Below are 56,801 nucleotides of genomic sequence, written 5' to 3'. Positions count from 1 at the left end.
GCCGGGATGGACTCGCGCACCAGCTCGGCCAGACGGCCGGTGCGGGTGAACGGCTCGCGGGCCCGCTCCCGCTCGATGGCCCGGGCGATGCGGCCGGCGAATCGCTCCTCGCCGTAGACGCGCAGCACGCGGGTGAGCTCGGCCGCGGAGTAGGTGTTGACCACGTCGGCGGCGGTGCGCCGCGCGCCGGGGTCCATCCGCATGTCGAGGGGGGCGTCGGCGGCGTAGCTGAAGCCGCGGTCGGGCCGGTCGAGCTGCAGCGAGGAGACCCCGAGGTCGAACAGGACCGCCTGGACCTCCGCCACGCCGAGCCGCTCGAGCACGTCGGGGAGCTCGTCGAAGACGGCGGGCACGACGGTGGCGCGGTCGGCGACGCCCGCGGCCGCCAGCCGCCGGGTCGCCTCCGCGCGGGCGTCGGGGTCGCGGTCCAGGCCGACCAGCCGCAGGCCGGGGTGGGCACGCAGCAGCGCCAGGGAGTGCCCGGCCAGGCCCAGGGTGGCGTCGACCAGCACGGCGCCCTCGGCGGCGCAGGCGGGGGCGAGGAGCTCGACCACCCGGTCGAGCAGCACGGGCACGTGCACCGCGGACGGCGCCGGCTCGGTGCTGCTCATCGTCGACTGCTCCTCGGACGGGGTGGTTCGGCCCGTCCATGGTGGCGCGGGGCGGTGGTCGACGGGTGGAGGGCAGCGGCGTTTCGCCGGTGGTGTCGGGCACCGGTGGGGCGGGGTGGGGGTGGTGGGGCGCAGTGGGGCGGGCTCCCGGGCCGCGAGGGGCGGCCCGCCCCCCGCGGGGCCCGCCTGGCGCCGGGGAAGTGCGTCAGGTGGCGCCCCGCGGGGACGGGGAGGGCCCGTGCCGGCCCGTGCCCGGGGAAGGGCGGGCCGGCGCGCGCCCGGGGCGCGGTGTGCTCCCTGCCGTGCCGCGAGGTCCGAGCCGCGGGGAAGGCGGCTCGGGCCGGACCGGTCGAGCCGCGGGGAAGACGGCTCGGTCGGGGCGGGCCCGGAGGGGGTTCGGGGCGGACGTGGGCTCAGGAGAGGGTGGGCATCCCCTCGCTCTCCATCTCGGCGAACTTCGCCTCCTGCTCGGCCACGTAGGCGTCCCAGGTGGCGGCGTCCCAGATCTCGAAGCGGGTGTCGACGCCGACCACGACCACGTCGCGGTCCAGGCCGGCGTACTGGCGCAGGTTGGCGGGGATGGTGATCCGGCCGGTCTTGTCCGGCTCGACCTCGACCATCGACCCGAAGCCCATGCGGGCCCGCATCCGGGCCTCGGCGGTGTCGGAGGGCGCCATGGCGGCCGCGGCCCGGCTCTGCTCGGCGACCCGCTGCAGGGTCAGGCCGTAGATGCAGTGCTCCTGACCCTTCTTGATCACCATGCCGCCGGCCACCTGCTCGCGGAAGCGGACGGGGAGTGCGAGCCGGCCCTTCTCGTCGAGCCGCAGCGGATAGCTGCCGACGAACACCGGATCACCTCCCCCATCGGTCCTCCTCGTGCTCCGGGGTGCCCCCGGGACGGGCCCTGCCTCCCCACCGGGCCACACAGTAACCCACCACGCCCCACCGGACACCACTCGACACCATCTCGTGACCGCTCTCCCCCACCGCTCCACCCGCAGGTCAGCGCGGCGTCCGGCGGCCCCGGGCGCGGGGTGGGGCCGGGTGGGGCGCGGCGTGGGGTGGAGTGGGGCGCGGGCCGGCCCGGCCGGTCGTCGCGCAGGGTCGCCGTGGGGGTGGGAGGAGCCCCACGAGTTGGGGAACCCACCCGTCCGGTGCCGCGTGACCGCCCGGTGACCGGTCGGCGCACGTACCGTGGGTGGACCGGACCGAGAGGCGCGGTCCCACGGGGAGGGAGCGGCGTTGGGCAGGGAGCCGACGACTGTCGAGGCAGCGCCGTGACGGACCTGGCGCGGACGGCGCAGGACGCGGCCGGTTCCTCGGTCGACGTCGCGGCGGAGGGCGCCCGGATCGCCGCGAACATGGCCCGCGTCGTCCACGGCAAGCCCGACGTCGTCCACCTGGCCCTCGTGGTCCTGCTGGCCGAGGGGCACCTGCTCGTCGAGGACGTGCCGGGCGTCGGGAAGACCACGCTGGCCAAGGCCCTGGCCGCCTCGATCGACGCGAGCGTGCGCCGCATCCAGTTCACGCCGGACCTGCTGCCGAGCGACGTCACCGGGGTGTCGGTCTACGACCAGGAGACCCGCGAGTTCGAGTTCAAGCCGGGGGCGGTGTTCGCCAACATCGTCGTGGCCGACGAGATCAACCGGGCCTCGCCCAAGACGCAGTCGGCGCTGCTGGAGTGCATGGAGGAGCGCCAGGTCACCGTCGACGGGGTCAGCTACGAGCTGGCCCGGCCGTTCCTGGTCGTGGCCACCCAGAACCCGATCGAGATGGAGGGCACCTATCCCCTCCCCGAGGCCCAGCGCGACCGGTTCACCGCGCGGGTCTCGATGGGCTACCCCGACCGCGAGGCCGAGCTGGCCATGCTCGACGACATGGTCACCACCGACCCGCTGGCCTCGCTCACCCCGGTGGCCGACGCCGCGGGGGTGCGGGCGCTGGTCGCCGCGGTCGGCCGGGTGCACGTCTCCGAGGCCGTCCGCCGCTACGTCGTCGCCCTGGTGGAGGCCACCCGCCGCTCCCCCGACCTCCGGCTGGGCGCCTCGCCGCGGGCCGGGCTCCAGCTGCTGCGCACCGCCCGGGCGGCCGCCGCCCTGGCCGGCCGCGACCACGTCCTCCCCGACGACGTCCAGACCGTCGCGGTGCCGGTGCTGGCCCACCGGCTGCTGCTCACCCCGGACGCCGCGGCCGCGCGCCGCCGCGCCGAGCAGGTCGTCACCGAGCTGCTCGCCACCGTCCCGGTGCTCCGCGGACGCTGACGGTGCGCGGCCCGGTGGCGACCGCGCTCGCCACGCTCACCCTCCGGGGCCGCTGCCTCGTGGCCGCCGGGCTGACGCTGCTCCTGCTCGGTGTGCTGCTGGGCGAGCGCCCGCTCGTGCAGGTGGCGGTCTTCGTGCTGGCCCTGCCGCTGCTGTCGGCGGCGGCCGTCGCGCGGCACCGGTTCCGGGTGGCCTCCCGGCGGACGGTGCTGCCCTCCCGCGTCCCCCGGGGCGGGCACGCCGAGGTCCGGCTGGACCTGACCAACGCCGGCCGCGGGACCGGCGGGCTGTGGCTGCTGGCCGAGACCCTGCCCGCCGAGCTCGGGCCCTCGCCGGAGTTCGTCGTCGACCGGCTGCCCGGGGGCGCCACCACGGCCCTGCACTACCGGGTCCACGGCGGGCGCCGCGGCCGCCACCGGCTGGGCCCGCTGCGGCTGCGGCTGGTCGACCCGTTCGGGCTCGTGGCGCGCAGCGTCTCCGGCGCCGACAGCGCCCCGCTGGTCGTGGTGCCGCGGGTCGTCCCGCTCGGCGCCGGCGGGCCGTCCGGCGGCCACGGGGGCGGCGCGTCCGGCGCCCGCCGGTCCATCGCCGTCCACGGTGAGGACGACGTGAGCACGCGGGCCTACCGGCACGGGGACGACCTGCGGAAGGTGCACTGGCGGGCCACGGCGCGCACCGGCGAGCTCATGGTGCGGATGGAGGAGCGCCCGTGGCGGGCGCAGGCCACCCTGCTGCTCGACACCCGGACGCGCGCCCACCTCCTGCTGCGCGGGCACGCCGCGGCCGCCCACGCCGCCGCCGCGACGCCGGACTCCCCGCCGCCGGACAGCTTCGAGTGGCTGGTCGAGGCCGCCGCCAGCATCGGCACGGAGCTCATCGCCCGCGGCGCGACGCTGCGGGTGGTCACCGACGCCGTCGAGCTCGCCCCCGCCGAGCACCGCGACGGGCTGGGGCCCGGTGAGCTGCTCGACCGGCTCGCCGCGCTGACGCCGTCCCGGCTGAGCGGCCTGGGCCCCGGCATCGACCTGCTGGCGCGGGCGGCCGGCGACGGTCCGGTGGTCGCCCTCCTGGGGGCCGTCGGCCCCGACGAGGCCGCCGAGCTGGTGCGCGCCCGCTCCGGCCCCACGAGCGACGTCGCCGTGCTCGCCGACCTGGGCAGCTGGGCCGACGCCGGCGCGGGCCGGGGCCGGCGTCCGCTCGCCGCCGCCCACGGCGAGCTGGCCCGGCAGCAGGAGGCCGCCGCGGACCTGCTGCGGGCCGGGGGCTGGCAGGTCGCGGTCGCCACGGCCACGACCTCGGTCGCCTCGGTGTGGGCGCAGCTGGGGCGGTCGGCGCCGTCCGGGCTCGGGTCGGTGCCGGCGTGAGCGGCTCCGCTGTCGTGCCGGCTCCGCCGGGCGCGGGCGAACAGGTGACCCGGTGACCGGGCTGCGGGAGGTCGGCACGACCCTCGCCGCGGCGGTCGCCACCGCGCTGGGCGCCGTCGCGCTGGTCCCGGTCTTCACCGACCGCAGCTGGCTGCCCCCGGTGCTGGCCGCCGTCGCCGTCGTCGCCCTGGGCGGGCTGGCGCTGCGCGGCGCCGGCGCGGCACTGGAGCGCCGGCTGTTCGGGGACCGGCCCGCCCCCACCCGGTGGGTGGTCCTCGGCGTGCCGCTGGTCCCGCTCGGCCAGCTGGCGCTGCTCGGGTGCCTGCTGACCGCACTGTTCGCCCCGGCCCGGGCCGGCGGCGGGTGGCTGCCCACGAGCGGCAGCGTCACCGACCTCGCCGCGGTGCTGGTGGACGGGACGGCGGAGCTGCGGGAGCAGTCCACCCCGGCGCTGCCGCTGACCGGTCTGCTGGCGCTGACCACGGTGCTGGTGGGCCTGGTGGCGATCGTGGTCGACCTGGTGGCCGTCGGCGGCCGGCAGCCGGCACTGGCGGGCCTGGGGCTGCTGGTCCTGTTCTGCGTCCCGGTGAGCACGGTGACCGGCACGATCGGCGCCCTGCCGGTGGTCGCCCCCGCGGCCGGCCTCGCACTGCTGCTGTGGGCCGACCAGCACCGGCGGCTGGGCGGGCGGTCGCCCGAGGGGCGCCGCCCGCTGCTGGGCACCGGCACGCTGACCGCCGTCCGCACGGGGGCGGTCGCCGTCGTCCTCGGCCTGGTGGTGGGCGCGGTCGTGCCCACACTGACCGAGGGCACCTTCGCCGGCGGGATCGGCGGCACCGGCGGCGGCGCGACCGGGACGGCGCTGGACCCGGCCGCCGCGCTGCAGGGACAGCTGACCCTGCCCGAGCCGATCGACCTGCTCAGCGTCGACGCCTCGGTGGAGGACCCCGGCTACCTGCGGGTCGTCGCCCTCGAGGTCTACGACAACGACGACGGGTGGACCGTCGGCAACCTCGACGGGGAGGAGTCGGTCGCCGACGACGACGAGCTCGCCCCCCTGCCCGGACGCCGCGACGGGCGGCCGGTCGACGCGCTGATCACCGCGCTCGGCCACGAGGACCGCTTCCTCCCGGTCCTGTACTCGCCCCTCGCGGTGCAGGTCGCCGACGCCGACCGCTGGCGGTTCGACCCGGCCACGTCCACCGTCTTCGGCCGCGACGCGACCACGGCAGGACGGACCTGGTCGGTGGCCTCGGTGGAGCCGCGGCCCGGCGAGGAGGAGCTGGCCGGCGCCGGGCCGCTGCCGGCCGAGCTGCCGCTGGTCCAGCGCTACACGGCCCTGCCGCCGCTGGACCCCAGCGTGCCGGAGCTGGTCGGCCGGCTCACCGACGGGCTGACCGGGCCCTACGAGCGGGTCCGGGCGCTGTACGACTACTTCACCGACCGGGACAACGACTTCGTGTACTCCCTGTCGACGGCCCCGGGCACCACCGGCGACGACCTCCTCGACTTCCTGCGGCTGCGGCGCGGCTACTGCGAGCAGTACGCCGGGGCGATGGCCGTCCTGGTGCGCGCGGCCGGCGTGCCCGCCCGGGTGGTGCTCGGCTACACCCCCGGGACCGTGCAGCCCGACGGCAGCCGGCTGGTGACCAGCGACGACGCGCACGCGTGGGTCGAGGTGTACTTCGACGACCTTGGGTGGATCCCGTTCGACCCGACGCCGATCGACGTGGACCGGGCGGTGGACCTGCCGTGGTCGCCCCGGACCCAGGACCAGGAGGCCGATCCGCGCACGGACGCCCCGACCGCGCCGCTGCCGGCCCCGGTCACCCCCACCCCGCAGGTCGACCGGGCGCCGCAGGCCACCCCGGCGCCGCAGCAGGCCGAGGAGTCCGCGCAGTGGGTGCGCCCGGTGCTGCTCGGCGCCGCGGCGGTGCTGGGCGTCGCGGCCCTGGCCGCCGTCCCGGCCGGGCTGCGGGCGCTGCAGCGGCGCCGCCGGCTGGCCGGCGACGACCCCGCGGGGCTGTGGGACGAGCTGACCGCGACGGCGCTGGACGTGGGGCTGGAGGGGGACCCGGCGCGCACGCCGCGCCAGACCGCCGGGCACCTGGCCGCCGCGGTCGCCGAGCGCAGCGCGGCAGGCGGCACCCGCACCCGGGGCCGCCACGGGCCGGATCCGGCCGCGGCCGCGGCCGACGCCGTCGCCCGGCTGGCCGGCGCCGAGGAGGCGGCCAGCTACGCGCGGCCGGGCAGCGCGCCGGCGGCCGGGCCGGAGCTCCGGGCGACGCTGGCCACCGCCCGCCGCGCGCTGCTGTCGACGGCGCCGCGGCGGACGCGGCTGCGGGCCCTGCTGTGGCCGGCGTCCCTGGGCGCCGCCCTGTGGCCGCGCGGGGCCCGGCCGGCCCTGCGCCTGGGCCGGCGGACGGCGGTGCGCGGCTGAGCGGGCCTCAGTCGGGGCGGTCCACCTGCAGCCGCAGGACCTGCTCGGTGAACTCGGTCAGGGGCACCGGCCGGCCGCCGTCCCCCGCGTTGAGCACGGCCGCGGACACCCCGCCGTCCAGCCAGCCGGGGATCTCCTCCAGCAGGGTGTCGAGGTCGAGGAAGACCGGCGCCTCACCCGGGTCGGCGGCGGCTGCGGCCTCCGCGGTGGCCAGCTCCGCGGAGGTCCACAGCGGGACGACGTCGCGGCCGTCCTCGCCGGCCCACGGGACGATGCCGTCGGCGTCCCCCCAGCCCCACAGCCCGCCGTCGGCGGCCAGTGCCTGCCACACCGGATCGGTCACGGTTCCTCCTCGCGGTTCGCGGGCCCCTGACGCGCGACAGCCGCCGTCCCGGAGGACGGCGGCTGTCGCGGCGAGGCGGTCGGGCTACTGGTCGTAGCGGCGGCGGAAGCGCTCCTCCAGCCGGTTCTTCAGCGGCTGCCGGCGGGGCTTGCCGCCGCGGCCGCGGGACGCCGGACCGGCGGCGGGCCCGGTGGAGCCGGCCTCGGCCACACCGGTGGCGTTCTTGTAGTTGAGGACGGCGAGCGCCAGCCCGCCGAAGGCGATCAGGAAGCCGAGGACACCGAGCGGCACCCACGACGCCACGGCGCCGCCCACGAGGACGGCCATCCCGACCAGGACGAGGAGAGCGCCCAGCTGCAGTCTGCGGCGGGCCTTGATCCGGCGATCACCGGTGCGGACGGACGAGGCGAACTTCGGATCGTCATCGACGAGGGCGCGCTCGATCTGCTCCAGCAGTCGCTGTTCGTGCTCGGAGAGCGGCACGTCGACCTCCAGGTGGGCCAAAGCCAAGACCCGACGGCGGTGCCCGCCGTCGGTGACAACGAGGATACGAGCCCTTTGCGGGGCGCGAAAGGCGAGTCGGCGCCGACCCGCCGTGATCACTCTCGCGGGGTGGGACGGCACCGCCAGGAGAGACGAACGGGCGCCCTCGCGGGTTCCTCGGACCGTCACCGGGCGTGCTGGCCGCCGCGGTGCAGCAGCGTCGCCGGGCGCACCGCACCGGCCCCGAACCGGCGGGCGGCGCGGTCGGCGGCGAGCTCGGCCTCCCGGCGGCCGTGCTCGCGGGCACCCAGCTGCAGCTGGCGCGGTGCGGAGCCGGCCTCCACCAGCCGCTCGGCGCGCACGCCGACCAGCCGGATCCGCGCCCGCTGCAGGCCCAGGGCGTCGAACAGGGCGCGGGCGGTGTCGTAGAGCTCCTGCCCGACGTCGGTGGGGACCTCGAGGGTGCGGGAGCGGGTGATCGTGGTGAAGTCGGCGAAGCGCACCTTGATGGTCACGGTGCGGGCCAGCCAGCCGCCCGAGCGCAGCCGGCCCGCCGTCCGCTCGGACAGCCGCAGCAGCTCGCGGTGGATGACCGCCGGGTCGTCGACGTCGGTGCCGAAGGTCTCCTCGTGCCCGGTCGACTTCTCCGGCTCGTCGGGCACCACCCGGCGGGGGTCGCGGCCCCACGCCAGCTCGTGCAGGTGGGTGCCGGCGGCCTGGCCCACCGCCCGCTGCAGGGTGCGCGCCGGCACGTGGGCGAGGTCACCCACCGTGCGCAGCCCCAGCCGCACCAGCACCTCCTCGGTCTTGGCGCCCACCCCCCACAGGGCGCCGACGGGCAGCGGGTGCAGGAACGCCATGACCTCGGCCGGGCGGACGACGAGCAGCCCGTCGGGCTTGGCCCGGGTGGAGGCCAGCTTCGCGACGAACTTCGTGCCCGCCACGCCCACCGAGCAGGTGATGCCCTGCTCGTCGTAGACGCGGGCGCGGATGTACTCCCCGATCTCGGCCGCGTCGCCCAGCCGGCGCCCGGCACCGGAGACGTCGAGGAACGCCTCGTCCAGGCTCAGCGGCTCCACGAGCGGGGTGATGGAGCGGAACAGCGCCATGACCGCGCGGGAGACCTCGCCGTAGAGCGCCAGGTCCCCCGGTAGCACCGTCGCGGTCGGGCACAGCCGCAGCGCGCGGGACGTCGGCATCGCGGCGTGCACCCCGTAGCGACGGGCCTCGTAGGTGGCCGAGGTGACGACCCCGCGGTTGCCGGCCCCGCCCACGATGACCGGGGTGCCGGCCAGCTCGGGGCGGCGGCGCACCTCGACGCTGGCGAAGAACGCGTCCATGTCGACGTGCAGCACGGTGCAGCCGGCGGCGCGGGCGGACTGGCTCATGACCCCTTCCCGAGTCGAACACGTGTTCGACGACGGGAGGACGGTAACGCCCCCGGCACGGTCCGGGCATCTCCGCCCCGTGTCGTGACCGACCTGTTGCCCACCTGCCGTTCCCGCTGGTCGGACCCGGGGTGTGAGAGCAGGATCGGGGAGGTACAGCACGCCCGGAGGCCACCATCCGGTGGCCCGCGACCGATCGGATCGGAGACCCATGGCGCTCGACGACGATGACATGACCACGGCCGGCGTGGGCGACGGCGGCGCCGATGGTGGCGCGGACGGCGGGGCCGACGGCGGCGCGGACAGCGGCGCGCACGGCCCGGCCGACGGCGGGGCTGCCGGCGGCGGCTCCGACGGGGGCGCGGACGGCGGGGCCGACGGTGGTGCCGACGGCGGCGCGGACGGCGGGGCCGACGGCGGTGCGGACGGTGGTGCCGACGGCGGCGCGGACGGCGGGGCCGACGGTGGCGCGGACGGCGGCGCGGACGGGGGCGCTGACGGGGGTGCCGACGGCGGCGCGGACGGTTCCGCCTGACCGAGAACCCCACCGCGCAGGGCCGGCCGGAGCTCCGGCCGGCCCTGCGTCGGTGCACCGCCCTCGACCCGCAGGTCTTCGCCGCGGAGTACTGGTCCCGCCGGCCGCTGCTCACCCGCGCCGAGGAGACCGGCGGGTCCTTCGCCGACCTGCTCGACCTGGCCGCGGTCGACGAGCTGCTCTCCCGGCGGGGGCTGCGCACCCCGTTCCTGCGGATCGCCAAGGACGGCGCCGTCGTCGACCCCAAGCGGTTCACGACCTCCGGGGGCGCCGGCGCCGAGATCGCCGACCAGGTCTCCTCCGACGCGGTGCTGCGGCTGTTCGCCGACGGGAGCACCGTGGTCCTCCAGGGCCTGCACCGGCTGTGGCCGCCGCTGATCGAGTTCGCCGACCAGCTGGCCGCGGACCTGGGGCACCCGACGCAGGTCAACGCCTACGTCACCCCGCCGTCCTCGCGCGGGTTCTCCCCGCACTACGACGTGCACGACGTCTTCGTGCTGCAGGTCGCCGGCGAGAAGCACTGGCGCATCCACGAGCCGGTGCTGCCCGATCCGCTGCGCACCCAGCCGTGGAACGACCGGGCCGCCGCCGTGGCCGCCGCTGCCGAGCGCGACCCGGTCATCGACGCGGTGCTCCGCCCCGGCGACGCCCTCTACCTGCCCCGCGGCTACCTGCACTCGGCGGTCGCGCTGGGCGAGATCAGCGCGCACCTGACCGTCGGCGTGCACCCGGTCACCCGCTGGGCGGCCGCCGAGTCGGTGCTCGACCTGGTGCGGGTGCTCGCCGCCGAGGACCCCGCGCTGCGCGGCTCGCTGCCCCTCGGCGTCGACCTGGCCGACCCGGCGGTCGTCCGCGACGACGTGACGGCGGTCGTGGCCGGCCTCAAGGAGTGGCTGGACCGCGTCGACCCCGCCGAGGTCGCCGACCGGCTGCGCGCGCGGACCTGGGCGCAGGTCCGGCCCGAGCCGGTCCCCCCGCTGGCCCAGGCCACCGCGGCGGCGGCCCTCTCCCCCGACACCGTGCTGCGGGTGCGTCGGCGGCTGCGCTGCTGGCTGGGCGAGCCGGGCGACGGGCGGGTGACGCTGGTCGCCGGCCGTCGGACGCTGGAGCTGCCCGCCGACACCCGGCCCGCGCTGGCCGGGCTGCTGGCCGCCGGCGAGCTCAAGGTCGCCGACCTGCCCGGTCTGGACGCCGCCGACCAGCTCACCCTGGCCCGGCGGCTGGTGACCGAGTCGATCGCGGTCGTGCCGGACGCCACCGCACCGGACGCCGTCGTCGGGCGCGCCCTCGCGGGGCACGATGAGGACCGTGACCGCACGCCCGGGACCGGACCGTGAGCCGGGTGGGCCACCGGGCGTGACCGATCCGACCGACTTCTGCCGCCCGGCGGAGGCACCCGGACGTCCGGTCGGCCGGATCGCCGAGGACCGCTGCTCGGTGCGGGCGCTGGCCCGCGGGGACTCCGCGGTCGCCACCGCCTCCCCGGCCCAGCGCTGGCTGCTGATCGAGCAGGCCGGGCCGTGGGGCGTCGACGCGCTCACCCAGTCCCGCTTCGACACCGCCGTCGCCCGGCGGCTGGCGCACCGCGCCCGGCTGGAGAACGTGCGGGTGCTGATGGTGCGCCGGCCCGGGGAGCGGCCGGCCGACGCGCAGCGGCGGTGGGCCTACGTCGACGGCCGGCCGGGGCGCGAGGGCCTGTGGTGGTCGGCGCGCACCAGCGACGAGGAACTGGTCGACGCGCCGTGGGACGGGTCGGTCGGCGAGCCCGCCGGGGGACCCACCTACCTGGTGTGCGCGCACGGCGGACACGACGCCTGCTGCGCGCTGCGCGGCCGCCCGCTGGCCAAGGTGATGCCCGCCGCGGACGTGTGGGAGTGCAGCCACCTCGGCGGCGACCGGTTCGCCGCGAACGTCCTCGTGCTGCCGCACGGCTTCTACTACGGGCAGGTGCCCGACGACGGCTCGGTGCTGGTGTCCGCGCACGCCGCGGGCGAGGTGGCCCTGCCCTGGCTGCGGGGCCGCGCCGGCTGCCCCCCGCCGGTGCAGGCGGCGCAGCACACCGCCCGGGGGCGGCTCGGGCTGCTCGGCGTGGACGCGCTCCCGCCCCGGGGCGTGCGCCGCCTGACACCGGCCGGGGCCGAGATCGAGCGGTGGGTGGTGACCCTCGCCGGCCCCGACGGCGACGTGGTGGCCGAGGTGGAGAGCCGGCCCTCGGAGGAGGCCGCCCGGCTGACCTGCCGGGCGACCCACGAGGCGCACACCCGCACCTGGTCGGTGCGGCTGGTCCCGGCGGTCTAGCGGTCAGGCCGCCTGCTGGGCCGGTGGGACCAGCCCGTGCTCGGTCAGCGTGCCGTACACGGTCGTCGCCAGGGCCCCGATCCGGTCCTCGTCCGGTGAGCTGTTCAGGTTCACGGCGGCGATCACGCCGGAGTCCGGGAAGTAGACGTGCAGGGCGCGGAAGCCGAGCGTCTGGCCCTCGTAGAACCAGAAGGTGCCCAGGTCGTCGGTCATCTGGGCGATCCCGAGGGCGAACCCCATGGGGTCCTCGGCGGAGGTCGACTCGATGGGCTGCCCGGTCGCCGTCGACACCAGGCTCTCCAGCTCGTCCTGCTGCTGCGGGGGCAGCAGGTCCCCCTCGTACAGGGCGCGTTCCCAGCGGGTCATGTCGGCCGTCGTGGCCAGGATGCCGCCCGCGCCGCGTGCCCAGGAGAGGCTGTCCCGGCTGACGTCCTGCCCGCGCAGCGGCGCGAGCCCGGGGTCCCCGGTCCGGGTGTAGTAGCCGGCCGGCATGCGGTCGGCGATCTCATCCGGGTAGAGGTGCGGCCGGTAGTGCGTGTCCTCGAGGTCGAGGGGGTCGATGATCCGGTCGTAGAGCTGGTCCTCGTAGCTCTCCCCCGTCACCGCCTCGACGATCAGCTCACCGAGCACGTAGTTCGTGTTCGAGTAGCTGTACCCGGAGGTCGCCGGGACGCCGTCGACGTAGGCGATCAGCTCCTTAGGGGAGAAGTCCCGCAGCGGGTCGGCGGCGTAGTCGGCGAGCATGCCCTGCTGGTCGTCGTAGGTCGGGATGCCGCTGGTCATGTCCAGCAGCCGCCGGATGGGGACGTCGGCCCACTGCGGGTACTGCGGGAGCCAGTCGGTGACGGTGTCCTCGATCGACAGGCGGCCCTCGGCCTCGAGCTGCAGCAGGAGCACCGAGGTGAACGCCTTGGTGTTGCTGCCGATCTGCCACAGCGCGTCGGGTCCCACCGGCACGGACCCGCCGAACTCCGTCGTCCCGGCGCTGACGTCGACCCGCTCCTCCCCCGGGACGTCGACGGTCAGCCCGGCGCCCGACACGTGCTCCGCGGCGCCGCGCTCCTGCAGGTACGCCTCGAGGTCGGCGCGCAGGTCCGCCACCAGGGCCGGGTCGGGGTCCTGGCTCACCGCCCGAGCGGCTGTCGCCGGTGAGACCAGGCCGGCCACCACGAGGGACGCCGCGGCGACCGGCACGCAGGCCAGACGGGTCCGGACAGGGTCGAGGCGTGTGCGTCGGGTGCTCATCGCGGACTCCGCCCAGACGGCATCAGGGACACCGAACGGCCGGAGACTCGTCCTCCCGGCGGCGGCCGTCAACGGCCCCGGGGCCTGCGCGCGGTCAGGAGAGGGCGCGCCCCCGCGCGGCGAGCAGCGGGATGGCCAGCTCGGTCGCGGTGAGTGAGCCGTGGTAGCCGACCAGCCGGCTGGGGCCGGGCTCCCGCTCGGTCGCGGTGAGCGCCCACGTGCCGCGCGCCAGCGCGACGACGTCGCCGATCCGCGCGGCCAGCCCGTCGTCGACGGGCCCGAAGACGCCGCTGGCGACGGCCTCGTCGCGCCCGGCGACCCACGCCCGCTCGCCCAGCAGCTCCCGCCACCGGGCCAGCAGGTCGGCCTCCGCGCCGGGCACGGCGTGCACGTACCGGGCCCGCGGCTCACCGGCGAGCAGCCGCACGCCCTCGGTGAGCTCGGGTGCGGCGTCCAGGTCGAGCCGGGTGTCCGGCGGGACGTCGAACATGCCGTGGTCGGCGGTGACCAGCAGCGCCGCGTCGTCCGGCAGGCCGGTGACCACCTGCTCGACGAGCCGGTCGACCAGGGCCAGCTGCGCCCGCCAGCTGGCCGAGTCGACCCCGCGGACGTGCCCGGTGAGGTCGAGCTCGGCGGTGTAGCCGTAGACGAGGGTGCGGGGTGCGGCGGCCAGCGCCTCCAGCAGCCGGGCGGCGAGGTCACCGGCGCCGACGGTCCCGGAGTAGCGGGCGCCGCGGTAGGCCGCGTCGGTGAGGCCGCTGCCGGCGAAGGCGTAGGGGGCGACGGCGGTGACCGGCACGCCGGCGTCGGCGGCCTGCTGGAAGACGCTGCGCCGGGGTTGCCAGATCGCGGGGTCGGGGTCGTCGGACCACTGCACGTGGTTGAGCGTCCGCTCCTCCCCCGGCACCGCGGTGACGAAGCCCAGGACGCCGTGGCTGCCGGGCGGGAGTCCGGTGCCGAGGCTGGTGAGGCTGACCGGCGTGGTGCTGGGGCAGGGCGCGGAGAGGTCGCCGACCGGGGTGGCCAGCCCGGCCAGGGTGGGGGCGAGGTCGGCGTGCGCCCGGACCAGGTCGGCACCGAGGCCGTCGACCAGCAGCACGGCGACGCGGCGGGCACCGGCCAGCGCGGCGGTGAGGTCCAGGGGGTCGGGCGGGAGGTCGCCGCGCGCGACCGGGACGCCGAGCGCGGTGGCGACGCCGGGCAGGACGTCGGCGAGGGTGGCGGCGCCGTAGGCCGGGCGCTGCAGGTCGGGCGGCAGGCTCACGGACGGGTCGCCAGGACGTGCAGCCCGGCGGCGACCTCGCGGTAGGGCGAGCTGCCGGCCAGGGCCATCTCCAGCCGGCGGACGGCGTCGGGGTCGGCGCCGGAGGCGACGTCGAGCAGGTCGGCGACGACCGACACCCCGCGCCAGGTGCCCGGGCGCAGGCCGGCGGCCTCGACGAGGGCGAGCAGGCCGTCGGGGGTGAACCGGCGCCGGGCGGGGTGGGCGGGACGGGCGGGTTCGCGGCCCTCAGCCAGGGCCAGCGCCTCGACGGGGTGGCCGGCGACGGCGCGGGCCAGGACGGCGCCGGCGCGGTTGGCGCTGGCCACGCTGGCGGTGCCGCCGGGGCGCAGCGCCCGGGTGATCTCGCGGAGGGTGGTGGCCGGGTCGTCGACGACCTCGAGCACCGAGTGGCACAGGGCGAGGTCGTAGCTGCCCTCGCCGTCGTCGCCGGGCGGGATGACCTCGTGCAGCAGGTCGCCGTCGCCCTGCACGCCGTGGACCCGCTCCCCCACCCCCGCGGTCTGCGCGCGGCGGTTCAGGGTGGCGAGGGCGTCGGCGCTCGGGTCGACGACGGTCACCCGGTGGCCGAGGCGGGCGAGCGGGACGGCGAAGTTGCCGCTCCCCCCGCCGACGTCGAGGACGCGCAGGGGGGTGCCCGCCGCGACGACCGGGTCGAGGGCGGCCCAGACGGCGGCCGCGCGGGCGGGCAGCTGGTCCGCGGTGGAGGAGGCGGGAGCAGACGGCGGCACCCGTCGCAGCCTAGTGGCGGGCGCGGCAGGTCACAGCGGCGCGCGGGGGCCGCCGTCCCCCGGCGCCCTCAGGCGGGAACGCCGTCCGCGGCCCGCCTGATCTCGGCGATGTCGATGCGGCGCATCTGCAGCATGGCCTGGGTGGCGCGCTGCGCCCGGCCGGGGTCGGGGTCGCTGAGCAGGGCGGTCAGCTCGACGGGGACGACCTGCCAGGAGACGCCGAACCTGTCCTTGAGCCAGCCGCACTGGCTCTCCTCGCCGCCGTCGGCGGTCAGCCGGTCCCAGTAGTGGTCGGCCTCCTCCTGGTCGGCGCACATGATCTGGAAGGAGATGGCCTCGGTGAAGGGGAACTGCGGCCCGCCGTTGAGCGCCGTGTACTCCTGGCCGTCGAGGGTGAAGTTCACGGTGAGGACGTCGCCCTCCTTCATCGGCGGCGGCATGTCCGGGCCGTAGCGGGTCACCTCGCCGATCGAGCTGTTCGGGAAGACCGAGGTGTAGAGCTGGGCTGCCTGCTCGGCGTGGCCGTCGAACCACAGGCACGGGATCTGCTTCGGCATCGGGGTCCTCCTGGATCGGTGTGGTCCGTCGGCAGGTAGACGCCGCGGCCGCCCGGAACTCATCGGCCGCTCTCGGCCATCCTCCAGGGGCCCTCCGCCTGAGCGTGGGGGGAGGGCGGTCCATTTCTCAGTGGCCGGAGCTGCCGGGGCTGGAGTGCCACAGCTTGCGCGGTGCCGCCGCGGCACGGCGGGCGGCGGTCGCGGCGTCGTCCCCGGCGGGCTTGATGTCGGCGTAGGGCGACATCCGGAACCCCGTCGGGTGGACCAGCACCGGCTTGACCACCACCGGCCGGGAGCCGTGCGAGGCCGCGGCCCCCGCGATGGCCGCCTCGGTGTACTCCCCCGGCGCGGCCATGTGCTCGGCCACCGCGGCCGTGCCGCCGGTCTCCCAGGCCTCGTGCAGCGCGGGCAGCTCCCACGCACCGGTGGCCCGCAGCGACACGCCCCGCGGGCCGGTGCGCCGCAGCACCCCGCGGATCACCAGCAGCCAGGAGTGGAAGACCGTGGCGGCGTAGGGCCCCTGCGCATCCTCGAAGAACGTGGCGTCGGTGCAGCCGGTGCCGTCGTCGAGGGTCACGAAGACCACCCGGCGGCCGGAGCGGATCGGCGGCGTCTGGGTCGCCACCTTGACCCCGGCGACGAGCACCTCCGCGCCGCTGCGGCAGCCGAGCAGCTCGCCGGCCGGCACCGCGCCGATCGCGGCGAGGAACGGCCGGTAGAAGTCGACGACGTGCCGGCTGGCGTCCAGGCCGAGCACCTCCAGCTCGGCCCGCACCAGCTCGGCGTCGGTGAACTCGGGCAGCCCGCTGCCCTCGGCCCAGCTCAGCCCGGGCTCCTCGGTCCCCGCCTCCCCGGTGCCGGCCTCCTCGCCGGGGAGCTCCAGCCCCATGAGGTCGAGGCTGAGCTGCCCGTTCGAGCTCGCCCGCGCGCCGCTGCGGCTCCACCGGTCCAGCTCGCCGATCTGCAGCAGCAGGTCACGCCGGGTGACCTGCCGGCGGCTGCGGGTGGGGCGGCCGGCCTCGCGGTCGCGCACCCCGAAGCCGTAGAGGGAGTCGAAGCCGCCGGCCAGCACCAACCGCTCGACCACCGGCCGGGACACCGACGCCCGGTGCCAGAAGTCGGTCAGCGACCGGTAGGGCTGCCCCGCGACGACGCGGGCCACCTCCTCCTCGGCGATGCCCTTGACGTCGGCCAGCGACAGCCGGATGCCGTAGCGCGACGGGTCGGCCATCGACGCGGGCATCCACTCGGGCCGCCGCCAGGACGGCTCGGCGTCGGCGTCCCCGTCCTCGTCGTCGCGGAGCCGCTCCACCCGGTAGGCCGCGCCGGAGGCGTTGACGTCCAACCCGAGCACCCGGACGCCGAAGTTGCGGGCGTCGTCGAGGATCAGCCGCTTGGGGTACATGCCCGGGTCGTGGGTGAGCACCCCGGCGAGGAAGGCCGCCGGGTGGTGCGCCTTGAGCCACGCCGACTGGTACGTGGGCAGCGCGAACGCCGCCGCGTGGGCCTTGCAGAAGCCGAACGAGCCGAAGGCGACCAGCACCTCCCAGACCTGCTCGGCCACCTCGGGCGGGTAGCCCGAGGCCAGCGCGCGGGGGATGAACCAGGTGCGCACCTCGGGGTGGGCGTCCCGCTCCCCCAGCGCGCGGCGCACCTCGTCGGCCTCGGCCAGGGTGCAGCCGGTCATCCGGGACACGATCTGCAGCACCTGCTCGTGGAAGACCACCACCCCGGCGGTCTGCTCGAGCGCGAACTCCAGGTCGGGGTGCGGGTAGACCGTCTCCCGCCAGCCGTTCCGGGCCAGGAGGAACGGGGTGACCATGTCGCTCTTCACCGGCCCGGGTCGGAACAGCGAGATGTCGATGATGATGTCCTCGAACGTCTCGGGCCCGAACTTGCCGACCAGCTCCCGCTGCCCCGGCGACTCGATCTGGAACATGCCGAGCGTGCGGGTGCTGCGGATCAGCTCGAACGTCGTCGGGTCGTCCCGCGGAACGGCGTCGATGTCGACGGTCACGCCGTCGACCCGGGCCACCTCGTCGAGGGCGTGGGCGATCGCCGACTGCATCCGGATGCCGAGCAGGTCCAGCTTGAGCAGCCCGAGTTCCTCGACGTCGTCCTTGTCGAACTGGCTCATCGGGTAGCCCAGGAAGCTGTTCTCGACGGGGGTGCGGTCGAGCAGCGTGGCGTCGGAGAGCAGCACGCCGCACGGGTGCAGCGCGATGTGCCGGGGCAGCCCGTCGAGGCGGGCGACCAGGTCGAACAGCAGGTCCAGGTCGCCGGTGCCGCCGGCCCGTCGCGACCCGAACCGGCTGGCCCGCAGCTCCGGGAGGTCCTTGAGCGCGGCGTGCACCTGGTTGGCCCGGATGTGCGGGAAGGCCTTGGCCACCGCGTCGATCTCGGCCGGGGGCAGCCCGAGGGCGGCGCCGACGTCGCGGATGGCGTGCCGCACCCGGTAGGTGTCCATCATCGAGATGCAGCTGACCCGGTGGGCGCCGAAGCGCTCGATCACCGCGTCGTAGACCTCCATCCGGCGCGCGGACTCCACGTCGATGTCCACGTCGGGCAGCTGGTGGCGCAGCGGGGAGAGGAAGCGCTCCATCAGCAGGCCGTAGCGGATCGGGTCCACGTCGGAGATGCCCAGCAGGTAGGTGACCAGGCTCCCCGCGCCCGACCCGCGCGCCGCCGCCCGCACCCGCAGGCCCCTGATCAGGTCGACCACGTCGGCGACGGTGAGGAAGTAGGAGGGGTAGCCGAGGGAGTCGATGACCTCCAGCTCCTCCTCCAGGCGGACCCGCACCCGCTCGGTGAGCGCCATCCCGCGCCGGCCCAGGCCGGCCTCGCAGCGGGCGCGCAGCACCTGCGACGGGCTCATCCCCTGCTCGGCCGGGGTGGTGACCACGTCCAGCTCGGGGTAGCGCACCGTGCCGATGCCGAGGTCGGCCCGGACGTCGACGGCGCACTGCTCGGCCAGCCGGGCGGTGCGCTCCAGCAGCCGCAGCACCGCGTCGCGGTCGGGCCCGACGACGTCCTCGGCGACCTCGGCCATCTCCTTGCCCGACTTCAGGTACCCCTCGGCGGTGCGCCGGTCGACGTGCCGGGTGTCCAGCGGGACCAGCCGGCGCGCGGCGTCGAGGACGTCGGCGGTGGGGGCGTCGAGGGCGTCGACGTAGCGGACGGCGTTGGTCAGCACCACCGGCACGCCCTCCGCGGCGGCGAAGCGCAGCATCGCCCCGGCCCGGGCGCGGTCGCCCTGCCCGCGGTGGTGGACCAGCTCGAGCACCAGGGAGCCGGGGCCGAAGACCGCGCGCCAGGCGGCCAGCCGGGCGGAGGCGACGTCGGCCCGGCCCGCGGCCAGCGCCCGGCCCACCGGGGAGTCCGGCCCCAGGAGCGCGACCAGCCCCGGCGCGTGCTCAGCGGCCAGCGCCAGCGAGCTCACCGGCTCCCCCCGGGTGCCGCGCAGGTGGGTGGCGCTGGTGAGCCGGCACAGCGACCGCCAGCCGGCGCCGTCCCGGGCGAGGAAGGTGACCCGGGGCAGCCGCGGGTCGACGACGGCCCCGCCCCGGGCCGGCGCCCGGCGTCCGGAACCGGGGCGACCGGCGGTGCCGTCCGGCGCGCCCGGCCGGCGCGCGCGGGTCCGCTCCGCGGAGTGCCCGTCGCCCAGCACCGGCGCCAGGGCCGGCGGCACCGTGCTGTCCACCGTGGGGACGACGGCGAGGTCCACCCCGAACAGCGGCCGGATGTCGGCCGCCCGGCAGGCGAGGGCGAACTTCACCGCGCCGTAGAGCCCGTCGCGGTCGGTCAGCGCCAGGGCCCGCATGCCGTGCTCGGCGGCCCGGTTCACCAGGTCGGCCGGGTGGTTGGCCCCGTACTGCATGGAGTAGCCCGAGGCGACGTGGAGGTGGACGAAGGGGTCGGCGTTCACGCTCCCGGCTCGCCGGCGCTCACCGGTCGCGGAACCGGGGGTGCCGCCTCCCCGCGTGAGCTCGCGAGCGCGCTCACGTCCGGTTCCGGTGCTCGGTGCCGCCGACCACCCGCGGGCGGGCGCGCCGGGGCGGCTCGGGGGCCGGGTCGCTGCCCAGGCAGCTCTCGACCACGGTGAGGAAGGCCCGGACGTCGCGGACCAGGTCGTCGGCCTCGCGCTCGGTGACCGCGTGGGAGAGCCCGGCCTCGGCGGCCGCCCGCTTGGCCGCGCCGGCGGCGAAGAAGGTGGCCCACTCCCCCAGCTCCGGGGCGACCTGGCTGAGCAGCACCCAGGCGCTGCGCGGCCGCCGGCGGCCGGACTCCGGCCGCGTGCGGGCGGCCAGCACCGCCGCGGCGGCCCGCAGCGCACCGAGGTGCGCCGTGGCGTAGCGCTGCCGGGCGTCGGTGCTCGCCGCGGCCTCGGCCAGTGCCCGGGACGCCTGGTCGAGCAGCTGGCCGGCCGCCGGCGGCAGCGGCGGGGGCAGGGGCAGCTGATCGGCCATGACGCGGACCGCGCCCATCAGTCGTGCACCCGCACGAGGGACCACCGGTTGGCCGTCGACTCCCAGCTGAGGTCGAAGACGCCGGCGAAGCTCATCCGCGACCGCCCGGCCCGGACCGCCTCCACCCGCCACACCTCGCGCGTGGCGACCAGCTCGGTGGAGGCACCACCGGTCGTCTCGGGCCCCCGCTGCCACCACGGCGCGGTCTCCACCCACGAGTCGAGCAGCTCGCCCACGACGTACCGCGACTGGCCCCGCCAGAACTGTGCCGGACCGAGCGCCCCCCGCTCGACCTGCACCTCTTCGCCGACCCGACCGCCGACCCCACCCAGCACCCGGCTCATGACAGACTCCCCACCGCTCTGCACCGACCGGCCGACCCCGCCACCGCACCGGGTGGGGAAGACCCGGGCGCGGTGGGAGGTCGACCGCTGTTCGAACGCGTGTTCGAACGACGTCGAGTAGACCCGACCGCACCGACATCGTCAAGCGGGGCGCGCGGGACCGGGGAGCCGACGCGGCCGGAGGTCCAGCGGGCGACCGGAGCCGATGGGAGGATCAGCGCATGAGCCGGCCCGAGCACCCGCGGGTGGCTGCGATCGCCCGCCTGCTGACCGAGGCCGGCGCGGGCGGGGAGGTCCGCGAGCTCCCCGACAGCGCCCGCACCGCCGCGGCCGCCGCCGCGCAGCTCGGCGTCCCCGTCGGGGCGATCGCCAACAGCCTGGTGTTCGACGTCGACGGCGCCCCGCTCCTGGTCCTGACCAGCGGCGCGCACCGCGTCGACGTCGGACGGGTCGCCGCGCTGCTCGGCGTCCCCCGGGTGCGCCCTGGCTCCCCCGACTTCGTCCGCCGGCACACCGGCCAGCCCATCGGCGGGGTGGCGCCGATCGGGCACCCCGAGCCGATCGGCACGCTGGTCGACGTCGAGCTGGCCCGCTACCAGCGGGTGTGGGCCGCCGCCGGCCACCCGCACGCGGTCTTCCCGACCACGTACGAGGAGCTGCTGCGGCTGACCGGGGGCAGCCCGGCCGAGGTCGGCAACGGTCCCCTCGCCCCTGTGGAGGAGGTGGTGTCGCAGTGACGGGTACGACCCCCGCGACGCGGGTCGCCGAGCTGCCCGCCGGCTGGCTGCGCGACCACATGCACGAGGCCCTGGCCATCTACGGCGCGGCGATGGGGTACGCGCAGTCGGTCGTGGCCGGCCGGTACGGCTACGCCATCCAGCACACCGAGCGGGCCGGGTTCCGGGCCGTCGGCGCCTTCGTCGCGACCCCGGAGGGCGAGCAGCTGGTCGGGTTCGGTTACGGCTACCTCGTCGCGCCCGGCCAGTGGTGGCACGACCAGGTCCGCGCGGCGCTGGACCGGCGGACGGCGAAGCGGTGGCTGCCCGGCGCCTTCGAAGTCTGCGAGCTGCACGTCCACCCCGACCACCAGAGCCGCGGGCTGGGCCGGCAGCTGCTGCACGCCCTCGTGGCCGGCCTGCCCCACCCCGCGGCGCTGCTGTCGACCCCCGACAGCGACACCAAGGCCTTCCGGCTGTACCACGCCGACGGCTTCGTCGACCTCGCCCGCAACCACCACTTCCCCGGCGACTCCCGACCCTTCGCCATCCTCGGCGCCCGGCTGCCGCTGCGCCCCCCTCCCCCGCGCGCCGACGCCCGGTGACCCCCGGCGGGGGCAGCACCGTCGACGCCGTCGTCGTCGGCGCCGGGCACAACGGGCTGGTCGCCGCCTGCTACCTGGCCCGCGCGGGCCTGCGGGTGGAGGTCGTCGAGCGCGACGAGGTGCTCGGCGGGGCGGTCTCGACGGTCGAGCGGTGGCCCGGCGTCCGGGTCGACCGCGGCTCCAGTGCGCACGTGATCGTCCGGCAGAGCGGCATCGTGGAGGAGCTCGACCTGGCCGCGCACGGGCTGCGCTACGTCGACTGCGACCCCTGGGGCTTCGCCCCCGCCCCGGCTCCCGGGGACCCCGGCCCGGACGGGCGGCCGCTGGTCTTCTCCGTCGACCTCGACGCCACCTGCGCCTCGATCGCCGCCGCCTGCGGCCCGGAGGACGCCGCCGCCTACCGGGAGTTCGTGCGCGTGTGGGGACCGCGCAGCCGCGCGGTGGTGGCCTCCTTCGGACGGCGGCCGAGCCCCGCGGCCCTGGTCCGCTCGTTCTGGCCGCTGGGCGCGCCCGCCGACGGCCGGCCGCGCACCGCCGGCGGCGACCTCGCCGTGGACTTCCTCGGCTCCGGCGACGCGCTGCTCGACCGCTGGTTCACCAGCGAGCGGCTCAAGGCGGCGCTGGCCTGGTTCGGCGCGCAGTCCGGCCCGCCGGTGAGCGAGCCGGGCACGGCGGCGATGGTGGCCTGGGCGACGCTGCTGCACGACGTCCCGCCCGGGCACCCGGTCGGCGGCTCCGGCGGGCTCACCGAGGCGCTGCGCCGGCGGCTGGAGGCCGACGGCGGGCGGGTCGCCCTCGGCGACGGCGCGCAGCGGCTGCTGGTCGAGGACGGCCGCACCGCCGGCGTGCAGACCACCTCGGGACGGCGGCTGCGCGCCCCGGTCGTCGTCGCCGCCTGCCACGTGCTGGCCACCCGTGACCTGGCCGGCGAGCACGCCCCGCCGGCCCTGGCCGACGCCGACCCGCCACTGGGCAACGGCTTCGGCCTGGTGGTGCGGGCGCTCACCGACGCCCCGCCGGCCTACCCCGGGGTGGACGCCGCCGCGGCGCTCGGCGGGCTGCAGCTGCTGTGCACCGACCGCGCGCAGCTGGCCGCGGCCGCGGGCGACTGGCGGGCCGGCCGGCTGCCCCGGGAGCCGGTGCCGCTGGCGATGTGCTTCTCCGCCACCGACGACACCCTCGCCCCGCCCGGGCAGCACGTGGTCACCGTCTGGGGGCAGTGGTACCCGTACGCGCTCGCCGACGGCGCCGACTGGGACGCCCTCGCCGAGTCCGAGGCGGCCCGGCTGGTCGCCGCCGTCGACCGGTTCGCCCCCGGCTTCGCCGGCTCGGTGCAGCGGCTGTACGTCCAGACGCCGGTGCTGCTGGAACGGGAACTGTCCCTGCTCCGTGGCAACGTCATGCACGTGGAGATGGGGCTGGCCAGCATGTTCGGGTTCCGCCCCACGCCTGCGCTGGCCGGCCACCGCGTCCCGGGGCTGCCGGGCCTCTACCTGGCCGGCGCCTCGACGCACCCCGGCGGCGGGGTCTCGGGCAACTCCGGGCGGACGGCGGCGCGGGTCGTCCTCGCCGACCGCGGCCGCGCCGCCCGCGGTCGCCGGGCACTGGCCCGGGCGGCCGGCCGGCTGCGGAGCCGACGGTGACCGGGCTGGCGCTGCCGCGGTCCCGGAGCGCGGCCGCCGTCCTGCCGTGGACGCTGGCCGGCCTGCTGGTCCTGGTCGCCATCGCCTACCCGCTGACCGACGCCGCCGCCCGGACCACGGTGAGCTGGGCGATCGTGCTGCTGGGCGCGGCGCTGTCGGTGGGTCACGCGGCGGCGAGCCGGGGCGGGCGCGCCGGCGCCGTCGTCCTGGGCGTCACCGCGGCGACCGCCGTGGCGTTCGAGGCGGTCGGCCTGGCCACCGGCTTCCCGTACGGGGAGTACACCTACAGCGACGACCTGGGCCCGACGCTGCTCGGCGTCCCGTTCCTGGTGCCGCTGGCCTGGCTGATGATGGCCTGGCCGAGCCGGCTGCTGGCCCTCCGCCTGACCCGCGCCGTCCGGCCCGCGTGGCGCCGCGCGGCCCGGGTCGCGGTCGCCGCCGCGGTGTTCGCCGGCTGGGACGTCGTGCTCGACCCGCAGATGGTCCAGGCGGGGTACTGGACCTGGGCGCACCCGCAGCCGTCCCTGCCCGGCATCGACACCGTGCCGCTGACCAACCTGGCCGGCTGGTTGCTGGCCGGGCTGGCGCTGATGACGCTGCTGGACCTGCTGGTGCCCGACGCGGCGCCGCGGATCGGCGACGGCGCACCGCTGCTGGCCCTGGCCTGGATGACGCTGGGCGGCGCGCTGGCCCACGCCGGCTGGCTGGACCTCCCCGGGTCCGCGGCGTGGGGGGTCGTGATCGCGGTCCCGGTGCTGGCGGCGCTGGCGGTGCAGGCCCGGCGGGCGCGCTCGCGGTGAGCGGCCGGCCGGTGCGCGTGCTCGCGGGGACGGCGGTCGCCGGGGCGCTGCACGCAGCGCTCAACGCGGTGCTGCTGCGCCGGCCGCCACCCTTCCCGGCGCCGGTGCGCCGCCCGGTGACCGTCGTCCTGCCGGTCCGGGACGAGGAGGCACAGGTCGGCGGCTGCCTGGCGGCGGTGCTGGCCCAGCAGGGGGTGCCCGACCTGCGGGTGGTCGTCGTCGACGACGGCTCGACCGACGGCACGGCCGCGGTGGTCCGGGCGGTCGACGACCCCCGCGTGCGGCTGGTGACCGCGCCCGACCCGCCCCCGGGCTGGCTGGGCAAGCCGCACGCCTGCGCGGTCGGCGCGGCGGCGGGCGGGGAGGACCACGACGCCGTCCTGGTCTTCCTCGACGCCGACGTCCGGCTGTTCCCCGACGCGGTCGCCGGCTCGGTCGCCGTCCTCGAGGCGCACGACCTGGACCTGGTCTCCCCCTGGCCGCGGCCGGTCACCGGCACCGGCGCCGAGCGGCTGGTGCAGCCGCTGGGCCCGTGGCTGTGGATGACGACGCTGCCGGTCCGGCTCGCCGAGCGCTCGCCGCGCCCGTCCCTGGCGGCCGCCAACGGCCAGTTCCTGGTCGTGCGGCGGACGGCGTACGAGCGGGCCGGCGGGCACGGCGCCGTCCGCAGCGAGGTCATCGAGGACGTCGCGCTGGCCCGGGCGGTGAAGCGGGCCGGCGGGCGGGCGGCGCCGGTCGACGGCTCCCGGCTGGCCGCCTGCCGCATGTACGCGGGCTGGCCGGCGCTGCGGGCCGGGTACGCCAAGTCGCTGTGGGCCTCGGTCGGCGGGTCACCGGCCGCGAGTGCCGTGGCCGCCGCCGGGCTCACCGCCGTCGCCGTGCTGCCGGCGCTGGCCGCCCTGCGCGGCTCCCGCGCCGGCCTGGTGGGGTACGCGGCCGGCGTCGCCGGGCGGGCGGTGTCGGCGGCGGTCACCGGCAGCCGGGTGTGGCCGGACGCCCTGGCCCACCCGGTCTCGGTGCTGCTGTTCGACGTGCTGATGGCCTCGTCGCTGGCCGACCGCCGCCGAGGGCGGCTCACCTGGCGCGGCCGCGCCCTGCCGTCGATCCCGGCGGCCGGACCGCCCGACCGGCGGGCGGCACGGGGCAGCCCCCGCCGGCACACCGGAGCAGGACCGACGACTTCTCCCGCGGGGCGCGGTCTGCGCTGACATGACCGACGACGACCTGCCCGCCTCCATCGGCCGCCCGGCGCTCGGTGCGCTGCGCGCGGCCGGGATCGACCGGCTGTCCGAGGTGGCCCGGCACGGGGAGCGGGAGCTGCTGGCCCTGCACGGCGTGGGGCCGAAGGCGGTCCGGCTCCTGCGTGCGGCGCTGGCCGAGCGCGGGCTGGATCTGTCCGGGGCCTGACACAGCCCCGTCACCGGGCAGCCGGCCCCGTCCGGCTGATCCCCGGTCCGGAGGCGAGGATGGGCGGGTGACCAGCCCGGATGCCCGCGTGCAGTTCGACCCGGCCGCCATGGACAGCGGCGCCTTCTACCGCGTCCTCAACTCGGTGGTGGTGCCCCGCCCGATCGCCTGGGTGACCAGCCGCTCGGCCGAGGGCGTGGTCAACCTGGCGCCGCACTCCTTCTACACCGTCGCCTGCGTGGACCCGCCGGTCGTGCAGTTCACCTCGGTCGGCCGCAAGGACTCGCTGCGCAACGTCGAGGCCACCGGCGAGTTCACCGTCAGCCTCACCCCGGAGGAGCTGTTCGAGCAGGTCAACGCGACCGGCACCGACTTCCCGCACGGGGTGAGCGAGGCCGAGGAGGTCGGCGTCCGGCTCGAGCCCGGGGAGCGGGTCTCGGTGCCGCGGGTGGCGGAGTCCCCGGTGGCGGTGGAGTGCACGCTGCACTCGACGCTGCGGCTGGGCGACAGCACCGTCGTCTTCGGCCGGGTGCAGCTGGTCAGCGTGGCCGGGCGCGCGGTGCGCGACGGGCGACCGCGGATCGAGGAGCTGCGGCCGCTGGCCCGGCTCGGCGGCAACGAGTGGTCGACGATCGGCGAGGTCAAGGAGATCAGGCGGATCTCCTACCGCCGCTGGGCCGAGGACCCCTCGATCGGCGAGCAGCTCCGGGAGGACTGACCAGGAACGGGCAGCCCGTCCGGCTCCGGTGGCGACGCCGATGGGGACCAAAGGCCCTGGGATCGTCCGCAGCGGCCGGATGGGATCGAATCCCATTCGGAACGCTCGCGTTCCGCGACGGGTGAGAAGAGCCCTGGGGAGAAGCGATGGACTGGGTCCGGGCCACCGTTGTAGGAGTCGTGACCGCGGCAGCTGTGCTGCTCGCTCCGGGAGAGCCTGCGGTCAGCGGCGAGGCCGCGCCGCAGCACTGCGAGCAGATGTGGCTCTGGTGGATCCCCCTGCCCTGCCTGTAGCGGGGCCCGCGGTTCGGCAGGACCGCGACGTCACGGCAGGTGGGCGGCGACCTCGTCGGCGGCCCCGGCCCCGAAGGCGTCGGCGAACCGCCCCAGGAACCGCTGCCGGTGCAGCGCGTACTCCTGGGTGCCGATGACCTCGACCGCCTCGGTGGCCACCGCCGAGCCCAGCTGGGTGGCCCGCTCCAGGGACAGCCCCCACATCCGGCCGGCGATGAACCCGGCGCGCAGCGCGTCGCCGCCGCCGGTCGGCTCGACCGGCTTGGTCTCGGGAACGGCGATCACCGAGATCGGCTCCGCCCCCGCCTGCCGCACCAGGACCCCGTCGGCGGCGCGCGTGGTGACCCAGACGCCGACCCGGGCCAGCACCTCCCCGGCGGTCCAGCCGGTCTTCTGCAGCAGCAGCGCCGACTCGTACTCGTTGGTGAACAGCAGTTCGGCGCCGTCCACCAGCTCGCGGATCATCTCGCCGTCGGCCCAGGCCAGCTGCTGGCTCGGGTCCGCGGCGAACGGGTAGCCCCGCTCCCGGCACTCCTGCGTGTGGCGCACCATCGCCGTGGGGTCGTTGGGGCCGACGACGACGAGGTCCGGCGTCCCGACCCGGGCGGCCACCGGGGCCAGCTCGATGGACGACGCCTCGCTCATCGCGCCCGAGTAGAACGACGCGATCTGGTTGTTCACCGCGTCGGTGGTGCAGACGAACCGCGCGGTGTGCTTGACCTCTGACCAGTGCACGCTGGCGGTGTCCACCCCGTGCCGGGACAGCCAGGCCTCGTAGTCGGCGAAGTCGCTGCCCACGGCGCCGACCAGCACCGGCCCGATGCCCAGCAGGCCCAGCCCGTAGGCCATGTTCGCGCCGGCCCCGCCGCGGTGCTGCACCAGGTCGTCGACGAGGAACGACAGCGAGACGTTCTCCAGCTGGCCCTCGACGAACTGCTCGGTGAACTTCCCCGGGAAGGTCATCAGGTGGTCGGTGGCGATGGAGCCGGTGACGACGACGGGCACGGAGCGCTCCCTCGGTGCGACGGTGAGTGGTCTCCGGGCGCGGGTCGGCCCAGGTGAACGGCAGGCGTCACTCTAGGTGGCGCACGACCGGGTCGCCCGCGGGAGCCCGCCCGCCCGCGGGAGCCCGCCCGCCCGCGGGAGCCCGCCCGCCCGCGGGAGCCCGCCCGCCCGCGGGAGCTCAGTCGGCCAGCGCCCGGCGGAGCGCCGTCCCCAGCTGTGCGACGCCCACCACCCCGAGCAGGCAGCCGGCCGCCGTCCCCGCCGTGACCACCGGGACGGCGAGGCCCCAGCCTGCGACCACGCCGGCCCCGCCCAGGGTGAAGCCGGTCATCGCCACCCGCGACGGCCGCTCCCACACCGAGATCGCGCCGGTCTCCGCCACGCCGGCCTGCCCCGCGCGGGCGCGCAGGTAGTCGGGCAGCCAGCACAGCGCGCCGAACGCCGCGGCCAGCCAGCCGGGCGCCCCGGCCACCCACAGCGCCGCGGCGAAGGCGGCCTCGCTGAGCCGGTCGACGGCCGAGTCGAGCACGAAGCCGCGGCGGGAGGCGCGGCCGGTGGCGATGGCCAGCGCGCCGTCCAGGGAGTCCAGGACGGCCGAGACCCCGATCAGCGGCCCGGCGAGGAGCAGCCAGGCGCCGCCGGCCGCGGCGGGGGCCACCGCGGCCACCGCCACCGCCAGGCCCAGCGCGGTCGCCACCACCGGCGGCAGCCCGGCCAGCCGGCGGGCGGCCGCGTAGGCCGCCGACAGCCAGCCGCGGACCAGCCGGCTCGCCGCGGGGTCGGTGCCGCCGTGCCACGCCGACCACGCGGCCAGGTACTCCTCGCGGCTCAGCACGTCCGCAGTCCACCAGTGCCGCACGATCGCGGCGAGACCAGGGACAGTGGGAGCGTGCTCGCCGGCCTCTCCCCCGCCCGGCGCCGCCTGGTCGTGGCGGTGCTGGCCCTCGTCGCGGTCGCGGTCCTCGCCGCGGGCGTCGTCCTGCTGCTCGACCGCACCTCCGAGGCCACGGACGGGCCGGTGTCCCAGGAACAGCCCGGGCCGGTGCTGCTGGTGCCGGGCTACGGCGGGTCGACCGCGTCGCTGCAGCCGCTGGCCGACCGGCTCACCGCCGAGGGCCGCGACGCCACCGTGGTGGCCGTGCCCGGCGACGGCACCGGCGACCTCACCGAGTCGGCCGCGGCCCTCGGCGCGGCGGTCGACGCCGCGCTGGAGCGCACCGGCGCCGACAGCGTCGACGTCGTCGGCTACTCGGCCGGCGGGGTCATCGCCCGGCTGTGGGTCGCCGACGGCGGGGACGACGTGGCCCGCCGGGTGGTCACCCTGGGCTCGCCGCACCACGGCACCACCCTCGCCGACCTCGCCGGCTCGATCGCGCCGTCCCAGTGCCCCGTCGGGTGCCAGCAGATGTCCACCCGCAGCCCGCTCATCGCCCGGCTCAACGCCGGGGACGAGACACCGGAGGGACCGACCTGGGTGTCGATCTGGACCACGCAGGACGAGACGGTCACCCCGCCGGACTCCGCCCGCCTCGACGGCGCCGTCGACCTGCCGGTGCAGTCGGTCTGCGCCGACGCGCGGGTCGGCCACGGCGATCTGCCGCGCGACCCGCTGGTGCAGGCGATGGTGCTCGCCGAGCTGCGCCCCGGGGACCCCGTCGAGCTCGGCCCCGACGACTGCGGCGCCCTGAGCGGCGGGTGAGCGGAGTGCCACGGGCGCGGTTTCCGCGCCGTGGCACTCCGCTCAGCTGGTGACGTCCTTGGTGGTGAAGTTGGCCCAGGCCGCGGCCAGGAGCACGCCGACGTAGACGCCCTGCAGGGTCAGCCCGCGGACGATGTCACGCCACAGGATCGGGTCGCGGAAGAAGTCGACGAACGCCAGCCAGTAGCGGGTGGGCAGGTAGGGCGCGATCGGCGAGGCCGCGTCGAGGGTGAACAGCAGCGACGAGGCGACCAGCACGGCCAGCGCGCCGAGGGCCGCGGCCAGCGGCGAGTCGGTGAGCGTGGAGAAGAACAGGCCGAACGCGGCGACGCCGACCATCGAGACGGTGATGTAGCCGATCGCCATCAGGCTGCGGGCCAGCAGCTCCTCCGGGCCGAGCGAGGTGCCCGACACCGACGTCGCGACCCCGGCGCCGACCGGCTGGGCGTCGAACAGGGTCGTCCCGACGACGTAGCCGACGGCGGCCACCACGAGCACGGTGGCCAGCACGAAGGCGACCACCGCCACCAGCTTGGCGACCAGCAGCCGGGTGCGGCCGGCCGGCCGCGCCAGCAGGTAGCGCAGCGTCCCGGCCTGCGCCTCGCCCGCGACCGAGTCGCCGGCGACGACGGCCACCGCGATCGGCAGGAACAGCGGCAGCACGATGGCCAGCGCCGCGAGCGGGAACAGCGACCCGTTGGTCAGGACGGCGGACAGGAACGGCGGGCCCTCCCCGGGGCGGGGCGCGAGGTCGGTGAGCACCAGCAGCACCGCGACCAGCACCGGCAGCGCGTTGAGCACGGCGATCGTCGTCCAGGTCCGCGGACGGCGGAACAGCTTGCGCAGCTCGACGAGGATCACCGCGCCGCCTCCAGCCGGTCCGGGCTGGTCCCGGCCGCGGCGAGGACCACCTGCTCCAGCGTGGGGCGGTCCAGCGCGAGACCGGTCACCGGGACGCCGGCGCCCACCAGCAGCGCGTTGACCTCGGCGGGGTCCGCGCCCCGGACGACGACCCGCGTCCCGTCCACGGCCACCACCCGCCCGTCGAGCAGAGCCCGCACCCGGTCCGGGGCCGGGGTGTGGACCACCGTCGCGCCGGTGGGCGCGGTCAGCGTGGCGAGGCGCTCCTGCAGCACCAGCCGCCCGCGGCTGAGCACGCCGACCCGGGTGCACAGCTGCTCGACCTCGGCCAGCAGGTGGCTGGAGAGGAACACCGTCGTCCCGCCGCGGTGCAGGTCCAGCAGCAGCTCGCGGATCTCGGAGATGCCCTGCGGGTCCAGGCCGTTGGTCGGCTCGTCGAGGACCAGCAGCTCCGGCCGCCGCAGCAGCGCGCCGGCCAGCCCGAGCCGCTGGCGCATGCCCAGCGAGTAGGCGCGCACCGGCCGCCGGTCGACCCCGGCCAGGCCGACCTGCTCGAGCACCTCCTCGATCCGCCGGCGCCGGGTGCGGCGCGACCCGCCCGGGCCGGCGGCGTCCAGCAGCGCGAGGTTGGCCCGCCCGGACAGGTGCCCGTGGTGGGCGGGGCCCTCGATGAGCGCCCCCACCCGCGGCAGCACCCGCCGGCCGGCGCGCGGCATCCGCTGCCCGAGCAGCTCCACCTCGCCGCTGGTGGCCAGCACCAGACCCAGCAGCACGCGGACCGTCGTGGTCTTCCCCGACCCGTTCGCGCCGAGGAAGCCGTAGATCTCCCCCTCGGGCACGTCCAGGTCGATGCCGTCGACCGCACGGACGCGGCCGTAGCGCTTGACCAGCCCCCTGGTCCGGATCACCGCGGTCACGGCTGCGCTCCCCCGGGCAGCTGACGGGCCGCCTGCGCGAGCGCGTCGAGGGTGACCGTGCCGGTGAGGACGTACCCGCCGCCGTCAGGCCCGTCGACGAGCATCAGCCCCAGCGGCCCCGCGGCCACCCGCAGGCCCAGGTCGTCGACGAGCGCGCCCGGCGCCACCTGCAGGGCCTGCCGCAGGCCACCGGCCAGGCGGGGCGGCACCGGGGCCACCGCCAGCAGCGTCACGCCGCGGCCGTACACCCCGACCGCCGGCGGGACCCCCTCCAGCGTGCGGCGGGGCAGCCCGGCCAGCTCCGCCGGCAGCGGCCCGACCGGGCTGCGCCGGCCGGCGTCCCGGATGAGCTCGTCGGTGTCCGGGGCCTCGCCGACCGTGGCGTCCGGCGGCGGCTCGAAGGCCACCACCGAGGCCGCCGGCGCGGTGAGGTCCAGGTCGAGGAAGCGGGTGTCCAGCGCCGGGTCGGCCGCGCCGTCGGCGAAGACCTCGACCTGCAGGGGCAGCCCGCTGGCGGGGTCGACCCAGACGTCGACCCGGCCGACCGACGACGCGGCCTCGGCGGGCACCAGCCGCAGGCCGAACGCGGTGCGGCCGGCCACCCGCCGGGCACCGACCCGGGACAGCTCGCCGTCCTCGGCCTCGGACAGCAGCCGCCGGCCGAGCGGGGCGGGCAGCAGGTCGGGCGGTGTGGGCAGGGCCAGGGACGACGGCTCGCCGCGGGTCGCCGTCGCCGACTCGTACTCCCAGGTCCAGGTGGCGCACTCGGTCCGGTACACACCGGTCTCCCCGGCGGCGCTGACCACGTCGACCCGGTGCTCCTCGGGGCCGCGCCACCAGACCCGCATCGTGGTGCGGTCGCTGAACAGGTCGGCGACGTCGGGGAGGACGTCGGACACGGGCAGGGCCAGCCCGCCCGCGGAGACGGCGTAGCCGGAGAACCCGACGTCCCCGCTGGTCAGCACCGCGGCGCGCAGCTGCGCGGCCGGCACGTCGGCGTCCTCGGCGGGGAGCGCCCCGAGGAGGGACGGCAGGGCGACCAGGCCCACGACGAGCGCCCCGACCACCGCCCAGCGCCGCATCGCCCCGTGCCCGCGCGCCGCCACGACTCACCGTACGACGGCTCGACCGCCCGCCGCCCTAACGGACGCCGTCCCACAGGGCGCGCTGCTCGGCCCGCGGGTCCGGGACCACCCCGCTCAGCTGACCGAAGGCCTGCACCGGGCGGGTGTCCGGGCCGTAGACCGGCCAGCCGGGGTCGCCGGTCCGGACGAACGCCACCCACGCCGCGTGCACCGCGTCGGCCAGCTCCTGCGGCGCCGACGGCCCGGCCAGCGCCTCCACGCCCTCGGTGGCCAGCGTGTCGAAGACGAAGGGGATCTCCAGCGCGTGGCAGGCGCCGAGCCGCCCGCCGAACTGGGGGCTCGGCCAGGTGAACTCGTAGACGAAGGTCCGCCCCGGGCCGCCGGCTCGGACCTCGGCCAGCCGGATCGCGGGGATCCGGAAGAACCAGTCGGTGGCCGCCGCCACGAGCAGGTCGCCGGCCGACGCCGTCGGCGCAGCGCCCCGGTAGACGTCGATCGCGGCCTCCGCGGGCACGCCGTAGCCGGTCAGCGCCAGGCGCAGCAGGTCCTCGGTCACCAGGTCGACCAGCCCGTTGGGGACGAGGAAGAGGGTGTGCTCGTCGGTGTTGGTGCCGACCAGCAGTTCGACGTCGCGGCCGGCACCGGCGGCGATCGCCTCGATCGGCAGGGACGGGAGGACGTCGCCGTCGACCACCGGCTCGAAGACCATCGCGTTCCGCGTGATCTCCCCCCAGCGCGCCGGGTCGGGCACCGCCGCGGCCTCCTGCGACAGCGCCTGCTGGGCCGCGACCAGGTCGGCGACCGGCACCGCGGCCAGCGCCTCCCGGGTCAGCGGCACGCCGAGCCGCTCGGCCAGGTACCCGGCGACGCGACGGGCCGTCCCCGCGGACAGCGCGTGGTGTCCGGCGCCGCTCTGGGCGACCGCCCGGCGGAACAGCCCAGCCGCCCGCGGCATCGACAGCAGCGACGTCACGCTCATCGCGCCGGCGGACTCCCCGGCGACGGTGACCTGGCCGGGGTCGCCGCCGAAGGCCGCGATGTTGTCGCGCACCCACTCGAGGGCCGCGACCTGGTCGAGCAGGCCGCGGTTGGCGGGACCGTCGTCGGCGAAGTGCAGGAACCCGTCGACCCCCAGCCGGTAGTTGATCGTCACGCAGACGACACCGTCCCGGGCGAAGGCCGTGCCGTCGTACTGCGGCACCGCGCCGGAGCCGTTCACGAAGGCCCCGCCGTGGATCCAGACCAGCACCGGCAGGCCGTCGGCCGAGGGGTCCGGGGTCCACACGTTGAGGTTGAGCACGTCGTCCCCCGGGACGACCGGCTCGGGCAGCAGGACGTCGACGGGGACGGGATAGGGCGGTTTCGGGACGGTCGCGCCGTAGGCGGTGCAGTCCCGGACCCCGTCCCAGCGCGGCGCCGGCGCCGGCGCGGCGAACCGCAGGTCCCCGAACGGCGGCGCGGCGTAGGGGATCCCCTTGAAGGCGACGGCGGGGCCGCTGAGCGCGCCGCGGACCACCCCTGACCCGGTGCGGACTTCCAGCTCCATGCCCGAGGTCTAGCGGACCGGCGCGGCGGCGGCACGCCGGGAGCGCGCGGGGACCGCACCGGCTCGCCGATCCGCCGCCGTCCCGCGCGCATGCAACGGCCGGTGCGCCGGGTACGGGGGGTCCATGGCAGCCCCGATGAGCGACGCGGTCGTCGTCGACGTCCTGCGCAAGGTCGACCGGCTGACCGCCCCGCTGGTCCGCCGCCTGGGCCGGCCGCCCGCGCGGCCGCAGGACGAGCGCGACCGGTGGTGGGCCGACGGGTTGCCCCACGTCGCCGCCGGGGTGAGCGCCGCGCCGCGGTTCGCCGGCAAGCTCGCCGACCTGCTGCCGCTGCAGAACACCGTCGGCTCGGCCGTGCAGGCCCTGGTCATCGGCGGGGTCGCCAGCGAGCACGGGGTGACCGACCCCGCCGAGCGGGTGTCGCTGCTCGCCTCGGTGCTCCTCGACCGCGACCTGCCGCCGGCCCGGGTCCGGCCGCTGCTGGAGCGGGCCAGGGGCACCTACGCGGAGGAGGCCTTCGGCGCACGCGAGGAGCGCGCCGGCGTCCTGGGCAACCTGCGCACGCTGTGGCGGGTCGCCCGGCTGCTCGGCCGCATCGACGAGACCCTCGACGCCCGCCCGAAGGGCAAGCTGCGGCACCGGTTCCTCAGCAACCTGCCGGTGGTCGGCGTGCTCGGCGGCTACGCCGCGGAGCGGGAGGCGCTGCGGCGGGCCGCGGCGGCCGCCGCTGCGGCGCTGGCGTCGGCGCCGCCGGCGCGGGTCAGCGAGTAGCGCCGACCGCGGCCAGGTTGGCGTGCACCTCACGCGTCGCGGTGGACCGGTTCATGGTGATGAAGTGGATGCCGGGCACCCCCTCGTCCAGCAGCGTCCGGCACAGCTCGGTGGCCACCTCGACGCCGAAGGCGCGGACGGCGGCCTTGTCCTCGGGCCGGTCGCCGTCGAGCTCGGCGAAGCGCGCCGCCAGGTGCTCGGGGAAGGCCTGCCCCGACAGCTGGACGATGCGGGTGATCTGCCGGGCGTTGGTCACCGGCATGACCCCGGCGATGATCGGGACGTCGCAGCCGCGGCCGGCGACCCGGTCGCGCAGCCGCAGGTAGTCCTCGGCGCGGAAGAACATCTGGGTGATGGCGAAGTCCGCGCCGGCACGGCACTTGCGCACGAACATCTCGACGTCGGTCTCGAAGTCCGGCGAGCGCGGGTGCCGTTCGGGGAAGGCCGCGACGCCGACGGAGAAGTCGCCCATCGACCGGATGAGCTCCACCAGCTCCGCCGCGTAGGTCAGCCCCTGCGGGTGGGCGACCCACTCCGCCTGCGGGTCGGCGCCCGGCGGGTCGCCGCGCAGCGCGAGCAGGTTGCGCACCCCCGCGGCGGCCAGCCGGCTCACCACGTGCCGCAGCTCGGCGACGCTGTGGTCGACGGCGGTCAGGTGCGCCAGCGGCGTCATCGTCGTCTCGGTCGCGATCCGCTCGGTGACCGAGACGGTGCCCTCGCGGGTCGAGCCGCCGGCGCCGTAGGTCACCGACACGAACGAGGGCTGGAGCCGCTCGAGCTGGCGCAGCGCCGTCCACAGCTGGGCCGCGCCCTCGGGGCTCTTGGGCGGGAAGAACTCGAACGACCACGTCGGCCGTGCGTCGGCGAGCAGGTCTCGCACGGTGCGGGTCATGGGGACTGAGGATACGGACGCGGATCTCGCGTCGGTCCTGCATCCGTCCGGCGTCGTCCGGGCGAAGAGGGCGTGGCAACTCCGCACGCCCGGGTCGAGGAGGCTGGTCCGTTGACGCTGGTTCAGGCGACCCCGACGGCCGCGCAGGCCGCGACGGGGCCGAGGGATACTTGGGCGATGATCGCCGGGGCGCGCAGGCGCGAGTCCACCGCCCTCCCCCCGGCCCCGTCGCCGGCGGCCGCGGAGGTCGACCGCGTCCGGGAGGCGGTCTCCGCCGCGCTCGGCGGCTTCCTCGACGTCCAGCGGGAGACGCTGGCCGGCATGGACCTGGCGCTGGTGCCGGTCGCCGACGAGGTCCGGGCCCTGGCCCACGGCGGCAAGCGGCTGCGCCCGCTGTTCGCCTACTGGGGCTGGCGCGGGGTGCGGCCCGAGGGCCCCGGCGAGGACGACGCCGCGGTGCTGCGGGCGGTGGCCGCGCTGGAGTTCGTCCACGCCAGCGCCCTGGTGCACGACGACGTCATGGACGGCGCCCTGACCCGCCGCGGCCGCCCGGCCACCCACGTCGGCTTCGCCACCCGCCACGGCGAGGGCCGGCTCGCCGGCGACGGCACCGCGTTCGGCGTCGGTGCGGCGATCCTCGTCGGCGACCTCGCCCTGGTGTGGTCCGACGAGCTGCTGCGCTGCTCCGGCCTGTCCCCCGCCGCGCTCGGGCGGGCCCGCGCCGTCTGGGACACCATGCGCACCGAGGTCACCGCGGGCCAGTACCTCGACCTGCTGCGCGCCGCGGGCGGGCTGCCCGGCGCCCAGGGCGCGCTGACCGTCGCGCGGTACAAGAGCGCCGGCTACACCGTGCAGCGGCCGCTGCAGCTCGGCGCGGCCATCGCGGGGGCCGGCGACCGGGCCGCGGAGGTCTACACCGCGATCGGGCTGCCGCTGGGCGAGGCGTTCCAGCTGCGCGACGACGTCCTGGGGGTGTTCGGCGACCCCTCGGTCACCGGCAAGTCGGCCGACGACGACCTGCGCGAGGGCAAGCAGACGCTGCTGGTCGCGCTGGCGGAGGAGGCCGCGGACGCCGAGGGACGGCGGCTGCTGGCCGAACGGCTGGGCGACCCCGACGCCACGTCCGCCGACCTCGACGCGCTGCGCGCCCTGATCGAGACCACCGGCGCCCGCGCGGAGGTCGAGGCGCGCATCGCCGAGCAGACCGCCCTGGCCCGCACCGCGATCGCCGAGGCGCCCCTGGCCGAGGACGCCCGCGCCGCGCTGGACGCGCTGGCGGTCGCCGCGACCACCCGCACCGCCTGATGGTCCGCACCGTTCCCGGACCCACCGACCGCGTCGTCGTCGTGGGCGCCGGGCTGGCTGGGCTGTCGGCGGCGCTGCGGCTGCGCGGCGCCGGCCGGGAGGTCACCGTCGTCGAGCGCGGGCCGGTCCCCGGCGGCCGGGCCGGCCGGGTCGAGGAGCGCGGGTACGCCCTCGACACCGGCCCGTCGGTGTTCACCGCGCCGGAGCTGCTCGCCGACACCCTGGCCGCGGTCGACGACAAGCTGGACGACCGGCTGACCCTCGTGCCGCTGGAGACCGCCTACCGGGCGCAGTTCGCCGACGGCTCGCACCTGGACGTGCACGCCGACGTCGACGCGTTCGCCGCCGAGGTGGCCGCGGTGTGCGGCCCGGCCGAGGCCGACGCGCTGCGCCGCTACCTGGCCGACCTCGCCGCGCTGTACCGGCTGCAGCTGGACACCTTCATCGACCGCAACCTCGACACCCCGCTGGACCTGCTCGGCCCCGAACTGGTCCAGCTGGTCCGCCGGGGCGGGTTCGGCCGGCTGTCGGGCCACGTGGCCCGGTTCTTCACCGACGACCGGCTGCGCCGGCTGTTCAGCTTCCAGGCCCTCTACGCGGGGGTCAGCCCGTACCGGGCGATCGCCGCCTACGCCGTCATCGCCCAGCTCGACATCGGCGCGGGCGTGTGGCACCCGGTGGGCGGGATGGCCGCCGTCCCCCGCGCGCTGGCGGCCGCAGCCGTCGACGCCGGCGTGGCGTTCCGGTACGACACGGGCGTCGAGCGGCTCGACCTGTCCGGACGGCGGGTCACCGGCGTGGTCCTGGACGACGGCGAGCGGCTGCCGGCCGACGCGGTGGTGGTGACCGTCGACCGGCCGGAGCGGCTGGTGCCCGGGTTCGCGCGGCGCCGCCGGCCGATCTACTCGCCGAGTTGCGTCGCGCTGCACCTCGGCGTCCGCGCCGAGGTGCCCGGGCAGGCGCACCACACGATCAGCTTCGGCGCGGCCTGGCGGGAGGTCTTCGGCGAGCTCACCCGCGACGGGCGTCCGATGACCGACCCCAGCCTGCTGGTCTCGATGCCGTCGGTCACCGACCGCAGCCTGGCCCCCGACGGTGGCCAGGTGCTCAGCGTCGTGGCCCCCACGCCCAACCTCGACCCGCGCAGCGGCGGCAACCCCGACCTGGACTGGACGACGCTGGGACCGCGCTACCGCGACGAGGTGCTGGCCACGCTGGAGGGCCGCGGCTGGACCGGGCTGACCGGCGCGATCGAGGTGGAGCACATGGACACCCCGCTGACCTGGGCCGCGCAGGGCATGGCCGCCGGCACGCCGTTCGCGCTGGCGCACACGTTCGGGCAGACCGGGCCGTTCCGGACGCCGACGCTGCCCCGCCGCGGTCCGGAGAACGTCGTCCTCGCCGGGTCCTCGGTGCAGCCGGGCGTGGGCGTGCCGATGGTGGTCATCAGCGGCCGGCTGGCGGCCGAGCGGATCACGGGATGACGACCACGGACCGCCCGCCCACCCAGGTCGAGCGCCAGGCCCGCCTGGACGCCGCCTACCGGCACTGCGCCGCGATCGCCGCCCGGCACGGCAAGAGCTACCACCTGGCGACCCGGCTGCTCACCGCCGACCGCCGTCCGGCGGTCCACGCGCTCTACGCCGCCGCCCGCACCGCCGACGACCTGGTCGACCACCCCGGCGCCGACCCCGCCGGCGACCTCGCCGACTGGTCCCGCGCGGTCCTCGCCGAGCTCGAGGCCGGCTGGTCCGACGACCCGGTGCGGCTGGCGCTGGTGCACACCTACCGGCGGTACCGGATCCCGGTCGAGCACCTGGTCGACTTCCTCGCCGCGATGACCAGCGACCTGGAGGTGACCGGCTACGCCGACATGGACGCCCTCGACCGCTACATGTGGGGCTCGGCGTCGGTCATCGGGCTGCAGGTCCTGCCGGTGCTGGGCACCGCGCCCGGGGTGCTGCGCGAGGAGGCCGCGCCGCACGCGATCGCCCTGGGCGAGGCGTTCCAGCTGACCAACTTCCTGCGCGACGTCGCCGAGGACGTCGACCGCGGCCGGGTCTACCTGCCCGCCGACCTCATGGCCGCGCACGGCGTGACCCGCGAGCAGCTGGCCGCCAAGCGGTACGACGCCCGCTTCCGCGGGCTGATGCAGGAGATGGTGGCGATCGTGCGGCGCCGCTACGACGACGCCGCCCCCGGGACGCCGATGCTCGCGCCGGAGTCCCGCGACTGCGTGCGCGCGGCCACCGACCTCTACGGCGGCATCCTCACCGAGATCGAGCGGGCCGACTACCGGGTGCTCGACCGGCGGGTGCGGGTGTCGAGGCCGCGGCGGCTGGCGGTGTTCGCCCGCCGGTTGACCGCCGCCCAGCTGGCCAGGGTGAGGGCGACCATGGCGAAGCCGAACAGCAGGTCCTCCACCGGGGCGTAGGCGATCCGCGGCCCCCAGATCGCCCCCGGGTCGTAGGTGACCACGTCCAGCCCGGTGAGCACGCCGTTCACCAGCAGCTGGAAGGTCACCACGATCGCGTAGGCGACCCAGAACACCCGGCGGGTCACCATCCGGGTCCGGTAGACGGCCAGGTCGACGACGAGGACGGCGACGACCGCCAGCACGGCCAGCGTCGAGTAGCTCACGTGTCGGCCCTCCCCCGTTGCCGGCGTTGCTCGTGCCCTGCCGGTGCTGCAGGACCGGCAGTGCGCGAGGAACGGCCGCAGCGGCCACTCATCGCTCGGCCTCCTCGGCCGGGTAGCCGGCGTCCCAGCCGGTCACCTTCCGCACCGCCTCCAGCGCCAGCACCGAGCACAGCGGGACGACGAGGAAGAACAGCACCTCCTCGACCGGGATGCCGCCGGGCAGCCGGACGCCGAGGGTGAGCTCGTCGGAGTAGTCCCAGTGGCCCTGCGCGATCGCGTAGAGCACCCAGGCCACGAAGACGACGAACTCCGGCAGCACGGCCAGCAGCAGCCGCCGCCAGCGCGCGTAGACGCGGACCCGCAGGACCAGCTCCAGGGGCGCGGTGACGACCAGGCAGCCGGCCAGCAGCGCCAGGTACGTCAGGGAGCCCACGAGCGACCGTTGCGGAGTGCCACGGGCGCGATCCCCGCGCCACGGCACTCCATCAGAACGCCAGCGCCTGGGCCCGGCGGGTGACCTCGGTGTGCCGGTCGCTGCGCAGCGCCTCGACCGGGGTGCCCGGCAGCGACTCGTCGGCGCGGAAGAGCCACTCGAACACCTCCTCGTCGGTGTAGCCGCCGTCGCGCAGCACGGTGATCAGGCCGGGCAGGTGCTTGAGGACCGCGCCGTCCCGGAAGAAGTCGGCGGGGATCCGGCTGTTGCCGCTGCCGGGGACGGCGAGGATCTTGCGCTCGCGCAGCAGCTGCCGGACCCGGTTCGGCGAGACCCCCAGAACAGCGGCGACCTCCGCGGGGGTGAACGTCTCCATAGGCTCCGAGCCTATGGCGCGCGAGCAGCAGACACGCCCAGACCTCGCCCTGCCCGGTCAGCGCCGCTCCGGCGAGGGCCCCGACGAGGAGGCGCAGCCGGACCTGCTCGACCTCGAGGGGCTGGAGGCGCGGGCCCGGGAGCTGCTGCCCGCCGACGTCGTCGACTACTACGCCGGTGGGGCCGAGGGCGAGGTGACCCTCCGGGAGGCGCCGGCCGCGTGGCGGTCCTGGCGGCTGCGGCCCCGCGTGCTGCGCGGCCCGGCCGCCGTCTCGCTGGCCACGACCCTGCTGGGCAGCGAGGTCGCGACGCCGGTCGGCGTGGCGCCGTGGGCCTACCAGGCGATGGCCTCCCCCGAGGGCGAGCGCGGCACCGCCGAGGGCGCGGCCGCCGCGGGCGCCCTGATGACCGTCTCGACGTCGGCGAGCACCGGGCTCGCCGAGATCGCCGCCGTGGCGCCGTCCGCACCGAAGTGGTTCCAGCTCTACCGGGTGCACTCCCCCGCGCACACCGACGACCTCGCCCGCCGCGCCCGCGCCGCCGGCTACCGCGCGCTGGTCCTCACCGCCGACATGCCGGTCTACGGACGGCGGCTGCGCGACCTGCGGACCGCCTTCGCCCTGCCCGCCGACCTGCCGCTGCCCAACCGCCCGGACGGCGGCGACCCCGCCGACGTCCCGGTCTGGACCTTCGACGACATCGGCCGGTTCGCCGACCTCTCCGGCCTGCCGGTCGTCGTCAAGGGTGTGCTCCGCGGGGACGACGCGGCGCGCTGCGTGCGGGCCGGGGCGGCGGCGGTGTGGGTCTCCACGCACGGCGGCCGGCAGGCCGATCCGGTGGTGGCCAGCGCGCACGCCCTGCCCGAGGTGGTGGAGGCGGTCGACGGGGCGGCGGAGGTCTACGTGGACGGCGGCATCCGCGCCGGCTCCGACGTCCTCACCGCCCTCGCCCTGGGTGCCCGGGCGGTGTTCGTCGGCCGGCCGGCCGTGTGGGGCCTGGCCACCGGCGGTGCTGCCGGCGTCGCCCGGGTGCTCACCGGCCTGACCGCCGAGCTGGCGCACACCATGGCGCTGTGCGGCCTGGCCGACGTCACCGCCGTCCCCCGGGACACGGTCACCGAGTCCGCCGGGCGCCGCGGCTAGGATCGCCGTGGGGCCGTGACTGGCGCATCGAGGTGGGACCGACCACCGGGGAGCGGCCTGCACCACCCCGCCGGGCGCCTGGGCACCTCCTGACTCGACACCCGCGCTGGAGCGCCTCCATGACCGACGCGACCGCCCCCTTCGACGCCGCCACCGCCTCGGCGGCCTACCGCAGCGCCCTGCAGGTCATCGGGGCCGTCGAGCCCCGCGTGGCCGACGCGATCGGCGCCGAGCTCGCCGACCAGCGGGCCTCGCTGAAGCTGATCGCCAGCGAGAACTACGCCAGCCCCGCCGTCCTGCTGACGATGGGCAACTGGTTCAGCGACAAGTACGCCGAGGGCACCGTCGGGCACCGCTTCTACGCCGGCTGCCAGAACGTCGACACCGTCGAGGCGCTGGCCGCCGAGCACGCCCGCGAGCTGTTCGGCGCGCCGCACGCCTACGTCCAGCCGCACTCGGGCATCGACGCCAACCTGGTCGCGTTCTGGGCGGTGCTGGCCACCCGGATCGAGGCCCCGGCGCTGGAGAAGGCCGGCGTCCGGCACGTCAACGAGCTGACCGACAGCGACTGGACCGAGCTGCGCCACGCGCTCGGCGACCAGCGGATGCTGGGCATGTCCCTCGACGCCGGCGGCCACCTCACCCACGGCTTCCGCCCGAACATCAGCGGCAAGATGTTCGAGCAGTCCTCCTACGGCACCGACCCGCAGACCGGGCTGCTCGACTACGCCGCCGTCCGCGAGCGGGCGCGGGAGTTCCGCCCGCTGATCCTCATGGCCGGGTACTCCGCCTACCCGCGCCGGGTCGACTTCGCGACGATGCGCGAGATCGCCGACGAGGTCGGCGCCACCCTCGTCGTGGACATGGCGCACTTCGCCGGCCTGGTCGCCGGCGGGGTGTTCACCGGCGACTTCGACCCGGTGCCGCACGCGCACGTGGTCACCACCACCACGCACAAGTCGTTGCGCGGCCCCCGCGGCGGCATGGTGCTGGCCCAGCCGGAGTACGCCGACGCCGTCGACCGCGGCTGCCCGATGGTGCTCGGCGGCCCGCTGCCGCACGTCATGGCCGCCAAGGCCGTCGCCCTCGCCGAGGCCCGCCGTCCGGAGTTCGCCGGCTACGCCCAGGCGGTCGCCGACAACGCGCAGTCCCTCGCCGAGGGCCTGACCCGCCGCGGGGCGCGCCTGGTGACCGGCGGCACCGACAACCACCTGGTGCTCGTCGACGTCTCCGGCTTCGGCCTGACCGGGCGGCAGGCGGAGTCCGCGCTGCTGGACGCCGGCATCGTGACCAACCGCAACGCGATCCCGGCCGACCCCAACGGCGCCTGGTACACCTCCGGCATCCGGCTGGGCACCCCGGCGCTGACCTCCCGCGGGTTCGGCGCGGCCGAGTTCGACCGCACCGCCGAGCTCATCGTGGACGTCCTGTCGGGCACCTCGCCCACGGCCACCCGCGACGGGTCGCCGTCCAAGGCCAAGTACGCCACCACCGAGGGCCTGGCCGACCGCACCCGCGACGCCGCCGCCGAGCTGCTCGACCGGCACCCGCTCTACCCCGGCCTCGACCTGTAGGAGGACCCCGTCCTCCTCACCGCTCGCAGGCTCGCGGTGAGCCTCTGGACGGGGCCACCCGATCACCCCCGGCCCGTTGACCTCGTCCGACGGGCCGGGCGTGGTGGGTGTGACGGGTGAACCGCCACACCGGTCGCGCCCGCGTGTGGGAGCGGCGAACAGCTCCGTCACTCCTACACTCGACCAGGTGGACACCGCCGTGACCGACCCCGTGGTCGGCCTCGTACTGGAGGGGCGCTACCACCTCCAGGAGCGGCTGGCCCGCGGCGGCATGTCCACCGTCTACGCCGCGCAGGACCTGCGGCTACACCGCACCGTCGCGGTCAAGGTCATGGCCGAGCACCTGGCCGGAGACCCCACCTTCGTCGACCGGTTCACCCGCGAGGCGCGGGCCGCGGCGATGCTCAGCCACCCCAACGTCGTCTCGGTCAGCGACCAGGGCAGCGACCAGGGCCTGGTGTTCCTCGTCATGGAGCTGGTCCGCGGCCGCACGCTGCGCGACCTGCTGCAGGCCCGCGGTCGGCTCACCATCGGCGAGGCCTTCGCCGTCCTGGAGCCGGTGCTGTCCGGGCTGACCGCCGCGCACCGCGCCGGCATCGTGCACCGCGACATCAAGCCGGAGAACGTCCTCATCGGCACCGACGGCGTGGTCAAGGTGGCCGACTTCGGCCTCGCCCGCGCCCTGACCGGCACCGGGCAGACCAGCCACACCGGCGGCGTGCTCATCGGCACGGTCGCCTACCTCTCCCCCGAGCAGCTCGAGCGCGGCAAGGCCGACGCGCGCAGCGACGTCTACGCCGCCGGGGTCGTGCTGTTCGAGATGCTCACCGGCCACCCGCCCTACGGCGGCGACACCCCGCTGGCGGTGGCCTACCAGCACGTGCACCACGACATGCCCACGCCCTCGGACGAGGTCCCCGGCATCCCGTGGGAGGTCGACGACCTCGTCGCCCGCACCACCCGCCGCGACCCCGTCCTGCGGCCGCTGGACGCCGGCGCGTTCCTCGCCGACCTCGAGGACGTGCGCCGCGACCTCGGCATCGAGCGGGTGCCGGTGCCCACCGGCCGCAGCACCGCCGGGCCCGGCACGCTGCGCCCCACGAACCGGCCCACCCGGCCGCGGCACCCCAGCGAGCCGGGTGACCCCGACGACCCGCGCACCGAGGTGCTCGGCGTGAACGGCACCCGGCCCGGCCGCGGCGGCCGCACCTCGATGCTGCCGGGCATGGGCGCCGGCCCGACCACCGACGTCGGCGGGCGCCGGCCCGGGCTCCAGCGCACCCGTCCCGGCGTGCCGCAGCACATCCGCCGCCGCCGGGCCCGGTTCGCCGTCGCGCTGGTGTTCCTGCTCGCGGTGACCATCGGCGCGGTCGGCTGGTGGATGGGCTCCGGCCGCTGGACGACGGTGCCGACGCTGGTCGGCAAGGAGCAGGCGGCCGCCATCGACCTGCTGCAGCAGGCGGGGCTGGACCCCGCCTGCTGCGAGGAGCAGTTCAGCGAGGACGTCCCCGAGGGCGTGGTGATCTCGGCCGACCCCGACGGCGGGGAGGCGATCCGCGGCACCGACGTGTCCCTCGTCGTGTCCAAGGGCCCGGAGCGCTTCGAGGTCGACCCGGCGATGGTCGGCCGGCCGCTGGACGAGGTCCAGGCCGAGATCGAGGAGTCCATCCCGGTCGAGGTCGACGTCGTCCAGGACTACGACAACGACATCCCGGTCGGCTCCGTCACCGGCTTCGACCCCGAGATCGGCACCGAGCTCAAGCGCGGCCAGCAGCTCACCGTCTACGTCAGCCGCGGCCACGAGCCGGTGACGGTGCCCGCCGTGGTGGGTCTCTCCCCCGAGGAGGCGACGGCCAACCTCGAGGGCCTCGGCTTCACCGTCAAGCGGTCCGAGGGGCGCAGCGCCGACGTCGACCCCGGCGAGGTCATGGCCGTCGACCCGGCCAGCGGCCAGCAGGCGCCCTACGAGAGCACCGTGACCATCCAGGTCTCGGTGGGCCTGCCGCAGGTGACCGTGCCCGACGTCGTTGGCAAGAGCGAGCAGGAGGCCGGCGCCCTCCTGGAGGCCGCGGGGCTGCAGGTGAAGGTCAGCCAGTTCTTCGGCGACCGGGTGCTGCGGCAGAGCCCCCAGGCCGGTGAGGTCGTCGACCTGGGGACCTCGGTGACCATCCTGGTGACCTTCGGATAGGACTGAGAACACTGCGTACACCTGCGGGTGTGCCGCCGATCGGTGCGCACATCCAGATCAAGGGCGGCCTGGCCAAGGGCGGCCTGGCCTACACCGACGACGTCGCCGCGCGGGCCGTGCAGGTCTTCGTCGGCAACCCCCGCGGCTGGAAGCTCACCCCGGGCGACTCGAGGCAGGACGCGCTGTTCACCGCCGGCTGCGCCGAGCGCGGCGTCCCCTCGTTCATCCACACCCCGTTCCTGGTCAACGTCGGCTCCCCCACCGAGGCCACCGTGGAGCAGTCGATCGCCACCATCGCCCACAACCTGGCTCGCGGTGCCCAGCTCGGCTGCCAGGGCGTGGTGGTGCACGCCGGCTCCGCCGTCGGCGAGGACCGCTACGAGGACGCGCTGCGCCAGCTGCACGAGCGGCTGCTGCCGGTCCTGGAGGCGGCGCCGGACGACGGCCCGCGGCTGCTGGTGGAGCCGACGGCCGGCGGTGGCAAGTCCCTCGCCGCGACCGTCGAGGACCTCGGCCCGTACCTCGCGGCGCTGGAGCACCACCCGCTGGTCGGCGTCTGCTTCGACACCTGCCACGCCTGGGCGGCCGGTCACGACCTCGCCGCTCCGGGCGGGATGACCGCCACGCTCGACGCGCTGGAGGCCACCGTGGGCCCCGGCCGGCTGGGGCTGGTGCACGCCAACGACTCCCTCGACGAGTGCGGCTCCAAGCGCGACCGGCACACCACCATCGGCGCGGGCACCATCGGCGGCGGCGCGTACGGCACCGGCCCGTTCGCCGAGCTGCTCACCCACCCGTCGATGGCCAGCGTCCCGGTCGTCGTCGAGACGCCCAGCGAGAAGGACGGCGTCCCGTGGGCCGGGCACGCGGCCGACATCGCGCTGCTCAACGACCTCGCGGTCCTGCGGACCGCACCGCGGCCAGGTGCCGTTCCCCTGGCGAGCTGAGCCGCTGCGTCGCGCCTGCGCGGTCACCTCCGGGGCCCACTCGGCGCGACAGGACAGGCCCTCGGACCCCGCCTGGAGCCCGACCGCGACGGATGTCGTGGTGATCGCGCACACTCCCGGCCACGCAGCTTGGGCACATCGACCCTTGGCCGTCCGTTAAGGGTGAGCTAACTTAGGGGTGCCTTTCCTTCCTCTGCCCCCGGGAGTGCTGCGCGTGTTCGTCTGCATCTGCTTCGCCGTGAGCGAGGCCCGGCTCGCCGACGTCATCGCCGACGGCGCCCGCACCGAAGAGGAGGTCGGCGACGCCTGCGCGGCCGGCACCGGCTGCGGCAGCTGCCTGGACCGCATCTGCGACCGCCTGCGCGTCGCCGACCCGCTGCACGGCCTCGAGCTGCGGGAGCCCGCCGCCTGAGGACAGGCTGCCCATGCTGAGGCAGACCTGAGTCGTGCCTGGTCAGCGCACCCCCGATAGCCTCGGCCGCAGTCGAGCCGAGGAGGAGCGCGCCATGCAGGGTGACGCACGGGTCATCGAGTACCTGAACGAGCAGCTGACCAGCGAGCTGACCGCCATCAACCAGTACTTCCTGCACGCCAAGATGCAGGCCAACTGGGGCTACAACAAGCTCGCCAAGCACACCCGCGACGAGTCCATCGAGGAGATGCACCACGCGGAGTGGCTCACCGACCGCATCCTCTTCCTCGAGGGCCTGCCCAACTACCAGAAGCTCCTGCCGCTGCGGATCGGGCAGACCGTCCGCGAGCAGTTCGAGTCCGACATGGCCATCGAGGTCGAGGTCCTGGCCCGGCTGCGCGAGGCGATCCCCTACTGCGAGTCGGTCGGCGACCGGGTCAGCAAGAACCTCTTCGAGAAGATCCTCGAGGACGAGGAGCACCACATCGACTACCTCGAGACCCAGCTGCACCTGCTCGACACCCTCGGCGAGCAGCTGTACCTGGCCGGTCAGATCGAGCACCCGACGCCCGGCGACCACGCCGAGTAGCCGCCGCACCCTGCGATCCGGGCCCGCACCCCTGCCGGGGTGCGGGCCCGTTCGCTGCGCCCGGGGCCGGCGAGAGAACAAAACGCATCCGCGCGGTGACTGGAAGTGATCTCTCTCGCAGGGTTTGCTGCGCACGGTCCGGCCGTCGGGACGGGCCCCGTCCGACCCCTGGAGAGAACACCGTGCACACCCGTCGCTCCATGGCCGCCGCGGCCCTCGCCGTACTGGCCACTGCGGGACTCGGCGCCACCGCCGGACCCGTGTCCGCCGCCCCGGGCTCCCCGCTGGCCTCCTACGTCGTCACGGTCGACCCCGACCGCTCACCGGCAGGCCTGGCCCAGCGGGCGCGAGGGCTGGGCGGCGAGGTCAGCCACGTCTACACCGCGGCGCTCAACGGCTTCGCGGTCCGCCTGCCCGTCGCGGCGGCGGCTCAGCTGTCCCGCCTGGCCGGCGTGCTCGACGTCGAGCCCGACCAGGTGGTGCAGGCCCGGCCGACCAAGTCCAGCTCCCCGTCACCGAGCGCGCCGCCCTGGGGTCTGGACCGCATCGACCAGCGCGCCCTCCCGTTGAGCGAGACGTACCGCTCGGCGCACACCGGTGCGGGCGTCACCGCGTACGTCATCGACACCGGCATCCGGTACGACCACGAGGACCTGAGGGACCGGCTCGTGCCCGGCTACGACGCCGTGGACGGCGGCACGGCGGAGGACTGCAACGGCCACGGCACCCACGTCGCCGGCACCATCGGCGGGACGAAGAAGGGGGTAGCGGCTGGGGTCACGCTGGTCCCGGTCCGGGTCCTCGACTGCTCCGGCAGCGGGGCCTACTCCGACGTCCTCGCCGGGATCGACTGGGTGACCGCGCAGCACGAGACGGCTGTGGAGGAGGTCGCCGCGGGCCTCCGACCGTCGTCGGACGCCGTGGCCAACCTGAGCCTCGGCGGCCCGGTCAGCGACGCGCTCGACCAGGCGGTGGCGAACGCGATCGACGCCGGCATCACGGTCGCCGTCGCGGCCGGCAACGGCAACCAGGCGGGCAGGCCTCAGGACGCCTGCACCACCTCACCCGCACGGGTGCGCGCGGCCCTCACCGTGGCCGCCTCCGACTCCACCGACACCTCGGCGTCGTTCAGCAACTACGGGACGTGCGTCGACCTGTACGCACCCGGGGTGGGGGTCACCAGCGACTGGTACACCGGCTCGTCGGCCACCAGCACGATCAGCGGCACCTCCATGGCGGCGCCGCACGTCGCCGGCGTGGCCGCGCTCTACCTCCAGGAGCACCCGGGTGCCGGCCCGGCGGTCGTCGCCGCCGCGATCGCCGCCGACGCCACGACGGGAGTCGTCAAGCGGACGCTCACCGGCACCCCGAACCGCTTGCTCTTCACGGCCCCGGCCACGACCGCGGGCTGACGTCGCGCACGAGGGCCCGGCCTCCCAGGGGGCCGGGCCCTCGTCGTCTCAGCGGTCGAGGAGGCCGGCGAGGACGTCGGCGGCGCGCTCGATGCCGGCGCGGTCGACGTCGAGGTGGGTGACCAGCCGGATCCGGCGGGGACTCACCTGGGAGACCAGCACGCCCTGCGCCTTGGCCGCCTCGGCGATCACCGGCGCGGGGACGTCGTCGAGCACCACCATGTTGGTGGCGATGGTCGCCGGGTCCACGCCGAGCCGCTTGGCCAGCAGCCGGGCGTGCTCGTGGTCCTCGGCCAGCCGCGGCAGGTGGTGGTCGAGGGCGTGGGTGCAGGCGGCCGCGAGCACGCCGACCTGGCGCATGCCGCCCCCGAGCCGCTTGCGCCACAGCCGCGCGGCGGCGATCCGCTCTGACGAGGCGACGAGCACGGAGCCGACCGGCGTCCCGAGGCCCTTGGAGAAGCAGACCGACGCCGTGTCGGCCAGGCGGCCGTAGGTGGCGAGGTCCACGCCCGAGGCGACGTGCGCGTTCCAGATCCGGGCGCCGTCGAGGTGCACCGCGACGCCGGCCTCGCGCGACCAGTCCCACAGCCGCTGCAGCTGCTCCAGGGGCTGCACCAGCCCGCCGCCGCGGTTGTGGGTGTTCTCGACGGCGACCGCAGCGGTGGCGGTCAGGTGCCAGTCACCGCGCGGGCGGACCTGGGCGATGAGCGCGTCCGCGTCCAGCCGGCCGCCGGCGGAGACGACCGTCCGGGTCGAGATGCCGAACACCGCGGCCGCGGCACCCATCTCGTAGGTGACCACGTGCGCGTCGGCGTCGCAGAGCACCTCCTGGCCGGGCTCGCAGACCAGCCGCATGCCGATCTGGTTGCCCATCGTCCCCGAGGGCACGAACAGCGCCGCCTCGTGGCCGAACAGCTCCGCCGTGCGCTCCTCGAGGGCGCGGACCGTCGGGTCCTCCGCGTAGACGTCGTCCCCGACTTCTGCCTCGGCCATGGCCCGGCGCATGCCGGGCGTCGGCCTCGTGACCGTGTCCGAGCGGAGGTCCACCAGATCGGTCACTTCGGCTCCGTCCAGAGGCTCGTCCCGAGCTTGCGAGGGATGAGGAGGACGGGGTCCTCACCCACGCAGCATCTCCGCGACGAGGAAGGCCAGCTCCAGCGACTGGCCGGTGTTCAGCCGCGGGTCGCACGCGGTCTCGTACCGGCTGTTGAGGTCCTCGTCGCTGATCTCCATCGCGCCGCCGAGGCACTCGGTGACGTCCTCACCGGTGAGCTCGACGTGGATGCCGCCGGGCCAGGTGCCCAGCGCCCGGTGGACGTCGAAGAAGCCGAGGACCTCGTCGACGATCCGGTCGAAGTGCCGGGTCTTGTACCCGGTCGAGGACTCGTGGGTGTTGCCGTGCATCGGGTCGCACTGCCAGACGACCTGGTGGCCGCCGGCGGTGACCTTCTCGACGATCGGCGGCAGGACGTCGCGGATCTTGCCGTTGCCCATCCGGCTGATGAGGGTGAGCCGGCCCGGGACGCGGTCCGGGTCGAGGCGCTCGACCAGCTCGGTGGCCTGCTCCGGCGTCGTCGTCGGGCCGATCTTGACGCCGATCGGGTTGGCGATGCGGGAGAAGAACTCCACGTGCGCGCCGTCGAGCTGGCGGGTGCGCTCGCCGATCCAGACGAAGTGCGCCGAGGAGGCGTAGGCCCGGCCGTCGTGCACGCGCAGCAGCGCCCGCTCGTAGTCGAGGACCAGCGCCTCGTGGCTGTTGTACAGCTCGACGCCGCGCAGGGCGGCGTCGTCGACCCCGCAGGCCTTCATGAACGCCAGCGCCCGGTCGATCTCGCGGGCGATGACCTCGTAGCGGACCCCCGCCGGGGAGTTGGCGACGAAGTCCTTGTTCCACTCGTGCACGCGGTGCAGGTCGGCCAGCCCGCCGCGGGCGTAGGCGCGGATCATGTTCATCGCGGCCGCGGCGTTGGCGTAGGCGCGCACCAGCCGGTTCGGGTCGGGGATGCGCTTCTCGAGCACCGGCTCGAGGTCGTTGACCATGTCGCCGCGGTAGGAGGGCAGGCCCAGCGCGTCGGTGTTCGACGAGCGCGGCTTGGCGTACTGCCCGGCGACCCGGCCCACCTTCACCACCGGCACGCTGGCGCCGTAGGTGAGGACGACGGCCATCTGCAGCAGCGTCCGCGTGGTGCTCTGCAGGTGCGCGTCGGTGTTGAGGTCGAAGGTCTCCGCGCAGTCGCCGCCCTGCAGCAGGAACGCGCGGCCCTGGGCCACCTCGGCCAGCCGGGTGCGCAGCTCGTCGACCTCGCTCGGGGCGACGATCGGGGGCACCGAGGACAGGGTGGACAGCACGGTGTCCAGCGCGGCGCGGTCGGGCCACTCCGGCTGCTGGGCGGCGGGCAGTTCCCGCCACCGGTCCAGGCCGGGGACCAGTTCCGCGGGATCAGGGAGCGTCACACCTCCGAAGGGTACCGGCGACTTCGCCGCAGCCCTCCGGAGCGGCCCCCCTGCAGGGTCCCGCCGCGAGCCTGCGAGGGGCGGGGGGCAGGGGGTCCTCGATCAGCCGAAGAACACCTCCACCTCGGCGTACCGCTCCACCGGCACGAGCTTGAGCTGTGCGGTCGCCGTCGACAGCGGCACCCGCACGATGTCGGTGCCGCGCAGCGCCACCATGACGCCCGACTCGCCGTCGTGCACGGCGTCCACGGCCGCCAGCCCGAAGCGGGTGGCCAGCACCCGGTCGAACGGCGACGGCGTCCCGCCGCGCTGGACGTGCCCGAGGACGACGCAGCGGGCCTCCCGCCCGGTGCGCTGCTCGATCAGCGAGGCCAGCGCGGTGCCGATGCCGCCCAGCCGGACGTGCCCGAAGGCGTCCTTCTCCCCCGTGGCCAGCACCAGGTCGCCGCCCTTGGCCTTGGCCCCCTCGGAGACGACGACGATCGGCGAGTACCCCGAGTCGAACCGGTGCTGGCAGTGGGCGACCACGGCCTCGACGTCGAAGGGCTGCTCGGGGATGAGCACGACGGTCGCGCCGCCGGCCATGCCGGAGTGCAGCGCGATCCACCCGGCGTGCCGGCCCATGACCTCGACGACGAGGGTGCGGTGGTGGCTGTCACCGGTGGTGTGCAGCCGGTCGATCGCCTCGGTGGCCACGCCCAGCGCGGTGTCGAAGCCGAAGGTGTAGTCGGTGGAGTCCAGGTCGTTGTCGATGGTCTTCGGGACGCCGACGATGCGCAGCCCGGCCTCGGCCAGCTTGGTGGCCACGCCGAGGGTGTCCTCCCCGCCGATGGGGATGAGCGCGTCGATGCCCAGGCGCTCCAGGTTGGCCATCAGCCGGTCGGGGCCGCCCTCCAGCGCGTAAGGGTTGGTCCGGGAGGTGCCGAGGACGGTCCCGCCGCGGGGCAGGATCCCGCGCACCGCGGCGAGGTCCATGGCCACGGTGTCGGCGTCGAGCACGCCGCGCCAGCCGTCCCGGAATCCCACGACCTGGTCCCCGTGCTGGACGCCCTTGCGGACCACCGCGCGGATCACCGCGTTGAGGCCCGGGCAGTCACCGCCGCCGGTCAGGATGCCGATGCGCATGGACGACCTCCGCGGGAAGGGTTTGCGCTGCTCAGGAGTTGGTGCGGGCCATGATGCCGCACCAGGGCCGGGAACAGGCATGTCTCGGGTGATCGCTGTCACCGGGGCCACCGGGGTGCTCGGCGGGCGGGTCGCCGACCGGCTGGCCGGGCGGGACGACGTCGCGCTGCGCCTGGTCGTGCGCGACCCGGCCCGCGCGCCCGGGCTGCCCGGGGCGCAGGTCGTCGCCGCGCCCGGCGGCTACGCCGACGGGCCGGGGCTCACCGCGGCGCTCGAGGGCGTGCACACCCTCTACCTGGTGTCGGCCGCGGAGGCCGAGGACCGGCTGCGGCAGCACCTGACCGCCGTCTCGGCCGCCGCGGCCGCGGGCGTGCAGCGGATCGTCTACACCTCCTTCCTCGGCGCCTCCCCCGACGCCGTCTTCACGCTGGCCCGGCAGCACGCCGCCACCGAGGACGCGATCGCCACCGCCGGTGTGCGGGCGACGGTCCTCCGGCACGCGATGTACGCCGACTTCGTGCCGTTCTTCGCCACGCGGCAGGACGGCCGGGCGGTGGTCGCCGCGCCCGCGGGTGAGGGCCGGGCGAGCTTCGTGTCCCGCGACGACCTGGCCGACGTCGGCGCCGCGGCGCTGCTGGACGACTCCGGGGCACTGGACGGCCGCACCCTCGACGTCACCGGGTCGGCGGCGCTGTCGCTGGACGACGCCGTCGCCGTCCTCGCCGAGGTCACCGGCCTGCCCGCGGAGTACCGCCGGGAGACCGTCGAGCAGGCGTGGGCCTCGCGTCGCCCGTCGGGCCACCCCGACTGGGAGATCGAGGGCTGGGTGAGCAGCTACCTGGCGATCGCGGCCGGGGAGATGGCGCCGGTGACCGACGTCGTCGCCGAGCTCACCGGCCACCCGGCGCGGACGGTGGCCGAGCACCTGCGCGCGCACCCGGAGGACTGGGCGCACCTGCGCGGCTGAGCGGGCACCGGCCGGCCGACGCCGAGCAGGTCACGCAGATGACCGCGCGGCGGTGCCGGCGCCCCGGACCGGGGCCGAGCCGCAGCCGGACCCCGCCCGGCTCGGCTGACGAGCGGGCGCGGCGGGACGCTCCGGCCTTCTGCCCGCGGCCCTCCGGTGCCAGGCTCGGGCCGACCCACGGGGGCAGCGCAACCGGAGGACGACGGCCATGACCGTGCCCACCAGCCCACTGGCCGACCTGGCCGACCCCTTCCCCGCGCTCGCGGCGTGGCGGGAGAGCGGCCCGGTGCGGCGCGTCGACGAGCGGCTGGGCATGGCCGTGTGGGTGGTCGCCCGCTATGACGACGTCCTGGCGGCGCTGTCGGACCCCCGGCTCAGCAGCGACCCGCACGTCGCCCACGACCTCACCGAGCGGCTCCGCGGGGACTTCCTCAGCCGCAGCATGATCGGCGCGGACCCGCCCGAGCACACCCGGCTGCGCCGGCTGGTGTCCAAGGCGTTCACCGCCCGCCGGGTGGAGGGGCTGCGGCCGCGGGTCGAGCAGCTCACCGGGACGCTGCTGGACCGGATCACCCCGCGGGGCCGCGCCGAGCTGATCGGGGAGTTCGCGCTGCCCCTGCCGATCACCGTGATCGGCGAGCTGCTCGGCGTCCCCGAGGCCGACCGGGAGCGCTTCCGCGCCTGGACCGACGAGATCCTGGACCGGCCGTTCGACCCGGACACCGACATGGAGCTGGTGACGGCGGCCCGCGAGCGGATGTACGGCTACCTCGCCGACCTCGTCGACGCCAAGCGCGCCCGGCCCGCGGACGACCTGCTGACCGACCTGGTCCAGGCCACCGACGAGGGCGAGCGGCTCGACCGCCAGGAGCTGCTGGCGATGACCTTCCTGCTGCTCATCGCGGGGTACGTGACCACGGTCAACCTCATCGGCAACGGCACGCTGGCGCTGCTGCGCTCCCCGGACCAGCTCGACCTGCTGCGCGCCGACCCGTCCCGGGTGCCGCAGGCCGTGGAGGAGGTGCTCCGGTTCGACGGTCCGGTCAACCCGGGGCTCACCCGCTACGCCCTGGAGGACCTGGAGATCGGCGGGGTGCGGATCCCGCGCGGGGAGGTGGTGCTGCTGTCGCTCGCCGCGGCCGACCGGGACCCCGCCCGCTTCCCAGACCCGGACCGCTTCGACGTCACCGCCACCCCGCCCGGGCACCTGGCGTTCGGCCACGGCGTCCACTACTGCCTGGGCGCGCCGCTGGCCCGGCTGGAGGGGCAGGTCGCGTTCACCGCGCTGCTCGAGCGGCTGCCCGACCTCGCGCTGGCCGTGCCCGAGGAGGCGCTGCAGTGGTCGGCCGGGGGCGTGCTGCGCGGCGTGCGGGCACTCCCGGTGACGTTCACCCCCACGCCGGCGCGGGCCTCCTGATCAGCGGCGGTCCATCGCCCGCCAGCGGGCCAGGTTGTACCGGGCGTCGACCAGCGCGTCGTGGGTGCCCTCGGGCCTGGGCGGCAGCGGCGGCTGCCCGAGGTCGTCCCAGCGCTGGCGCAGCTCCCGGGTGAACCGCGGGATCGGCCGCGGCAGGGCCGGCATCGGCCCCCACAGCTGGCACAGCGCGACGTGGTCGTACGCGGCGAACCAGGCCCACAGCTCGATCTCCTGCCCCGGGCCGGTGAGGAAGGCCAGCAGGTCGTCGCGGATCCGCTGCCGGCTGCGCCACGCCCGGTCCGACGGCGGGGGCAGCTGGTCGAGCACGTTGCGGCGCACCCACGGGATCGCCTTGTCCGGGTCGAACTCGGTGCTCACCGCGTAGAACTCGCGCCCGGTCTCGTCGACGACGCCGATGGACACCAGGTCGATGGTGGTCCCGTCCTCGATGAACTCGGTGTCGTAGAAGAACCGCCGCACGCACCCACCGTAGGGGCGCGCGTTAGGTTGCCGCTCATGCCGGTGTTGGCGATCGACGCGGGGACGACCGGGGTGACCGCGCTGGTCGTGGGCGAGGACGGCCACGTCCGGTCCCGCGGCTACCGCGAGTTCGCCCAGCTCTTCCCGCGCCCGGGCTGGGTCGAGCACGAGCCCGAGGACATCTGGACGGCGACGCTGGCCGCCTGCCGCGAGGCACTGGCCGGCACCGACGTCGCGCCGACCTGTGTGGGCATCACCGACCAGCGGGAGACCGCGGTCGTGTGGGACCGGCGCACCGGGCGCGCGCCGCGGCCGGCCGTCGTCTGGCAGGACCGCCGCACCAGCGGCATCTGCGACCGGCTGCGCGAGGCCGGGCACGAGCCGCGGGTCGCCGAGCTCACCGGCCTGCGGCTGGACCCCTACTTCACCGCGACCAAGTTCTGCTGGCTGGCCGCCGAGGAGCCCGGGCTGTGGGCCGGCGTCCGCGACGGCCGGCTGGTGCTGGGCACGGTGGACTCGTTCGTGGTGCACCGGCTCACCGGCGGCGCGGTGCACGTCACCGACGCGAGCAACGCCTCCCGCACGCTGCTCTACGACCTCGAGCGCGGCACCTGGTCCGACGAGCTGTGCGCCCTGTTCGACGTCCCCCGGGCCGCGCTGCCCGAGGTGGTGCCCAGCTCCGGCGTCGTCGGCACCACCGACCCCGACGCGTTCCTCGGCCTGGAGCTGCCGGTCGCGGGCATCGCCGGGGACCAGCAGGCGGCGCTGTTCGGGCAGGCCTGCTACTCCCCCGGCGACAGCAAGTGCACCTACGGCACCGGCTCGTTCGTGCTGCAGAACACCGGCTCGACGCCGGTCCGCTCGGACGCCGGCCTGCTCACCACCGTCGCGTGGGACCTCGGCGACGGGCTGGTCTACGCGCTGGAGGGGTCGATCTTCGTGACCGGCGCCGCGGTGCAGTGGCTGCGCGACGGGCTGGGCCTGATCGACTCCGCCGCCGAGATCGAGGGGCTGGCCCGCACGGTGCCCGACGCCGGCGACGTCGTCTTCGTGCCCGCCCTCACCGGGCTGGGCGCCCCGCACTGGGACCCGCACGCCCGCGGCGCCGTCCTCGGCATCACCCGCGGCACCTCCCGCGCGCACCTCGCCCGCGCCACGCTGGAGGCCATCGCCTTCCAGGTGCGCGACGTCGTCGACGTGATGGCGAGCGAGGCCGCGCTGGCGGTGCCCGAGCTGTCGGCCGACGGCGGCGCCAGCGCCAACGACCTGCTCCTGCAGCTGCAGGCCGACCAGCTCGGCGTGCCGGTGCGCCGGCCGGTGGTCACCGAGACCACCGCACTGGGGGCGGCGTTCCTGGCCGGCCTGGGCACCGGCGTGTGGGCCGGCACCGGGGAGCTCGCCGACACCTGGGCTTTGGACCGCCGCTTCGAGCCCGAGCCGGGACGGCGGGACGACGGCCGGCACGAGCGCTGGCAGACGGCCGTCGCCCGGGCCGGCGGCTGGACGACGTGACCGAGCTCGCGAGGTCACGCAGTGACGCAGCACCGTCGGTCGCGGGGCCGACGAGCGCCAGCGAGGAGGCTCCGTGACCGTGGGGACGACCGGCCGTCACCGCGACCTGCCCACCCGGGACGGCGACCTGGTGGAGTTCCTGCTCGCCCGCTTCGACGAGGACGAGGAGGCCGCCCGGTTCGTCCAGGCCAGCCCCGCGCCGACCAACCGGGCGCTGGTCGACCACGTGCTGCGCGACGCCGCCGCCAAGCGCCAGCTGGTCGAGTACTTCCGCGACCTGGAGGAGCAGGGCGCGCACGGCGACACCATGGACCACGCCCTGCGGCTGATCGGGCAGACCTACGCCGACCACCCGCACTACCGCGACGAGTGGCGCCCCTGAGCCTCGCCGTCGCGGCCCCGGTACCGCTTCCCGGGGGGGGGGGGGGGGGGGGGGGCGCGGGGGGGGGCCGGGGGGCGCTGCCGGCGGGGGGGCCGGGGCGCCCACGGCCGCGCGGCCCGCGCCCGCGGCGGCGCCGGGGG

Annotated in this window: 54 protein-coding genes, 1 pseudogene and 1 riboswitch (1 of these 56 running past the window's edge); of the genes and pseudogenes, 29 read left to right on the top strand and 26 right to left on the bottom strand. The window is 76.4% G+C overall.

The window, feature by feature from the left end:
• On the bottom strand, positions 1-611 hold the 5' portion of the coding sequence (gene rsmH / locus ACI789_RS13930) for a 16S rRNA (cytosine(1402)-N(4))-methyltransferase RsmH (protein ID WP_457009919.1). Its footprint begins 367 nt before the window's first position; only the first 611 of its 978 coding nucleotides appear in the window; its start codon is at positions 609-611; the stop codon falls past the left edge of the window.
• Between the two features lie 413 nt (positions 612-1,024).
• Positions 1,025-1,459, bottom strand: coding sequence for a division/cell wall cluster transcriptional repressor MraZ (mraZ, locus tag ACI789_RS13925; protein WP_457009917.1), 435 nt, complete (start codon positions 1,457-1,459; stop codon positions 1,025-1,027).
• A gap of 429 nt (positions 1,460-1,888) precedes the next feature.
• On the opposite strand from mraZ, the gene ACI789_RS13920 reads away from it, so the two are divergent.
• Genes ACI789_RS13920 through ACI789_RS13910 form a run of 3 tightly spaced genes read left to right on the top strand, consistent with a single transcriptional unit; the run spans position 1,889 to position 6,676 of the window.
• Positions 1,889-2,872: an AAA family ATPase gene (locus ACI789_RS13920; protein ID WP_456919691.1), complete on the top strand. Its 984-nt coding sequence runs from the start codon at positions 1,889-1,891 to the stop codon at positions 2,870-2,872.
• A gap of 14 nt (positions 2,873-2,886) precedes the next feature.
• The gene (locus ACI789_RS13915) at positions 2,887-4,236 is read left to right on the top strand and encodes a DUF58 domain-containing protein (protein ID WP_457009915.1); all 1,350 of its coding nucleotides are present in this window, start codon (positions 2,887-2,889) and stop codon (positions 4,234-4,236) included.
• A 52-nt stretch (positions 4,237-4,288) separates the two neighbouring features.
• Complete coding sequence (locus tag ACI789_RS13910; RefSeq protein WP_457009913.1) at positions 4,289-6,676, top strand: transglutaminase family protein; 2,388 nt, start codon at positions 4,289-4,291, stop codon at positions 6,674-6,676.
• Between the two features lie 7 nt (positions 6,677-6,683).
• On the opposite strand, the gene ACI789_RS13905 is transcribed toward ACI789_RS13910, so the two are convergent.
• The 3 genes from ACI789_RS13905 to dinB all read right to left on the bottom strand — a co-directional run bounded on the left by ACI789_RS13905 (position 6,684) and on the right by dinB (position 8,890).
• The gene (locus tag ACI789_RS13905; RefSeq protein ID WP_457009911.1) at positions 6,684-7,019 is read right to left on the bottom strand and encodes a DUF2750 domain-containing protein; all 336 of its coding nucleotides are present in this window, start codon (positions 7,017-7,019) and stop codon (positions 6,684-6,686) included.
• 84 nt (positions 7,020-7,103) lie between these two features.
• Positions 7,104-7,529: a DUF3040 domain-containing protein gene (locus ACI789_RS13900; protein ID WP_457009909.1), complete on the bottom strand. Its 426-nt coding sequence runs from the start codon at positions 7,527-7,529 to the stop codon at positions 7,104-7,106.
• Between the two features lie 158 nt (positions 7,530-7,687).
• A complete protein-coding gene (dinB, locus tag ACI789_RS13895) occupies positions 7,688-8,890 on the bottom strand; it encodes a DNA polymerase IV (RefSeq protein ID WP_456919686.1) in 1,203 nt (400 codons plus the stop codon).
• 211 nt (positions 8,891-9,101) lie between these two features.
• Between dinB and ACI789_RS13890 the strand changes: the two genes are divergently transcribed.
• The 3 genes from ACI789_RS13890 (at position 9,102) to ACI789_RS13880 (ending at position 11,723) form a co-directional block, all read left to right on the top strand.
• On the top strand, positions 9,102-9,425 hold the full coding sequence (locus ACI789_RS13890) for a BatC protein (RefSeq protein ID WP_457009906.1): 324 nt from the start codon (positions 9,102-9,104) through the stop codon (positions 9,423-9,425).
• A 308-nt stretch (positions 9,426-9,733) separates the two neighbouring features.
• Positions 9,734-10,762 carry a cupin domain-containing protein gene (locus tag ACI789_RS13885; protein ID WP_457009904.1) on the top strand — a complete coding sequence of 343 codons (1,029 nt, stop codon included), beginning with the start codon at positions 9,734-9,736 and terminating at the stop codon, positions 10,760-10,762.
• A gap of 19 nt (positions 10,763-10,781) precedes the next feature.
• Positions 10,782-11,723 carry a sucrase ferredoxin gene (locus tag ACI789_RS13880; RefSeq protein WP_457009902.1) on the top strand — a complete coding sequence of 314 codons (942 nt, stop codon included), beginning with the start codon at positions 10,782-10,784 and terminating at the stop codon, positions 11,721-11,723.
• Between the two features lie 3 nt (positions 11,724-11,726).
• Here the strand turns inward: ACI789_RS13880 and ACI789_RS13875 are convergent, their stop codons facing one another.
• The 7 genes from ACI789_RS13875 to ACI789_RS13845 form a co-directional block, all read right to left on the bottom strand.
• Positions 11,727-12,968, bottom strand: coding sequence for a serine hydrolase domain-containing protein (locus ACI789_RS13875; RefSeq protein WP_457009900.1), 1,242 nt, complete (start codon positions 12,966-12,968; stop codon positions 11,727-11,729).
• A gap of 94 nt (positions 12,969-13,062) precedes the next feature.
• Entirely contained in the window at positions 13,063-14,232 is a 1,170-nt protein-coding gene (locus ACI789_RS13870; protein WP_457009898.1) for an alkaline phosphatase family protein, read from the bottom strand.
• A complete protein-coding gene (locus ACI789_RS13865; RefSeq protein WP_456919680.1) occupies positions 14,229-14,981 on the bottom strand; it encodes a class I SAM-dependent methyltransferase in 753 nt (250 codons plus the stop codon). Before ACI789_RS13865 ends, ACI789_RS13870 begins: the two co-directional genes overlap by 4 nt.
• A gap of 68 nt (positions 14,982-15,049) precedes the next feature.
• A complete protein-coding gene (locus ACI789_RS13860) occupies positions 15,050-15,538 on the bottom strand; it encodes a VOC family protein (protein ID WP_457009896.1) in 489 nt (162 codons plus the stop codon).
• A gap of 127 nt (positions 15,539-15,665) precedes the next feature.
• Positions 15,666-19,463, bottom strand: coding sequence for a DNA polymerase III subunit alpha (locus ACI789_RS13855; protein WP_457009894.1), 3,798 nt, complete (start codon positions 19,461-19,463; stop codon positions 15,666-15,668).
• 73 nt (positions 19,464-19,536) lie between these two features.
• Positions 19,537-20,022, bottom strand: a complete 486-nt coding sequence (locus tag ACI789_RS13850; protein ID WP_456919677.1) for an SAV_6107 family HEPN domain-containing protein — start codon at positions 20,020-20,022, stop codon at positions 19,537-19,539.
• Complete coding sequence (locus tag ACI789_RS13845; RefSeq protein WP_456919676.1) at positions 20,022-20,348, bottom strand: DUF6504 family protein; 327 nt, start codon at positions 20,346-20,348, stop codon at positions 20,022-20,024. Before ACI789_RS13845 ends, ACI789_RS13850 begins: the two co-directional genes overlap by 1 nt.
• 221 nt (positions 20,349-20,569) lie before the next feature.
• On the opposite strand from ACI789_RS13845, the gene ACI789_RS13840 reads away from it, so the two are divergent.
• The 7 genes from ACI789_RS13840 to ACI789_RS13810 all read left to right on the top strand — a co-directional run bounded on the left by ACI789_RS13840 (position 20,570) and on the right by ACI789_RS13810 (position 26,237).
• Positions 20,570-21,085 (top strand): YbaK/EbsC family protein, encoded by a 516-nt coding sequence (locus ACI789_RS13840; protein ID WP_457009891.1) that lies wholly within the window; start codon positions 20,570-20,572, stop codon positions 21,083-21,085.
• Positions 21,082-21,669, top strand: a complete 588-nt coding sequence (locus ACI789_RS13835) for a GNAT family N-acetyltransferase (protein ID WP_457009889.1) — start codon at positions 21,082-21,084, stop codon at positions 21,667-21,669. The genes ACI789_RS13840 and ACI789_RS13835 overlap by 4 nt, the downstream gene beginning before the upstream one ends.
• Positions 21,666-23,312 (top strand): phytoene desaturase family protein, encoded by a 1,647-nt coding sequence (locus ACI789_RS13830; protein WP_457009887.1) that lies wholly within the window; start codon positions 21,666-21,668, stop codon positions 23,310-23,312. The genes ACI789_RS13835 and ACI789_RS13830 overlap by 4 nt, the downstream gene beginning before the upstream one ends.
• Positions 23,309-24,112 carry a carotenoid biosynthesis protein gene (locus ACI789_RS13825; RefSeq protein WP_457009885.1) on the top strand — a complete coding sequence of 268 codons (804 nt, stop codon included), beginning with the start codon at positions 23,309-23,311 and terminating at the stop codon, positions 24,110-24,112. The genes ACI789_RS13830 and ACI789_RS13825 overlap by 4 nt, the downstream gene beginning before the upstream one ends.
• Positions 24,113-24,123: 11 nt before the next feature.
• Positions 24,124-25,320 carry a glycosyltransferase gene (locus tag ACI789_RS13820; RefSeq protein ID WP_457009883.1) on the top strand — a complete coding sequence of 399 codons (1,197 nt, stop codon included), beginning with the start codon at positions 24,124-24,126 and terminating at the stop codon, positions 25,318-25,320.
• Position 25,321: 1 nt separating this feature from the next.
• Entirely contained in the window at positions 25,322-25,519 is a 198-nt protein-coding gene (locus ACI789_RS13815; RefSeq protein WP_457009881.1) for a DNA-binding protein, read from the top strand.
• Between the two features lie 67 nt (positions 25,520-25,586).
• Positions 25,587-26,237, top strand: coding sequence for a flavin reductase family protein (locus ACI789_RS13810; protein WP_456919669.1), 651 nt, complete (start codon positions 25,587-25,589; stop codon positions 26,235-26,237).
• 323 nt (positions 26,238-26,560) lie between these two features.
• Here ACI789_RS13810 and ACI789_RS13805 read toward each other — a convergent pair whose 3' ends face one another.
• Together ACI789_RS13805 and ACI789_RS13800 are read right to left on the bottom strand one after the other, a co-directional pair.
• Positions 26,561-27,535: a carbohydrate kinase family protein gene (locus ACI789_RS13805; protein WP_457009878.1), complete on the bottom strand. Its 975-nt coding sequence runs from the start codon at positions 27,533-27,535 to the stop codon at positions 26,561-26,563.
• Between the two features lie 178 nt (positions 27,536-27,713).
• Complete coding sequence (locus ACI789_RS13800; RefSeq protein ID WP_457009876.1) at positions 27,714-28,370, bottom strand: CDP-alcohol phosphatidyltransferase family protein; 657 nt, start codon at positions 28,368-28,370, stop codon at positions 27,714-27,716.
• 54 nt (positions 28,371-28,424) lie between these two features.
• Between ACI789_RS13800 and ACI789_RS13795 the strand changes: the two genes are divergently transcribed.
• A complete protein-coding gene (locus ACI789_RS13795) occupies positions 28,425-29,234 on the top strand; it encodes a lipase family alpha/beta hydrolase (RefSeq protein ID WP_457009874.1) in 810 nt (269 codons plus the stop codon).
• Between the two features lie 42 nt (positions 29,235-29,276).
• Here the strand turns inward: ACI789_RS13795 and ACI789_RS13790 are convergent, their stop codons facing one another.
• From ACI789_RS13790 to ACI789_RS13775, 4 genes are read right to left on the bottom strand one after another with little or no spacing between them, the layout of a single operon-like run.
• Entirely contained in the window at positions 29,277-30,095 is an 819-nt protein-coding gene (locus ACI789_RS13790) for an ABC transporter permease (protein WP_457009872.1), read from the bottom strand.
• Positions 30,092-31,012 (bottom strand): ABC transporter ATP-binding protein, encoded by a 921-nt coding sequence (locus tag ACI789_RS13785; protein WP_457009870.1) that lies wholly within the window; start codon positions 31,010-31,012, stop codon positions 30,092-30,094. Before ACI789_RS13785 ends, ACI789_RS13790 begins: the two co-directional genes overlap by 4 nt.
• Positions 31,009-32,118: a transcriptional regulator gene (locus ACI789_RS13780; protein WP_457009868.1), complete on the bottom strand. Its 1,110-nt coding sequence runs from the start codon at positions 32,116-32,118 to the stop codon at positions 31,009-31,011. The genes ACI789_RS13785 and ACI789_RS13780 overlap by 4 nt, the downstream gene beginning before the upstream one ends.
• 34 nt (positions 32,119-32,152) lie before the next feature.
• Positions 32,153-33,643: a carboxylesterase/lipase family protein gene (locus tag ACI789_RS13775; RefSeq protein WP_457009866.1), complete on the bottom strand. Its 1,491-nt coding sequence runs from the start codon at positions 33,641-33,643 to the stop codon at positions 32,153-32,155.
• Positions 33,644-33,767: 124 nt separating this feature from the next.
• Between ACI789_RS13775 and ACI789_RS13770 the strand changes: the two genes are divergently transcribed.
• A complete protein-coding gene (locus tag ACI789_RS13770; protein ID WP_457009864.1) occupies positions 33,768-34,415 on the top strand; it encodes a hypothetical protein in 648 nt (215 codons plus the stop codon).
• Here the strand turns inward: ACI789_RS13770 and metF are convergent.
• Complete coding sequence (gene metF / locus ACI789_RS13765; RefSeq protein ID WP_457009862.1) at positions 34,405-35,307, bottom strand: methylenetetrahydrofolate reductase [NAD(P)H]; 903 nt, start codon at positions 35,305-35,307, stop codon at positions 34,405-34,407. The two genes, ACI789_RS13770 and metF, sit on opposite strands and share 11 nt — an antisense overlap.
• Positions 35,308-35,484: 177 nt before the next feature.
• Here metF and ACI789_RS13760 point away from each other — a divergent pair, with 177 nt between their 5' ends.
• From ACI789_RS13760 to ACI789_RS13750, 3 genes are read left to right on the top strand one after another with little or no spacing between them, the layout of a single operon-like run.
• Positions 35,485-36,612 carry a polyprenyl synthetase family protein gene (locus ACI789_RS13760; RefSeq protein WP_457009860.1) on the top strand — a complete coding sequence of 376 codons (1,128 nt, stop codon included), beginning with the start codon at positions 35,485-35,487 and terminating at the stop codon, positions 36,610-36,612.
• Positions 36,612-38,096, top strand: a complete 1,485-nt coding sequence (gene crtI / locus ACI789_RS13755; protein ID WP_457009858.1) for a phytoene desaturase family protein — start codon at positions 36,612-36,614, stop codon at positions 38,094-38,096. The genes ACI789_RS13760 and crtI overlap by 1 nt, the downstream gene beginning before the upstream one ends.
• Positions 38,093-39,046: a phytoene/squalene synthase family protein gene (locus tag ACI789_RS13750; protein WP_457009856.1), complete on the top strand. Its 954-nt coding sequence runs from the start codon at positions 38,093-38,095 to the stop codon at positions 39,044-39,046. Before crtI ends, ACI789_RS13750 begins: the two co-directional genes overlap by 4 nt.
• Here ACI789_RS13750 and ACI789_RS13745 read toward each other — a convergent pair.
• The 3 genes and pseudogenes from ACI789_RS13745 to ACI789_RS13735 all read right to left on the bottom strand — a co-directional run.
• Positions 39,043-39,231 (bottom strand): annotated as a pseudogene (locus ACI789_RS13745) (lycopene cyclase domain-containing protein); the annotation flags it as partial. The gene ACI789_RS13750 and the pseudogene ACI789_RS13745 sit on opposite strands and share 4 nt — an antisense overlap.
• Positions 39,232-39,340: 109 nt before the next feature.
• A complete protein-coding gene (locus ACI789_RS13740) occupies positions 39,341-39,685 on the bottom strand; it encodes a lycopene cyclase domain-containing protein (RefSeq protein WP_456921062.1) in 345 nt (114 codons plus the stop codon).
• Positions 39,686-39,737: 52 nt separating this feature from the next.
• The gene (locus ACI789_RS13735; protein ID WP_456921063.1) at positions 39,738-40,061 is read right to left on the bottom strand and encodes an Rv2175c family DNA-binding protein; all 324 of its coding nucleotides are present in this window, start codon (positions 40,059-40,061) and stop codon (positions 39,738-39,740) included.
• 13 nt (positions 40,062-40,074) lie between these two features.
• Here ACI789_RS13735 and ACI789_RS13730 point away from each other — a divergent pair, with 13 nt between their 5' ends.
• From ACI789_RS13730 to ACI789_RS13700, 7 genes are all read left to right on the top strand, one after another.
• Complete coding sequence (locus ACI789_RS13730) at positions 40,075-41,202, top strand: alpha-hydroxy acid oxidase (protein ID WP_457009854.1); 1,128 nt, start codon at positions 40,075-40,077, stop codon at positions 41,200-41,202.
• Between the two features lie 5 nt (positions 41,203-41,207).
• Positions 41,208-41,293, top strand: a riboswitch (ZMP/ZTP riboswitch).
• Positions 41,294-41,321: 28 nt separating this feature from the next.
• Entirely contained in the window at positions 41,322-42,776 is a 1,455-nt protein-coding gene (locus ACI789_RS13725; RefSeq protein WP_457009852.1) for a glycine hydroxymethyltransferase, read from the top strand.
• A gap of 187 nt (positions 42,777-42,963) precedes the next feature.
• A complete protein-coding gene (pknB, locus tag ACI789_RS13720; RefSeq protein WP_457009850.1) occupies positions 42,964-44,964 on the top strand; it encodes a Stk1 family PASTA domain-containing Ser/Thr kinase in 2,001 nt (666 codons plus the stop codon).
• Between the two features lie 29 nt (positions 44,965-44,993).
• Positions 44,994-45,911 (top strand): deoxyribonuclease IV, encoded by a 918-nt coding sequence (locus tag ACI789_RS13715; protein ID WP_457009848.1) that lies wholly within the window; start codon positions 44,994-44,996, stop codon positions 45,909-45,911.
• Between the two features lie 214 nt (positions 45,912-46,125).
• Positions 46,126-46,323, top strand: coding sequence for a (2Fe-2S)-binding protein (locus ACI789_RS13710; protein ID WP_457009846.1), 198 nt, complete (start codon positions 46,126-46,128; stop codon positions 46,321-46,323).
• 94 nt (positions 46,324-46,417) lie between these two features.
• On the top strand, positions 46,418-46,912 hold the full coding sequence (bfr, locus tag ACI789_RS13705) for a bacterioferritin (RefSeq protein ID WP_456921069.1): 495 nt from the start codon (positions 46,418-46,420) through the stop codon (positions 46,910-46,912).
• A 260-nt stretch (positions 46,913-47,172) separates the two neighbouring features.
• On the top strand, positions 47,173-48,324 hold the full coding sequence (locus tag ACI789_RS13700) for a S8 family peptidase (RefSeq protein WP_457009844.1): 1,152 nt from the start codon (positions 47,173-47,175) through the stop codon (positions 48,322-48,324).
• Between the two features lie 48 nt (positions 48,325-48,372).
• Here ACI789_RS13700 and ACI789_RS13695 read toward each other — a convergent pair whose 3' ends face one another.
• The 3 genes from ACI789_RS13695 to ACI789_RS13685 all read right to left on the bottom strand — a co-directional run bounded on the left by ACI789_RS13695 (position 48,373) and on the right by ACI789_RS13685 (position 51,903).
• Positions 48,373-49,383 (bottom strand): threonine aldolase family protein, encoded by a 1,011-nt coding sequence (locus tag ACI789_RS13695; protein WP_457009842.1) that lies wholly within the window; start codon positions 49,381-49,383, stop codon positions 48,373-48,375.
• 57 nt (positions 49,384-49,440) lie between these two features.
• Entirely contained in the window at positions 49,441-50,778 is a 1,338-nt protein-coding gene (locus ACI789_RS13690) for a class II 3-deoxy-7-phosphoheptulonate synthase (protein ID WP_457009840.1), read from the bottom strand.
• Positions 50,779-50,880: 102 nt separating this feature from the next.
• Complete coding sequence (locus ACI789_RS13685) at positions 50,881-51,903, bottom strand: 6-phosphofructokinase (RefSeq protein ID WP_456921073.1); 1,023 nt, start codon at positions 51,901-51,903, stop codon at positions 50,881-50,883.
• Between the two features lie 79 nt (positions 51,904-51,982).
• Here ACI789_RS13685 and ACI789_RS13680 point away from each other — a divergent pair, with 79 nt between their 5' ends.
• The gene (locus ACI789_RS13680; protein ID WP_457009838.1) at positions 51,983-52,870 is read left to right on the top strand and encodes an NmrA family NAD(P)-binding protein; all 888 of its coding nucleotides are present in this window, start codon (positions 51,983-51,985) and stop codon (positions 52,868-52,870) included.
• A 208-nt stretch (positions 52,871-53,078) separates the two neighbouring features.
• Positions 53,079-54,287, top strand: coding sequence for a cytochrome P450 family protein (locus ACI789_RS13675; protein WP_457009836.1), 1,209 nt, complete (start codon positions 53,079-53,081; stop codon positions 54,285-54,287).
• On the opposite strand, the gene ACI789_RS13670 is transcribed toward ACI789_RS13675, so the two are convergent.
• Positions 54,288-54,767, bottom strand: a complete 480-nt coding sequence (locus ACI789_RS13670) for a polyadenylate-specific 3'-exoribonuclease AS (RefSeq protein WP_456921076.1) — start codon at positions 54,765-54,767, stop codon at positions 54,288-54,290.
• A 36-nt stretch (positions 54,768-54,803) separates the two neighbouring features.
• Between ACI789_RS13670 and glpK the strand changes: the two genes are divergently transcribed.
• Positions 54,804-56,279 carry a glycerol kinase GlpK gene (gene glpK / locus ACI789_RS13665; RefSeq protein WP_457009833.1) on the top strand — a complete coding sequence of 492 codons (1,476 nt, stop codon included), beginning with the start codon at positions 54,804-54,806 and terminating at the stop codon, positions 56,277-56,279.
• 73 nt (positions 56,280-56,352) lie between these two features.
• A complete protein-coding gene (locus ACI789_RS13660; protein WP_457009831.1) occupies positions 56,353-56,661 on the top strand; it encodes a DUF6221 family protein in 309 nt (102 codons plus the stop codon).
• Positions 56,662-56,801: the final 140 nt, after the last annotated feature.

Source organism: Geodermatophilus sp. SYSU D00965, assembly GCF_054050075.1.
The sequence above is the reverse complement of the archived record's forward strand: the minus strand, read 5'-3'. Positions and strand labels throughout refer to the sequence as shown.

Bases quoted from the DNA above. Each gene is read 5' to 3' on its own strand.
- dinB (WP_456919686.1), bottom strand. From the start codon at position 8,890: ATGAGCCAGTCCGCCCGCGCCGCCGGCTGCACCGTGCTGCACGTCGAC.
- ACI789_RS13890 (WP_457009906.1), top strand. From the start codon at position 9,102: ATGGCGCTCGACGACGATGACATGACCACGGCCGGCGTGGGCGACGGC.
- ACI789_RS13875 (WP_457009900.1), bottom strand. From the start codon at position 12,968: ATGAGCACCCGACGCACACGCCTCGACCCTGTCCGGACCCGTCTGGCC.
- ACI789_RS13860 (WP_457009896.1), bottom strand. From the start codon at position 15,538: ATGCCGAAGCAGATCCCGTGCCTGTGGTTCGACGGCCACGCCGAGCAG.
- ACI789_RS13850 (WP_456919677.1), bottom strand. From the start codon at position 20,022: ATGGGCGCGGTCCGCGTCATGGCCGATCAGCTGCCCCTGCCCCCGCCG.
- ACI789_RS13845 (WP_456919676.1), bottom strand. From the start codon at position 20,348: ATGAGCCGGGTGCTGGGTGGGGTCGGCGGTCGGGTCGGCGAAGAGGTG.
- ACI789_RS13840 (WP_457009891.1), top strand. From the start codon at position 20,570: ATGAGCCGGCCCGAGCACCCGCGGGTGGCTGCGATCGCCCGCCTGCTG.
- ACI789_RS13815 (WP_457009881.1), top strand. From the start codon at position 25,322: ATGACCGACGACGACCTGCCCGCCTCCATCGGCCGCCCGGCGCTCGGT.
- ACI789_RS13775 (WP_457009866.1), bottom strand. From the start codon at position 33,643: ATGGAGCTGGAAGTCCGCACCGGGTCAGGGGTGGTCCGCGGCGCGCTC.
- ACI789_RS13770 (WP_457009864.1), top strand. From the start codon at position 33,768: ATGGCAGCCCCGATGAGCGACGCGGTCGTCGTCGACGTCCTGCGCAAG.
- metF (WP_457009862.1), bottom strand. From the start codon at position 35,307: ATGACCCGCACCGTGCGAGACCTGCTCGCCGACGCACGGCCGACGTGG.
- ACI789_RS13760 (WP_457009860.1), top strand. From the start codon at position 35,485: ATGATCGCCGGGGCGCGCAGGCGCGAGTCCACCGCCCTCCCCCCGGCC.
- crtI (WP_457009858.1), top strand. From the start codon at position 36,612: ATGGTCCGCACCGTTCCCGGACCCACCGACCGCGTCGTCGTCGTGGGC.
- ACI789_RS13750 (WP_457009856.1), top strand. From the start codon at position 38,093: ATGACGACCACGGACCGCCCGCCCACCCAGGTCGAGCGCCAGGCCCGC.
- ACI789_RS13735 (WP_456921063.1), bottom strand. From the start codon at position 40,061: ATGGAGACGTTCACCCCCGCGGAGGTCGCCGCTGTTCTGGGGGTCTCG.
- ACI789_RS13730 (WP_457009854.1), top strand. From the start codon at position 40,075: ATGGCGCGCGAGCAGCAGACACGCCCAGACCTCGCCCTGCCCGGTCAG.
- ACI789_RS13725 (WP_457009852.1), top strand. From the start codon at position 41,322: ATGACCGACGCGACCGCCCCCTTCGACGCCGCCACCGCCTCGGCGGCC.
- bfr (WP_456921069.1), top strand. From the start codon at position 46,418: ATGCAGGGTGACGCACGGGTCATCGAGTACCTGAACGAGCAGCTGACC.
- ACI789_RS13685 (WP_456921073.1), bottom strand. From the start codon at position 51,903: ATGCGCATCGGCATCCTGACCGGCGGCGGTGACTGCCCGGGCCTCAAC.
- ACI789_RS13680 (WP_457009838.1), top strand. From the start codon at position 51,983: ATGTCTCGGGTGATCGCTGTCACCGGGGCCACCGGGGTGCTCGGCGGG.
- ACI789_RS13675 (WP_457009836.1), top strand. From the start codon at position 53,079: ATGACCGTGCCCACCAGCCCACTGGCCGACCTGGCCGACCCCTTCCCC.
- glpK (WP_457009833.1), top strand. From the start codon at position 54,804: ATGCCGGTGTTGGCGATCGACGCGGGGACGACCGGGGTGACCGCGCTG.